Genomic DNA, 45900 nt, shown 5'->3' on the forward strand with positions numbered 1-45900 from the left:
CGGATCAGCAGTTGGTTGAAATCATGCGTGGTTTAATGCGTGATGCTTCCATCTTGATTTTAGACGAGCCGACCGCGTCTTTAACGCCGGTGGAAACAGAAAGTCTGTTTAAGAAAATACACTCTTTATTGGCAAAAGGCGTGGGAATTGTCTTTATTTCGCATAAATTGCCGGAAGTTTGGCGCATTTCCGATTTTATCAGTGTGATGCGTGACGGTTATATTGCATTAAGCGGTGCAACGGCTGAAATTAAGCGTGAAGCGGTGATTACGGCGATTACACCCAGATCAAAATCGGCGAATTTAAGTGAAGCGCAAAAACTTTGGTTAGAGCTGCCGGGACATAATCGGATTAAAACAACGGAACGTCCGATTTTGCAAGTTAACAATTTGACCGGCGAAGGATTTAAAAATATTACCTTTGATATTTATCCCGGGGAAATTTTAGGTTTGGCGGGTGTCGTCGGTGCAGGCAGAACGGAATTGGCGGAAACGCTATATGGTTTGCGTCGCGAGAAGAGGGGAGAGATTATTTTTAATAACCACAAAATTAATCAAACCAGTATCAAAGAGCGGTTGGAGCAGGGGATTATTTATTTGCCCGAAGACCGGCAGGCTTCGGGACTCTATTTAGATGCGCCGCTGTCTTGGAATACTTGCGGTTTGACGTATACCAAAATGGGATTTTGGCTAAATCAAGCGAAAGAAGAGGCGATTTTAGAGCGTTATCATCGGGCAATCGGAATCAAATTTAATCGCCCTTCGCAAGCGGTTAGAACATTATCCGGCGGAAATCAGCAGAAAATTCTTATCGCAAAATGTTTGGAAGCAGATCCGGCATTATTAATTATTGATGAGCCTACCCGAGGTGTTGATATCGGCGCCAGAGCGGATATTTATCAACTGATTAAAAATATCGCAAAACAAAATGTGGCGATTTTATTTATTTCTTCGGATTTGGAGGAAATTGAACATATGTCCGATCGCGTTTTCGTTATGCACGATGGAGAGATTGGTTCGGCATTAAGCGGTGAGAATATTAATTCGGACAATATCATGCAGATGGCATTCAGTGGTGAAACCGCACTTTAACTAATCAGGATATTTATTAATAGATGTATTAATCAATCAAAGGATTTTATTATGTGGAAGTTCATACAGAATAACCGTGAGTTGACAATTGTATTAGCCATCGTATTTCTGTTTTTACTATTAATAATGTGGAGTGACAGCGGTTTCAATTTTCAAACGGTTACGATGATATTTACCTCTGCTCAAATAGTCATGCTTTTATCAATAGGGGCGACTTTCGTTATTTTAACCAGAAATATTGATGTGTCTGTCGGTTCTATTATGGGACTGTGCGCAGTCATTATGGGCAGTTTGCTCAATTTAGGCTATCCGTTGAGTGCCGCTTTTATTATTACGGTATTCTGCGGCTTTTCAGCCGGACTATTCAATGGGGTTTTGGTGACAATCCTGCGAATTCCCGCCATTGTGGCAACATTGGGCACGTTAGGTTTATATAAAGGCATTATGCTGTTACTGACCGGTGGTAAATGGATTGAGGGATTGCCGCAAACATTAAAATCATTATCCGAACCGGTATTTTTAAATATTTCACCAATCGGTTGGTTGTTGGTCATCTTAATTATCAGCGCTTATCTTTTCTTGGGTAAAGTGCGGTTAGGCAGGAATTTCTATGCCGTTGGCGATAATTTGCAAGGTGCGTTACAGCTTGGAGTAAGTGTCAATGTGATCAGAATCTCGGCATTTGCAATTAACGGGATGACGGCAGCGTTAGCTGGAATCGTATTTGCCTCGCAGATAGGATTTGTGCCGAATTCGACGGGTAACGGATTAGAGATGAAAGCCATTGCCGCATGTGTATTGGGTGGCATCAGTTTGTTGGGCGGGTCGGGGAATATTATCGGTGCAATATTAGGCGCTTATTTTTTAATTGAAATAGACACTATTTTGGTTTTATTAAAAGTTCCGGCGTATTGGAATAATTTTGTTGCGGGTGTTGTTTTGTTGGCGGTTTTGGTATTTGACGGGCGTATTCGGATAATGATTGAAAAAAATATTAAATTACAACGTTATGCACGTTTTCTAAAAGACGATTTGCCACATAATAAGCCATAGGACGGATTATATGTTGAAATTAAAAAGCTATATCAAGAACTATGCTTGGGAAAGCGCACTTTTTTGCCTGTTAATTATAGAAATATTAGGGTTTGGCATGTTGAATCCTAGAATGCTAGATATTAATGTTTTGTTATACAGTACCAGCGATTTTATTTATATTGGTATGTTGGCATTACCGTTAACCATGATTATTGTCAGTGGCGGTATTGATATATCGTTTGGCTCGACAGTCGGCTTATGTGCTATTTTTCTCGGCGTGTTATTTAAAGCGGATATTTCCCTGTTTCTTGCTATTCCGTTAACGCTTTTATTAGGCGGAGTCTGTGGTTTATTTAATGCCGGATTGATTATTTATACCAAAGTCAATCCATTGGTTATTACGTTGGGCACCATGTATCTCTACGGCGGCGGTGCATTATTGCTATCCGGATTTGCCGGCGCAACCGGTTATGAAGGTATCGGCGGTTTTCCGGATAGTTTGCTGGAATTCGCCAATCAGACGTTATTCGGTATTCCGACGCCGATTCTCTATTTTCTCATCATGTCAGTTATTTTTTGGCTGCTAATGCATAAAACAACTGTTGGCAGAAGCACTTTTCTTATCGGGCAAAGTGAAAGAACGGCACGTTATAGCGCTACGCCCGTAAATAAAACACTGTTTACGATTTATTCGGCTATAGGATTGGTCGCCGCATTTGTTGCTATTTTATTGGTTTCCTATTTTGGCTCTGCCCGTTCGGATTTGGGCAGTTCGTTATTAATGCCGGTATTAACCGCAGTGGTATTGGGAGGGGCAAATATTTATGGCGGTTCGGGGTCTATTCTTGGAACGGCGATTGCCGCTTTATTAATAGGTTATCTGCAACAAGGGCTACAGATGATTGGCATTCCCAATGAAATTTCCAGTGCATTATCAGGGGCGCTCTTGATCATTGTATTAATCGGCAAATCTATCAGTTTGCATTATAGCTCAATACATTATTGGATTCGTCGTAAAAGTGGAAAGCAAGTGGTTAGTCATCATCAATAAGGAGCATACTGATATGCAGTATGTTTGATAAAACTCAATGAGGAGCACAATTATGAAACATTTACTGATTAAATCAACCGCACTTGCCGTTGCACTGGGATTATCTGCAATAAGTACCGCAAGTGCTGCGGATCGTATCGCTTTTATTCCTAAATTGGTCGGCGTAGGATATTTCACCAGCGGTGGACAAGGTGCAGTTGAAATGGGCAAAACACTTGGGGTTGACGTGACTTATGACGGGCCGACGGAACCCAGCGTTTCCAACCAAGTACAGTTGATTAATAACTTTGTCAATCAAGGTTATAACGCGATTGTCGTTGCCGCAGTTTCGCCGGACGGACTCTGTTCCACATTGCAACGGGCGATGAAACGCGGCGTGAAGGTGCTGACATGGGATTCGGATACCAATCCGGAATGCCGTAGTTACTATATTAACCAGGGTACGCCAAACCAGTTAGGCGCGATGTTGGTTGAAATGGCATCAAGCCAGATTACCAAACCGAAAGCAAAAGTTGCCTTTTTCTATTCAAGCCCGACCGTCACCGATCAAAATCAATGGGTTAAAGTGGCGAAAGAAAAAATTGCAGCGGAACATCCGGAATGGGAGATTGTTACCACCCAATTTGGCTATAACGACGCGATTAAGTCCTTACAAACTGCAGAAGGCATTTTGAAAGCCTACCCGGATTTAGACGCGATTATCGCCCCTGACGCCAATGCGTTACCGGCGGCAGCACAGGCAGCCGAAAATCTTAAACGCGAAGGGGTGACGATTGTCGGTTTTAGTACACCGAATGTTATGCGGCCTTATGTGAAGCGCGGCACGGTCAAACAGTTCGGGTTATGGGACGTGGTACAGCAAGGCAAAATCTCGGTAGCGGTCGCCAATGATGTTCTAAAAGGAAAATCGTTGAAAGTCGGTGATAAATTAGAGGTCGCAGGCGTGGGAACGGTTGAGGTTTCACCGAATAGTGTACAGGGGTATGACTATGAAGCGGCAGATAACGGTATCGTTGTGTTACCGGAACGGGTGGTATTTACCGCAGAAAATATTGATAACTACAATTTCTAACGGTTTGGCAATGAGATAGGAGATAAACAATGGCAGATTTAGACGATATCAGAGACGGCAAAGATTTTGGTTTGGATACCCCGCAGCGCAATAAAGCGTTTTACATGAAAGGGCTTGGCGCTTTGGATTGGGGAATGCAATCACGTTTGGCAAATATATTTAATCCCAAAACGGGAAAAACCATCATGTTGGCGTTTGATCACGGCTATTTTCAAGGCCCGACAACAGGTTTGGAACGTATTGACTTAAATATTGCGCCGCTGTTTGAATATACCGATGTGTTAATGTGTACTCGCGGTATTTTAAGAAGTATCGTACCGCCGGATAGCGGGAAACCGGTGGTGCTGCGGGCATCGGGCGCCAATTCGATTTTGAGCGAATTATCCAATGAAGCGGTTGCCGTCGGTGTGGAAGATGCGGTGCGTCTGAATGTATCGGCGATGGCGGCTCAGGTTTATATTGGTTCGGAACATGAACATCAATCGATTAAGAATATTATTCAACTGGTGGATAGCGGCACTCGTTACGGTATACCGACTATGGCGGTTACCGGTGTCGGCAAAGATATGGTAAGGGATCAACGTTATTTCTCATTGGCAACCCGAATCGCAGCGGAAATGGGCGCACATATTATTAAAACGTATTATGTTGATAAGGGGTTTGAGCGGGTAACCGCCGGTTGTCCGGTTCCGATCGTCATTGCCGGTGGTAAAAAACTCCCTGAACAAGAAGCTTTGGAAATGTGCTATCAAGCGATTGATCAGGGAGCGGCAGGGGTTGATATGGGGCGTAATATTTTCCAGTCGGACGCACCGATTGCCATGCTAAAAGCGGTACATGCCATTGTACACGGAGGCGAAAACACGGAAAAAGCCTATCAGCTTTACCTCAATGAAAAAAATAAATAATGATCAATCAATATTAATGGCAAGCGGAACGGCGCTTGCCATTATATCGTGATTCAGAACTTGCGATATTTAGGAGCTTACTATGTTTGCTATGTTGGTGGAAATCAATATCAAAGAAGGGAAAGAGCAAGCCTTTTTAGAGGTTTTTGCCGCGAATCATTACGGGACAAGAAAAGAGCCCGGTAATCTGCGCTTTGACGTGCTGCAAGATCCGCTGGTTAAGACGCGATTCTATGCTTACGAAGTGTATAAAAGTGAAGCCGCTTTAGAAGCGCATCGTAAGACGGCACACTATCATCAATGTGTCAAAGATCTCGAACCGTTAATGACCGGCTCGAGAAGTAAAAAAGTCTTTAATTGGATTTTACCTCAAGACATTAGCGGTGAAGAAAATTAGATGAAAAAAATGAAATGGCAAGTTATTCAAGCGATTAAATCTCAGTATATCAGTGTAGGGATTCTCTCTTCAAACTGGTTGGAGTTACAGCAGAATTTATCGATTTTGCAGAACAATCAACTTAAATTGTTACATTTTGATATTGCCGACGGACAATTTTCACCCATGTTCACGGTTGGTGCCGGTGCAATAAAACAGTTCCCCGATACGTTTTATAAAGATGTGCATCTGATGGTTGAAAATCAGTGTGAGCTGGCAAAAATGTGCGTAGAAAACGGTGCGAATATCGTCACCTTACAGCTTGAAGCGGGCGGGGATTTGGCGGCGACATTTGAGTGGTTAAATACGCAAAGTGCGGTCGGAGAGCGGCCGCCTGTTTTGGGCGGGATCAGTTTATGCCCCGACACCGATCTGTCACACCTAGAGCCTTACTTGGATCAAGTCGATGTAATCCAAGTGCTGACCTTAGATCCCCGAAACGGCGAAAAAGCCGATGAGTTTTCACTGTTGACGCGAATTAAATCCATAATCAATATTTTGGGAACAAAAAGACAGGATAAAATTATCAGTGTTGACGGTGCGATGACCCTGGATTTGGCAACGAAAGTGCAGGCATTGGGCGTAGATTGGGTCGTTTCCGGCAGTGCGTTATTTGCCGACGGGAATTTGGATAATACCTTGAAAAAATGGCATTCACAGTTATTGCAGTAGAGGGACAAAAAGTGCGGTCAGATCACAACTCTAAACCGCACTTTCACTTTCCCGTCAAAGATTATTTCAACCCAGCCGCGTTTCTCAGTTCTTCGGCGCGGTCGATTTTTTCCCATGGGAATTCATCGCGGCCGAAGTGGCCGTAGGTGGCGGTTTTGCGGTAGATGGGTTGGATCAGATCCAGCATTTTGATCAAACCGTATGGGCGCAGGTCGAAGAATTCGCGCACCAGTTTGACCAATAATGCTTCGCTGACTTTCGCCGTGCCGAAGGTTTCGATCATGATCGAGGTCGGTTCGGCTACGCCAATCGCGTAGGAGAGTTGGATTTCGCAACGATCGGCAAGACCGGCGGCAACGATGTTTTTTGCCACATAACGGGCGGCATAAGCGGCGGAACGATCCACTTTGGACGGATCTTTGCCGGAGAATGCACCGCCGCCGTGACGGGCTGCACCGCCGTAGGTATCGACGATGATTTTACGTCCGGTCAGGCCGCAGTCGCCCATCGGTCCGCCGATCACGAAACGTCCGGTCGGGTTGATAAAATATTTGGTGTCGGCGGATAGCCATTCGCTCGGTAAAATCGGCTTGATGATCTCTTCCATCACGCCTTCGTAGATCTGCTTTTGATCCACCTCTTCGCTGTGCTGCGTGGACAGCACCACCGCATCTATACCGACGATTTTATGGTTGTCGTATTGGAAAGTGATTTGGCTTTTTGCGTCGGGGCGCAGCCAGTTCAGCGTGCCGTTTTTGCGCACTTTTTCTTGCTGTTCCATTAAACGGTGGGCGTAAGTAATCGGTGCAGGCATAAAGACTTCGGTTTCATTGGTGGCGTAACCGAACATAATGCCTTGGTCGCCAGCGCCTTGCGCCAGCGGATCTGCACGGTCAACCCCTTGATTAATATCGGAAGATTGTTTACCAATCCCGTTCAATACCGCACAAGAATGCCCGTCGAAGCCCATGGTGGACGAGGTATAACCGATGTCGCAAATCACTTGGCGCGCGATGTGTTCGATATCAACCCATGCGGAAGTGGTGATTTCGCCGCCGACCAACGCCATGCCGGTTTTGACATAGGTTTCGCAAGCGACGCGCGCCTTCGGATCTTGCTCGATAATTGCGTCCAGCACTGCATCGGAAATCTGATCGGCGATTTTGTCCGGGTGGCCTGCGGAAACGGATTCGGAAGTAAATAGATAGTTAGCCATATTTTCTCTTTTGTTTGCTATTGCGTAATCTGGGGTTACGCAACTTTGGACGCGTAACCATCTGGACGGCTATAATACCGATTTTGCGCGTAAATACCAAACGGTTTTTCATTCACAACCGCACTTTTACCCAAAAGTATTATTTAGGTTGCCGTGAGTGCCAAATCACCGGCTTTAATCCAACCTTTGCGTCGAAATAGCGCTGCAATCATCAGGGTTAAGACGGCAGGCAGGATAAAATGTAGCCCTAAAATCGCCAGCCAAACTTGAGCTGAATTGCCCATTGCGTCGATGGTGCCGATTTGCCCGACCAGACCGCTGGTGCCCATGCCGGCGCCGCTGGGGATATTCGACATTTGATAGGCGAGCGTAGCGACAGGGCCTAAAATCGCGCTGCTGATAATCGGCGGCAGCCAGATTTTTGGATTGCGGATAATATTCGGCATTTGTAGCATGCTGGTGCCTAAACCTTGGCTGAGTAAGCCGCCCCAACGGTTTTCTTTAAAACTCATGGTGGCAAAACCGATCATTTGGCAGCAACAGCCGACCGTTGCCGCACCAGCTGCCAAACCGCTTAGGGATAACGAAATGGCGATCGCCGCGCTGGAAATCGGCAACGTCAGCACGATTCCCATTACGACTGCGACTACCATGCCCATTAACAGCGGTTGTAACTCAACCGACCACATAATCAAGCCGCCGATTTGATTCATTAAAGTCGCGATCGGTGCGCCAAGTAGTTGCGCCGTGGCGACCCCGGTGCACAGCGTCACCGCAGGGGTAACGATAATATCCACCACAGTCACTTTACTGACTAATTTACCGAATTCCGCCCCAACCGCTGCGGCGAAAAAGCAACCGACCGGTCCGCCTAAGGCAGCTCCGGCAAGACCAGTGATGGTACTGCTGAGCAACACTAACGGCGGCGCTTGTAATGCGTATGCTACACCAACCCCAATTGCTGCTCCCATCGCTTTTTGTGCTTGCGTGCCGACCTCAACCAACCAGGCAATATCCGCCCAAGTGCCGAGATTTTTTAGGATCAAGCCGATAATCAGGCTGGAAAACAAACCGAGCGCCATAAAATTCAGGGCATCAATGGCGTAACGTTTTAAGCTGAATTGGATATTTTGTTGCTGTAAAAAATTGCGAATGGTCATAGTTGTGTTCCGATGTTAGTTTTTATGTAGCATATCGTTTTCATTTTTATCGTCAAGTGCTTTTTAATTTGAAAAATAGAATTTATAAGCGAGATCACACGCCACAGTGAATCGGCATTACTCAAGTGCGGTACGATCTGCTAAGATAAACGCAGAGAATATGGGAGGGCGTATGCAAAAAACCGTGATTTTTGATTTGGGCAATGTGTTGATCAAATGGGAGCCGGAGACGATTTTACAGCGTTTTACGGCTGATCCTGTCGAACGGGAACAATATCGGGCGGTATTTTTCAGCCAAACTTGGTTGGCGTTGGACGCCGGATTAATCGAGTATGATAATGCGCTGAAGCTGTTTTCATTGCTGTTAAATAAACCGTTGGGTGAAATGGAACGCTTTATGCAAACCGTGCGCGAGTCTTTTGAGCCGTTGCCGTTAGCGGTCGATTTATTGCATGATTTAGCCAAGCAAAACGTCGATTTGATCTGTATCAGCAATATGCCGCTGCACGCCTATGCCTACCTTAAAAAACGCTATGATTATTGGCATCTGTTTCGTGGCATTGTGATTTCGGCGGAAGTGCAATTATTGAAACCGCACTTGGGGATTTTTCACCAGACTGTCGAACAATATCGACTCGACCCGAACCGCACTTTTTTTATTGACGATTCGCAAGCCAATATTGAAGCGGCGCAAAAGTGCGGTATTAGCGGCGTTTGTTATCAAAACGACCAGACCGGCATTGAGCAAGTGTATCGATTTTTAGCTCAAAAATAAGATATAAAACAATAGACAAAGGAAAGGATATGCAACAAAAACAACAAAAAATCGTTTTAGCAACCGGTAATCAAGGCAAAGTGAAAGAGATGGCGGACGTGTTGGCGCAGTTTGGCTTTGAGGTAGTGGCGCAGAGCGAGTTCGGCATTGAAAGCCCGGAAGAAACGGGGCTGACTTTCGTAGAAAATGCGCTTTTAAAAGCGCGCCACGCGGCTAAAATCAGCGGTTTACCGGCGATTGCCGACGATTCCGGTTTGAGCGTGACCGCACTTGGCGGCGCGCCGGGGCTGTATTCTTCCCGTTACTCCGGCGAGGACGGTAACGACGCTAAAAATCGGGCGAAATTATTGCGGGAAATGGCAAAGCAAACGGATCGCAGCGCAAAATTTGTCAGCGTGATTGTGTTGTTGCGGCATGAGCATGATCCGACACCGATTATCGCCGAGGGGGAATGTCACGGCGAAATTTTATCAGAAGAACGTGGCGAAAACGGTTTCGGTTATGATGCGCTGTTTTTCTATCCGCCGAAAAATGCCAGTTTTGCCGAGATGGAACAGGCGGAGAAAAAGCAGGTTTCGCACCGTGCCAATGCGCTGCAGGTGTTACGCCGCAAATTAGAGGGCGTTAAGTAATCGATATGTTACAGCCACGACCGATTGTTCTGCCACCGTTAAGTCTTTACATTCACATTCCATGGTGCGTGCAAAAATGCCCCTATTGCGATTTCAATTCGCACGCGCAGAAAGGAGTGATTCCCGAAGCGGAATACATTCAACATCTGTTAGCCGATTTGGATCAGGATTTAGCCTATGTGCAAAACCGCACTTTGCATTCGATTTTTATCGGCGGCGGCACGCCGAGTCTGTTTTCAGCGCAGGGCATTGCTTATCTGTTGCAACAGGTGGAACAGCGCATTCCATTTTCACCCAAGATTGAAATCACACTGGAAGCCAACCCCGGCACAGCAGAAGCAGAGCGGTTTATCGGTTATCGCCAAGCCGGCGTGCCCCGCATTTCGATGGGCATTCAAAGTTTCGATCAGGAAAAATTGCAACGCTTGGGGCGGATTCACAACGTGGAAGAAGCGGTGCAGGCGATCCAGTTTGCCAAAAACAGTGGCTTAAACAGTTTCAATATTGATTTAATGCACGGTTTGCCCAATCAAACCGTTGAGCAGGCGTTGAATGATTTGCGCCAAGGGATTGCACTGAATCCACCGCACTTGTCGTGGTATCAGCTCACGATTGAACCGAACACGATGTTTTATTACCGTCCACCCAAACTGCCCGATGATGACGCATTGTGGGATATTTTCGAACAAGGGCATCAACTGCTGACGGCGGCAGGCTATCAGCAATATGAAACCTCCGCTTATGCCAAGCCGGGCTATCAGTGCCAGCATAATTTGAATTACTGGCGCTTCGGCGATTATCTGGCGATCGGTTGCGGTGCGCACGGTAAAGTCAGTTTTGCGAATGGCGAAATTTTACGTTATGCCAAAACCAAACACCCGAAAGGCTATATGCAGGGTAATTATCTGCATACGCAAAGTGCGGTTTCCGCCGCTGAGCGCCCGTTTGAATTTTTTATGAACCGCTTCCGTCTGCTTGAAGCGGTGGAGAAGAGTGATTTTACTCGCTTGACCGGTTTACCGTTGAGCACGGTTGCAACGCAAATTGCATGGGCAAAGCAACAAAAATATATTGTGGAAACCGACCGCACTTGGCAGGTGACGGAGCAGGGAAAATTGTTTTTGAATGAATTGTTGCAATGTTTTTTAGAGGAGTGATAAGCGCGATGATAGAGCCGATTATGTTAGAAAAAATTCGCCATGAATTAAAAAGAATCGAAGCGGAAGAAAATGTTGTGATTTTGTATGCGATAGAATCGGGCAGCCGTGCTTGGGGCTTTCCTTCGCAAGATAGCGATTATGATGTTCGCTTTATTTACAGTCGGACAAAAGAGGATTATCTGTCGATCGATGATCCGCACGATGTGTTGGAATATCCGATTAATGATCTGCTGGATATTAGCGGTTGGGATTTGAAAAAAGCGTTGAAGTTATGCCGCAAAGGGAATCCGGCGCTTGCGGAATGGCTGTACTCACCAATTGTTTATCAGGCTAATTCGTTATTTTTAAATGAGTTTCGCCAGCTTGCCGATAGCTATTTTTCTGCGAGCAGTATGATTCATCACTATTTACATATGGCAGACGGAAATTTCAGAGGCTATTTGAAATCCGATTTGGTGAAAATCAAAAAATATTTTTATGTGCTCCGCCCTATTTTAGCCTGCATGTGGATTGAAAAATATCGTTGCAATCCGCCGATTCTGTTTGTCGATCTGTTAAATGATCCGATCTTAGCGCCTGAATTAAGACGCTGCATCGAGGCTCTGCTGGCACGCAAACTGGCTGGCGAGGAGTTTGATCTGGAGCTGAAAATTGAACGGATTAATCAATTTATCGAAGAAAAAATTAATTATTATCAGCAGTATGTACACACATTGGCAAAGTTTGATGTGCCGGATAACCAAATGGCGAATGCGCTATTTAGAAAATGGCTTAAGCAATAAGTTATTGCGGAGGATTGAACAATCGCAATAACATAGTAAGATAAATCAATTCTTTCATCATCATAAGGATAACTCATGGATCAGCTCGAAATGAAAAAACAGGCGGCGCAAGCGGCGTTGAAATATGTGGAAGCGGACAGTATCGTCGGGGTCGGCAGCGGTTCGACCGTCAATTGTTTTATCGAAGCCTTAGGCTCGATGGCAGATCAAATCAAAGGTGCGGTTGCCGCTTCGAAAGAGTCCGAGCGGCGTTTGCAGGCGTTGGGGATTGAGGTGTTCAGTGCCAATGACGTTTCCGGACTGGATATTTATGTGGACGGTGCGGACGAAATCAATCCGCAAAAAATGATGATTAAAGGCGGCGGCGCGGCGTTGACGCGTGAAAAAATTGTGTCTTCATTAGCAAAAAAATTCATCTGCATTGTGGATTCCAGTAAACAAGTTGATGTGTTAGGCTCAACATTTCCACTGCCGGTTGAAGTGATTCCGATGGCGCGTTCTTATGTGGCGCGTAAATTGGTTGGTTTGGGCGGACAGCCTGAATATCGCGAAGGTGTGGTTACCGATAACGGTAATGTGATTTTAGATGTGCACCATTTTAACATTATGCAGCCGATAGAAATGGAAAAAACCTTGAATAATATCGCCGGTGTGGTCACCAACGGAATTTTTGCCTTACGCAGCGCTGATATTGTGATTGTCGGCAGTGCGCAAGGCGCCAAGATTTTAGATTAACTTAAAAATCAGAGGGAAGAAAATGACAGTAAAAGTCTCATTGGATAAGGCAAAAATCAAATTTTTGTTGTTGGAAGGCGTGCATCAAAGCGCATTAGACAGCCTGCACCATGCCGGTTACACCAATATTGAATACCACAAAAAAGCGCTGGATTCGGAAGACTTGATCGAAGCGATCAAAGACGCCCATTTTATCGGTATCCGTTCGCGCACCCACCTGAGCGCCGAAGTGTTGCAACACGCACAAAAACTAATCGCCATCGGCTGTTTCTGTATCGGCACCAACCAAGTGGATTTGGAAACAGCCAAACAGCGCGGTATTCCGGTATTTAATGCGCCGTTTTCCAACACGCGATCCGTTGCCGAACTGGTGTTGGGCGAAATTTTACTGTTAATGCGCAAAATTCCGCAAGCCAATGCGGAAGTGCATCGCGGCTTGTGGAATAAGTCGGCGACCGGTTCGCATGAAGTGCGCGGCAAAAAACTGGGCATTATCGGTTACGGTCATATCGGATCGCAATTGAGCATTTTGGCGGAAGCGATCGGGATGCACGTTTACTTTTATGATTTGGAAAATAAACTGCCGTTGGGCAATGCGCAGCAGATCCGCACGTTGGAAGAACTGCTTTCCACCTGCGATGTGATTTCGTTGCATGTGCCGGAAAACGATTCGACCAAGAACCTGATGAGCAGAGAGCGGATCGAGCAGCTCAAAGACGATTCGATTTTGATCAACGCCGCACGCGGCACGGTGGTTGATATCGATGCGCTGGCAGATGCGCTGGACAGCGGTCGTATTTTGGGCGCGGCAATCGACGTGTTCCCAACCGAACCGGCGTCAATCAACGATCCGTTCGAATCGCCGCTGCGCCGTTTCGACAATGTGATTTTAACTCCGCATATCGGCGGCTCAACCTCCGAGGCGCAAGAGAATATCGGCTCGGAAGTGGCGAATAAACTGGTGAAATATTCCGATAACGGCTCGACTTTATCCGCCGTCAACTTCCCGGAAGTTTCGTTGCCGGAGCATTTAGGTACCAAACGCTTAATGCACATTCACTACAACCGTCCGGGCATTCTGAACAAGATCAACCAAATCTTTACCGACGAAGGGGTAAATATTGCGGCGCAGTTTTTACAAACCAATCCGCAGATCGGTTATGTGGTGATCGACGTGGAAACCACCAATACCGATAGCGTGCTGCAACGTTTACGCAGTATCGAAGGCACGATTAAGGCGCGCGTGTTGTTCTAACCCAGCGTTTGAAAATCGGTTTAATCTCTGCAAAGTGCGGTTTTCTCAGATGAAAGCCGCTTTTTATTTCGGAACAGAAAATGTCACAACAAACAAACACCAACTACGCCGCACCGCTGTTGATTATCGGCTGTGTCATCTTCGGTCTGGGCAGCCTGATCGTTAAATTTGTGCCGGTGGGCGCTTATGCGATTGCTTTTTGGCGCTTGCTGGTTGCCGCCCTGATTTTTTGGGGCTTAATGCGTATGTTTAAGCAAAAACTGCCGCAAAGTCGCAAAGCAATCGGCATGGCGCTGCTGTCCGGCGCGTTTTTGGGCTTCGATTTGGCATTATGGCACGAAAGTATTTATGCGGTCGGACCGGGCATTTCCACGTTACTCAACAGCCTGCAAATCTTCTTTCTGTCTGCGATCGGGTTTATCTGGTTTGCAGAACGGCTAACCAAATTACAACTGTTCAGTCTGATGTTGGCGATTGGCGGTGTCGCGCTGATCGCCAGCCCGGAATTCGGGCACAACAGTAATGCCGGTTGGGGCTTTGTCAGCGGCATCGTATCCGGCGGCATGTTGGCATTGTCGATGGTGTTTGTGCGCAAAACCCAGCAAGTCGAGCAAACCGCACTTTTCCCGTTAATGTTGCTGATCAGTTTGGGCGGTATGTTGGCGCTGTTCCTGCCTTCACTACTGCTTAACAGCCACAATTTATACCCGACCACCTGGCGTGATGTCGGCTTGATTTTGCTTTACGGCGCATTAATGCAATGTTTTGCTTGGGGACTTATCGCCTACGCGATTCCGCTGTTATCGCTCTCCGTCACCGGCTTACTGCTGCTCAGTGAGCCGGTCGCCGCCCTGCTGATTGACTATTTTTGGCTGTTAAAACCGATTAACCGCCTACAATGGCTCGGTGCAGGCTTAACGCTTTTGGCGATCTATTTAGGTTCTTTGCGAACGAAAAAACGCCGTAAAAAAATCAAATAATGCCTTGAATTACTTTAATAATTTAAATGTAAAATACCAATTAGACGCGGGATTAGATTACAATTGGACGGAGTTGTAATTAACAATTGAACGACACTGTAATTAACAATTGGACGCCAACTAAGATTGCAATTGGACGGAATATTAGATTACAATCAGACGGAAGATTAGATTGCAATCAGACGGAAGCGAACGAAAAATGAGTGATTATTTTCCCCGATATTTAAAAAGCGAAATTGAGATCGCATTATCCGATACGCCGGTGGTGTGCTTGTTAGGCCCGCGACAGGTGGGGAAGACCACGTTGGTGAAAGAGTTTGGCCAACAGCGTGAGTACATTACGTTTGACGATACCGCACTTTTAAATATGGCGAAAGCCGATCCGGGCGGATTTGTGCAGTCGCTGCCGGAATATGTGACGTTGGACGAAGTGCAACGTATTCCGGAATTACTGTTGGAAATCAAAGCGGAAGTGGATCGTAACCGCAAAAACGGACGGTTTTTATTAACCGGTTCAGCGAATTTATTGCTGTTGCCAAGCGCACAAGACTCCCTTGCCGGACGCATGGAAGTGATCTATTTGCAACCTTTGTCGGAACAGGAGAAGCAGGGCGGTCAGGATTCCTTGCTCGAACGCTTGGTTAAGCGCCGAATCACGCCGCAAATCAAAGGCGGTGCGGCGGAAATTGATGAAGTAATTAGCGCAGTGGTGTCCGGCGGTTATCCGGTGGCGCTTACCAGAGAGGGGCGACGGGTCAAAGCCTGGTATCAGCAATATTTGAATGCGGTGATCCAGCGCGATGTGAAGGATATTGCGCACATTCGCGAGGGTGATGAGTTGGAAACCTTGCTGAAATTACTGGCGCTGCGCACCGGTAATCTGCTTAATGTCAATAATATTGCCAACGATCTCAATATCAGCCGGCAAACGGTGGATAAATATCTGACGATTTTAGAGCGGTTGTTTTTGGTTCGCCGCTTACCGGCGTGGCATAAAAACGGCGCTAACCGTTTGATTAAAGCGGCTAAACTGCATGTGATCGATTCAGGCATCGCCTGTTATTTAAGTGATCAAAGCAAAGAACAATGGAACGATCCCAATGGGCGGTTCGGGGCGCTTGTGGAAAGTTTTGTGGTGCAACAATTGATTTGTCAGGCAGGTTGGGTTGATCCGGAGCTGAAATTTTCCCATTATCGTGATAAAGATCAGGTTGAAGTCGATCTGGTGATTGAACAAGGCAATAAAGTCTGGGGCATGGAAGTGAAAAAAGCCACTTCGATTCAAGCGAAAGACGGCACCGGATTACGCCGCTTGGCGGAAGTCGCCGGACAGGCGTGGCAGGGCGGAATGATTCTCTATAGCGGCAACAGTTGTCTGGCGTTAAACGTGGCTGAAAACAGTTTTGCCGTACCGATAAACTGGTTATGGAAATAGCAATCGGACGGTAACTTAGATTACAATTGGACGGAGTTGTAATTAACAATTAGACGGAATAATAGTTTGCAATCGGACGTTGACTCAGCGTGCAATCCGCCGAAAAATTCGTTCGTGCAGATTGCTATCGCCAAGTGCGGTTTCCTGCTACACTACACCCGTTTTTTGCGCGTTTTTATTTGAATGATTAAGAGTTATGAAAAAACTGATTTATTGCTTTTTGGGATTGAGTTTGTTGCTGTTTATTGCGGTTGCCGCTGGCGGTTATTGGGGCTATCAGCAGATCCAAAACTTAGCGCAACAGCCCATTCATGCCGAAACCGATCAACTGCTGACGATTGAGCGCGGCACGACCGGCAAAAAACTGGGCGAGTTTTTACAACAACAGGGTTTGGTAAAGGACACCACGTTTTTCCCGTTTTTATTGCGCTTGCAGCCTAAGCTGAGTGCGGTCAAAGCCGGCACTTACTCCCTCAACGGCGTGACGAATTTGCGTGAATTATTGCTGCTGCTGAACAGCGGCAAGGAGGCGCAATTTTCCATTCGCTTCGGCGAGGGCGAAACCTTTAAACAGGTGTTAAGCAGCTTGCGTAGCGCAGCGCACTTGCGCCATACGTTGCAAGGCGAAAGTCAGAGCGATATTGCCAGCCAGTTGCAAACGGCACTGCCTGAGCTGAAGGAAACGGCAAAACTGGAGGGGTGGATCTATCCCGATACTTACCATTATACGGTGAACTCAAGCGATAACGAATTACTACAACGTGCGATTGCGCGTATGGTGCAGGCGTTAGACAAGGCGTGGCAGGGCAGAGCCGATAATCTGCCGTTGAAAAATGCGTATGAAATGTTGATTTTAGCCTCGATTGTGGAAAAGGAAACCGCACTTGACAGCGAACGGGCGCAGGTGGCGGGCGTGTTTGTCAACCGCTTGAAACGCGGTATGCGCTTGCAGACCGATCCGACCGTGATTTACGGCATGGGTGACAATTATAACGGCAATATCCGGCGTAAAGATTTGGACGAAAAAACGCCGTACAATACCTATCAAATCGACGGCTTGCCGCCGACGCCGATTGCGATGCCGAGCGAAGCCTCGCTGCAAGCGGTGGCGCATCCGGCGGCAACCACCGCACTTTACTTTGTGGCGGACGGCAGCGGCGGACATAAATTCAGCAACACCTTAGCCGAACACAATCAAGCGGTGCAGCAATATCTGAAATGGTTGCGCACGCAAAAAAATGGAAACTAATATGCAAAAGTGCGGTAAGTTTATTGTTTTGGAAGGACTGGAAGGTGCAGGAAAAACCACCGCGCGTGAGGCGGTGCTGAAGGCATTGCAGGCGAACGGTATTGATCAGGTTGAATTCACCCGAGAACCGGGCGGCACGCCGTTGGCGGAAAAATTGCGCCAACTGATCAAATTCGGCGACGGCAAGGAAGTGATCAGCGATAAAGCGGAACTGTTAATGCTGTATGCGGCACGGATTCAGCTGGTGGAAAATGTGATTCGTCCGGCGTTAACATGCGGTAAATGGGTGTTAGGCGATCGGCACGATATGTCGTCGCAGGCTTATCAGGGCGGCGGACGGCAAATCGACCGCACTTTGCTGGCGACCTTGCGCGACACGGTATTGGGCGATTTTAAACCGGATTTAACCCTGTATTTGGATATCGATCCCGAATTGGGCTTGAGCCGTGCCAGAAGCCGTGGCGAACTGGATCGGATCGAACAATTGCAACTGGATTTTTTCCAGCGCACCCGTCAACGTTATTTGGAATTGGTTGCCGCCGATCCGAATGCGATTTTGATTGATGCCGCACAATCGATCGAACAGGTCAGTGCTGCCGTGCAAAGTGCGGTCAGTGCTTGGTTGGCAAAACAGGAACGCTAAAAATGTATCCTTGGTTTGAGCCGCTGCTGCAACAGTTAGACCGCACTTTCGCCGACGGGCACGGGCATCACGCCTTGCTGTTCAAAAGCGATCAGGGCTTGGGCAGTGAGCAGTTGTTGCAAAGCATTGCCGCCGGATTGTTGTGCGAACAAAAAAGCGGTTTGCAAACCTGCGGTCAGTGTCAGCACTGCCAACTGTTTGCCAGCGGCAATCATCCGGATTTTCATCAACTGCTGTTGCAGGACGGTAAAAATATCGGGATCGATCAGGTGCGCGAGCTGATCGCCGCATTGCAGCAATACGCACGGCAGGACGGCAATAAAGTGGTGTATTTGCCGAATTTGGAATTGTTGAGCGAAGCGGCGGCGAATGCGCTGTTAAAAACCTTGGAAGAGCCGAGCGAGAAAACCTATTTCTTGCTGTTGGCGGATTTGGCGGCACCGTTAATGCCGACCATTTACAGCCGCTGCCAAGTGTGGACGTTGACTGCACCGTCGCCAACATTGGCGAAAAGTTGGTTGCGCCGACAAATCGAGGCGACGGACGAGGATTTGGACACCGCACTTCGGGTCAATTACAACCGCCCGTTAGCGGCGTTGAATGCGCTGCAAAAAGCGTGGCTGCCGCTGCGCAAACAGTTTTTACGCCAGTTTTGGCTGTTTTATCAACAGCGCCAACTCGAACCGTTTTTGCAGCAGTTTGCCTTTAAAGATGAGATGTTGTTGCAACGCCAGTTAAATTGGCTGTCGTCGTTTTTCAGTGACAGCCTGAAATGTAAATTGCATATCAAACAAGGCTGGATTAATCAGGATATTGCCAACGGCATTGAGCAGTTTAGCCAACGTTTGCCGCAGACCGCACTTTTGCACGGCAACCAGTTAATTTTGCAGTTGCGGCAGGATTTCAGCCAAATCAATGCCGTCAACCAAGAGTTGATGGTGTTGGATTGTTTAAGCAAATTAATTATGCAAGTTTTTGAACAGAATATTGAGGTATAAGTGTTTATTGTCGATTCACACTGTCATTTGGACAGTTTAGATTATGAAAATCTGCATCAAAATATGGACGAGGTGGTGGAAAAAGCCAAACAGCGCGATGTGCAACATCTGCTGTCGATCAGCACCACCTTGAGCGGTTTCGAACGGTTGCAGACCGCACTTTCGCAGCGACAAGACGTGTCGTTGTCTTGCGGCGTGCACCCGTTGAATGTGGAAGACGAAGCCTTTGACGGCGAAAAAATGCGGCGCTTGGCGCAAAATCCGCAAGTGATTGCGATTGGCGAGTGCGGTTTGGACTATTACTACAGTGCCGATAATAAAGCCAAACAACAGCGGATTTTTGCTGAGCAAATCGAGATTGCCAAGCAATTGAACAAACCGCTGATTATCCATACCCGTGCGGCGCGTGAAGATACGATTGATTTGTTAAAACAAGGCGGTGCGCAAAAGTGCGGTGGGGTAATGCATTGCTTCACCGAAAATCAATGGACGGCGGATCAGGCACTGGAATTGGGATTCTATATTTCCGTTTCCGGCATCATTACCTTTCGCAATGCGCAGGAGATTCGCGATGTGATTCAAAGCGTACCGCTGGATCGGCTGCTGGTGGAAACCGATTCGCCGTATCTGGCGCCGGTGCCGTATCGCGGCAAACAGAACCAACCGGCGTATGTGCGCGAAGTGTGTGAGTATTTGGCGGTGTTAAAAGGGGTAAGTGCGGTCGAAATGGCGCAGATTACTACACAAAATTTTGAGCGTTTGTTTAAGGTCAACCTGTTGACCGCCCGACAAGCCTAAACGAATAACAAAGGGGAAAGTTATGGCTAAATTTACGTTTCGCAGTTCGGTTAAACTGTTTTTTATCTTAGTGGCGTTGTTGATTCACGGCGTGTTGTTTGCCACGGTCAATTTTTATTTTCCGCACTATGAAGTCACCCAGATTACCGGTGTGGAAGTGAAGCGGGTGGACAAAGACGGCCCGATCACCAAAGCCAATCCGGCGGACGGCCCGACCCGTGATGTGTATTATATTTACACCCAAGCGCCGAAAACCGAAAAAGTGATGGTGTACCGCAACGAAGATACCCGTTGGGGTTTTCCGTTCTATTTCAAATTTAACTCGGCGGATTTGCAGGCCAAAGCGCAAGGCTTTGCGGTGGATAAAAAAACGGTGCAGGTGAAATATTACGGCTGGCGTTTAGTGATGTTCGACGAGTTCCGCAATATGACGTCAATGAAAGAAGTGGATCAAAATGCCAGCGCCGGTTTGCCGATCGCCAGCTATGTATTATATTTCCTGCTGCTGATCACGCTTTTCCTCTCCATTCAGTTTATCCGCGGTTGGTTTGACAGCGAACAAGCCTGATCATTCAACCCGAATTCGGTAAAAATTCCTTTATATGAAGTGCGGTTATTAAACCGCACTTTTTTTATATCTTTAAAGAATATTTAAATTTACAATCGCTCAAAAAAAAAACAAATGGAGTCTATTTTTTAACTTTTTGGGTTGAAAAATAGACTTTAATGTAGTGTGACTACTTTAATTATGGTTTAATGAACACAATTTTACTAATTGGTTTATTATTTGATCAATTGTCAGTTTGTATTATTTATTCGCAACAAAGATTTGTTGTGGGTAAGTAATTATTCTTTATAAGGAGGCTTTTTTATGAATAAGGTTTACAAAGTTATCTGGAGTACGGCAAAACAAGCGCTGGTCGTTGTATCAGAATTGGCTTCAAATGAAGCAAAGGCGGCCGGTGAAAGCAAAAGCGTTTCAGTAGGCGGCCGACCAAGAGCCTTCTCGTTGAGTAAAGTCTTTTTAATGTTATCTATGGCAATTAGCGGCGTTTCTGCCTATGCGGCTGGGACGGAATTAAATGGTAGCGCAGTAGATAGCAGCATTGCGATTGGTTCAAGTGCGACCTCGAAAGCTGGTGCGAAAACAACCGGCTCAATTGCCATTGGTTCTAATGCCAGTGCTGGTCGGGCGGATATGCAGGATTTAAGAGCCGCCGGCGCCGCACGAGATGTGTGGATCGGCAAACAAAATAATATTGCATTGGGAAGCGGGGCAACAGCGGACGGCGGACGCGTGATTTCCATCGGTGAAAATGCAGGCAGCGGTACGGTTGATAATTATAATATCCAAAATGTAAATGTCGGTACTAATGCGGGTACGAATGTGCGTGGCCGCCATAACGTGCTGTTGGGTTTTGAGGCGGGTATGCTAACCAGCGGCAATACCACCGGCAGTGCTTCCAGTAATGTAATTATTGGTCATCAGGCAGGTAAAGGTACGACGGCTAGCACCAATGTGCTGCTTGGACAAGAAGCCGGCAATAATTTGACAACAGGGACGCAAAACATTGCTATTGGTTTGCGTGCTGGCTCAAATTCTACCGCGGTAGGTTTTGCGCCTTATATTAATGCCCAAGGTCATAGCGTTTCGATTGGTAATGGTGCTGGCTCCAGTGTAACAGGTGATGTCAACGTTTCCGTGGGGCAGTTGGCTGGTCGCAATTCAACCGGCAGCGCCAATACATCTACTGGCTTGCAAGCGGGTATGCAACGCCAAGGTAACCAAAATGTATCCTCTGGTTTTTATGCCGGAGCTGGTACTCACGGCGATAATAATATCGCTCTGGGTCATGCCGCCGGCTCAGACATGGGGAAAACGGGCGATACGGTAAACCGCTCCACCTCTATTGGACAACGAGCTAAATCCTTCGGCGATGATTCAATCGCATTCGGTACAGGATCGGTTGCGGGCGTAGACGGTTCGGCAAGCACGGTTGCCGGTGATATTGCAATTGGTTTAGCGGCTTCCGCTACCGGCGGTTCCAGCATTGCGCAGGGTAGTAGTGCAAACACATCGAAAGAAGCAAAAAATGCAATCGCGATTGGCTCTGGCGCGACGGTAGAAACCAACCAATGGTATGCGGCAAATTCAGGAACAGCTAATTTAGCAAAAGAATATTCAAGCACCGGCGCCGTTGCTATTGGTAATAATGCCAAAAGTATCAGCGAAGGTTCGATTTCATTAGGTCAAAATGCAAAAGCGTTACAACAAAAATCCTTGGCTATCGGTGATACCGCGACATCAAACGGCTGGAATACCATTGCCATCGGGAATAATGCCACCGTAGTTAATACCTTTGATCTTGAAACCAATAATGATGAAGTAAATAAAAGTAAGGGTGCTATTGCAGTAGGCTTAGATTCAAAAGCACAGTATGAAGGTGCGATTGCCATGGGTAGCGAAGCCCAAGCCATTTCACAACAAGCCATTGCGATTGGTACAAAAGCCAAAAGTACAGAAACGTTGTCAACAGCGGTTGGCGCGCAATCGAGTGCAGCACAAATTGGATCAAGTGCTTTTGGTGCAGGTGCAAAAGCAGACAATTTTAATACTACTGCATTAGGCAACCAAGCGCGTGCTTTTGGTGAGTTGTCTTTATCAGTAGGTGCAACCGCGAGAAGTACGCAAGCTTATTCAACCGCACTTGGCACGTTGTCAGAGGCGTTAGGGAAATATTCTTTAGCATCAGGCGCGATGTCATTGGCTTCCGGTGATAAATCAGTGGCGAGTGGTTATGGTATGGTCGCAAGCGGTAAAGGCGCAGTGGCTATCGGCTCGAATACCGAAACAGTAACCGCTTGGAAACACGAAACCAATAGTCGTGCCGCAGTGGAATCTGTGCACCCATTGGAAAATGCGACGGGTGATTATTCAGTGGCGATTGGTACGGATGTTGTTTCAAGCGGTGAAAATGCGGTTGCTATCGGTAATGCCGCACAAGCCACGGCAGCCAATACTATTTCTATCGGTACCGGCAATGTGGTCAGCGGCGAAGGTTCGGGCGCAATTGGTGATCCGAGCACAGTTAGCGGCACAGAATCTTATGTATTGGGTAATAACAATATCGTTGCCAACAACAACACTTTTGTGGTCGGCAACGACGTGACGTCCAGTCAAGACAACAGCGTTATTCTCGGTAATGATGCTACGGATCGTGCGGCGACGTCGGTAAATGAAGCAAGCGTTAACGGCATCACTTATAGCGGTTTTGCCGGCGTCGGTAGTGCCGAAAACGGCGTAGTGAGCGTGGGCGCACAAGGTAAAGAGCGGCAAATCATCAACGTTGCCGCCGGTGAAATCAGCGCGACGTCTACCGATGCGATTAACGGCAGCCAGCTGTATCAAGTATCCCACGAACTGGCAGAAAACTTGACGCATTATTACAGTGTCAACGATAACGGTACGGTAGGAAATAACTACGATAATGATGGGGCAACCGGCGTCAATGCGTTAGCCGCTGGCGTCGGTGCCAGCGCTACCGGTAGAAGCGGTATCGCTATCGGTAATAATGTGACGGCAGGTAATGCTAATTTTGTAACGGCTATTGGGGCAAACACTACCGTGAATGGTCGCCAATCAACTGCGATTGGGGCAAGCACGACAGTTAATGGCGAAGGCAACAATGCCTTGGGCAGCAACATTACCATGAATAGCACCCAATCGGTTGCGGTAGGTAACGGTGCGGTTGCCGGTACGGATCGTACGCAAACAGAAATTACGGTAGTAGGCCGCAGGGCTTCGGCTACCGGCAATCAATCTACGGCTGTGGGGGCGACCGCACAAGCAACCGGCAGTACTTCTTTAGCCGCCGGTTATGGTGCTCAAGTAGACGGTGATAATTCCATTGCAGTGGGCGCAGCCACCAGCGTTGACGCCAGTAATGCCAACAGCACCGCTGTTGGGGGCGGCAATGTTGTCAGCGGCCAATATTCCACCATTCTGGGTAGCGGTAACAACAATACCTTCGGTCAAGACAACACCACCACCCGTAGCACCAATACCTTGGTTGTTGGTGGCGGCAATACCGTTGAAAAATACTTCGCCGCTTCGGTGATCGGTTCGGATAACACGGTGAAAGCCGATGAGGTTAATATTTTGACCTCTGCCGGAGTAGGCGTTTACGGTACGCAAAATATCGTCAACAATTCATTCGGCGTGAGTGTGACCGGCGGTCAAAATAGTGTTACCGATTCGCGCAATACCTTTATCGTGGGCGGTTCAAATACGGTCAACAAAGGTGCGAACGGTGATTTGTCCAACGATATCGGTATTTTTGGTGCGAATAATGACGTCACTAATACCGAAACTTTAAGTATTATCGGTGATCACAATACCGTGATCAACGTCAGCAAGGAGGCTACCGGTGGCACTACTGAAGATAGCCTTAGCGGTATTCATGGTTCCTACAATACCGTCAGCGATGTCGGCAACGTGCGCGTAGTGGGTAACCAAAATGAGGTGACTGCCAGCAATCTGCAAGTATTGGGTAACAGCGTTACCGCCGATGTGGCAAACAGTGTTTATCTGGGCGATAACGCTGCGGCTGCCGCAGGCTCGGCCATCGGTACATTCAATAAAGATGCGGCCGGTGCAAACGGCACCACCACCACTGCCGGCGATAGCGGCACGGTTGCCAGCGCGACTGTAAACGGCATGACTTATAGCGGCTTTGCCGGTGAAACCGCCAATGGTGTGGTCACAGTAGGTTCGGCAGGCAGCGAGCGCCGTATCCAAAATGTTGCCGCCGGTGAGATCAGCGCGACGTCTACCGATGCGATTAACGGTAGTCAGTTGTATGCTGTGGCTTCTGAAGTGGCAGGAAGTGCGACTCACTATTACAGCGTCAACGACAACGGCACGCAAGGCGGCAACTATAACAACGACGGTGCTAGCGGTTTACGTGCGTTGGCTGCCGGTGTGAATACAACAGCCGCCGGCCAAGAGGCGACGGCAGTGGGTAATAAAGCCGATGCCAGCGGTTTGGGGGCTGTGGCAATTGGTAGTGCGGTTACCGCGTCAGGTCAGGCAACCGTTGCCATGGGATCTTATGCCAGTGCCAGTGCCATCGCGGCTACGGCGTTGGGTGAAGAAACTAACGCAAGTGCAAATGGTGCGACTGCGGTTGGGCGCAAGGCGAAAGCCAGCGGCGGTGACAGTGCGGCGTTTGGTAGCGGCGCGAATGCTTCCGGAGAGTCGGCAGCGGCATTAGGTGCAAGTTCAACGGCGAGTGCGAAATATAGTATTGCCGGTGGTGTGCAATCTGTTGCAAGCGGTATTCAGTCTATTGCACTGGGACGTGAATCCCAAGCGGCACAAACACATGCTACAGCTATCGGTTCTGCAGCAAATGCTTCAGCTAAACAAGCAACAGCCATCGGCACCAGCGCCACCGCTTCCGGTGAGCGTTCGGTCGCATTGGGCTCTGCGACTCTGAATAATAGCGATGTTGTTACCGCTTCAACCACCGCTTCGGCGGCAGATACCATTGCGTTGGGTACGGTAGCGCAGGCGACAGCGGGGAATGCCATTGCTATCGGCCGTGGTGCACAAGCGATTGCCGGCAATATTATTGCGATTGGCGCAGCTGCCGGCAATAACATGACTACGCCAAACCCCCATTCGATTCTGATCGGTACCAATGCCGGTGCAAGTAGCACCGCCACAGGTGGAACGGCGGATGCCAATATTTATGTGGGGCAAAATGCCGGTCAGTTCTCCAACGGTATGCGCAACACCGTTGTCGGTTCGCAAAATGCCGGTACCAATTTGAACGGTAGCATGAACACCGGCTTTGGTATGGCGTCACTGCGTAGCGTAACCGGTGAGGAAAATGCCGCTTTCGGTGCTTATTCAGGCCAATTGAGCACCGGCAATTTTAACACCGCCATGGGGGCGCAAGCCGGTCGTCGTGTCAATGGTGATAATAATACCGGTATTGGTTATAACGCCGGTACGGTCGTCACCGGCAGCAACAACGTAGCTCTGGGTGTGAATGCAGGGCAGACGATTACAACCAGCAATACTATCAGTATCGGTAATACCGCCAGAGCCAGTGCCAATAGCGCTACCGCGATCGGTAATACCGCTGTTGCTACCGCAATTGGGGCTAATGCGATGGGTATGCGTGCCAATGCTGCCGGCGCTTCCAGCGTGGCAGTCGGTACGATGGCAAATGCCGCCGGTGCCAATGCAATTGGTGTAGGTACGACCGCCAATGCCGCAGGTGCAGATGCCGTGGCTGTCGGGCGTCAAGCGAATGCTTCTGAATCTTCTGCGGTGGCGATGGGGACACGCGCGACTGCCAGCGGTGAATCTTCCGTTGCCATTGGTGACGGCGCACAAGCCACTGCGGCCAATACCATTTCTATCGGTACCGGCAATCTGGTCAGTGGTGAAGGCTCAAGTGCGGTCGGCGATCCGTCGATTGTCAGCGGTACGAACAGCTTCTCGGCGGGTAACAACAATGCCGTCGGCAGCACTACCGACAATTCGTTTATCTTGGGTGGGCGCAATAATCTGGGTGGCGAAGCCGTTACCCGTGATGCCAACGGCGTGATTACCACTGCAGGCGGCATTCAAAACGAAGTGGACGCGTCCAACTCGGCGATTGTCGGTTACAACAACAGTGTACAAGACAGCAATGTGTTTGTGGTCGGCAACAACGTTACCGTCGATCAAGGCATGAGCGGTGCGGTGGTGTTGGGCAATGATTCAACCGCCGATGCCTATGTGCAAACTATCGAAGCCACCGTTAACGATGTGACCTACGGGGCGTTTGCCGGTTCTGATGCCTTAACTGATGGTTCGATCGTGTCGGTGGGGGCAGCCGGTGCCGAACGCCAAATCAAAAATGTGGCAGCGGGTCAAATCAGTGCAACCTCTACCGATGCGATTAACGGCAGCCAGTTGTATGCGGTAGCAGATGTGGCTTCCAAAGGCTGGAATCTGACTGCTAACGGTGAAAACGGCAGCAATGTAGCGCCGGGCGAAACGGTTGATTTGAACAACACCGACGGCAATATCATCATCAGCAAAACAGACGATGCTGATAATGTGGCTTTCAATTTAGCTAATAAAGTCGTAATCGGTGATACCGCCAACGGCAATCCGGTAACCATTGACGGCACAACCGGTACGATCGGTGGTTTGACCAACACAACCTTTGATCCGACTAATATTACCAGTGGTCAAGCAGCGACAGAAGATCAACTGTCTGTCGTGGCCAAATCGTCGAAAACCGAAGTGGAAGCCGGTAGCAATATTGCCAGTGTTGATTCGGCAACCGGCGCTGATGGTCAAACCGTTTACACCGTGAATGCCGACGGTGCTTCCGCTTCGGCAGGTTCAAGTGCGGTGACGGTGAACGCGGCGGACAAAAATGCCGATAACGTAACCGATTATGTGGTTGACTTGTCTGATGCGTCGAAAGCAAGCCTGAGCAAAGCTGACAGCGCACTGCAAACCGTGGTGACGCAAATTGACGGCACTGATGTGAAAACCATTAATCAAACCAGTAACACGGCGAACTTCATTACCGGTGACAATATTGAGTTGACGGCGGAAAATCAAGGAATCAAGATTGCAACGGCGAAAGATGTGACCTTTACCAGCGTGACTACTGATCTATTGACGGCAGGTCCGGTGACCATCAACAACGATGGCATCAATGCCGGCGGCAGCAAAATCACCAATGTTGCAGCCGGTACGGACGGTAGCGATGCGGTTAACTTGGATCAGCTGAACAATGCCATTATCAATGTCGGTGGCGGCACGACGGAAGTAGTGGCCGGAACCAATGCTACGGTTGACAGTGAAACCGTAGGCACAGTGACCACTTATACTGTTAATGCCGACGGCGCTTCGGCTTCGGCTGGTTCAAGTGCGGTGACGGTAACCGCAGGCACGAAAGATGCGAATAATGTAACCGACTATGCTATTGATTTGTCGCAAGCGGCAAAAGACAGCTTAGCCAAAGCTGACAGTGCACTGCAAACTGTGGTGACGCAAATCGACGGCACTGACGTGAAAACCATTAATCAAGCCAGTAACACGGCGAACTTCATTACCGGTGACAATATTGAGTTGACGGCGGAAGATGAAGGAATCAAGATTGCGACGGCGAAAGATGTTACGTTCGACAGCGTGACTGCAGGTAACATAACGGCGAATACCTTAAGCGTCGGTCCAGTGACCATCAACAATAACGGTATTAACGCCGGCGGGCAGCGCATTACCAATGTGGCGGACGGTGTGGATAATACGGACGCGGTTAATGTCGGACAACTGAATCAATATCTTGCCGGTAGCAAGGTTAATGTTGAGCAGGGAAATAACGTCACAATCAGCAAAACGACGAATCCTGAAAACGGCACTACTTATGTTGTCAATGCGGAAAAAACCACAGTTAGCGGTTCTGACCTGATTGCGGTTGAAGCAGGGCAAACCGATGCCAACGGCGTGACCAATTACAGCATTGATTTGTCGGAAACTGCCAAAAATGATCTGAAGGCCGCTAAGACGGAAGTAGTTGCCGGTGATAACATTGAAGTCAGCAGCGAAACCGGCGCGAACGGTCAAACCGTTTACACCGTTGCGACTGCAAAAGACTTGAATGTGGACAGTGTGACTGCCGGTGATACCGTGGTGAATAATAACGGTGTGACAGTCGGCGACAATGTTGCCTTGAACAAAGACGGTTTGACCGTCGGTGATGTGAGCATCACGGAAAACGGTCTGAATAACGGCGGCAACAAAATTACCGGCGTAGCAGCAGGTGATATTTCTGCTACCAGCACTGACGCTGTGAACGGCAGCCAGCTATATCAAGTGGCGCAGCAAGCCGGTCAACACAGCTCCGTAGTTGCCGGTGACAATGTTGTGGTGACAACGGGAACCAACGATAAAGGCGGCGTGGAATATACCGTAGCAACGGCGAAAGAAGTCAGCTTTGACAAAACAACCGTAGGTTCTGTCGTAACCGATTCCGCTACCAACAAAATCAGCGGTCTGGCAAACGGTGATATCGCCGTAGACAGCACCGATGCGGTGAACGGCAGCCAGTTGTATACCACCAACCAAAATGTGGCAACGAATACGACAAACATTGCCGCCAATACCGCCAACATTGAGAAAAATACCGCTGCAATCAGCAAAGGTTTGAATTTCAATGCCGATAGCGGAAGTTTGGTAAACCGTCAATTGGGTGATACCGTGTCCATTACCGGCGATAGCAATATCACCACCAAAACAACGGAAAACGGGGTTCAAGTGACCCTAAACCGTGATTTGAATGTAGATAGCGTGACCACCGGCAACACCAAAGTCGATACCAACGGGGTAACGATCAGCGGTGGCGGTAACGGCACGGTTTCCTTGACGGCGAACGGTTTGAATAACGGTGGAAATCGTTTAACTAACATTGCGGCCGGTGTTGACGGTACTGATGCGGTGAACGTCAATCAGTTGAATGCGGTGAGCGGCAATCTGAACAACCGTATCAACAAAGTTGACAGTCGCGCCAGTGCAGGTACGGCTTCTGCCATGGCGGCAGCCGGTTTGCCGCAGGCCTACTTGCCGGGTCATTCCATGGTGGCAGTTGCCGGCGGTACGCACCGTGGTCAAAATGCAATCGCATTAGGGGTGTCACGCATTAGTGACAACGGTAAAGTGATTGTGAAACTGACCGGTGCGACCAACAGCGAAAACGATACCAGCGCCAGCATTGGTGTCGGTTATCAGTGGTAATAAAATCGAAAACCGCACTTGATATTTAAAGTGCGGTTTATCTTCCGCCAATTTAAAAATAGGACGAGCAAAATGAAAAAATTTAAATTATCGGCATTATTATTGTCATTGGTAGTTGCCGCAACCTTAACCGGTTGCCGATTAAGTGATGTGAAAGCCGATGGTACGACTGACGAACTGGTCTGGCCGAAAATCGAAGATGCCGGGGTGAACTTCAGTGGCTCGCAATACGGTATTTGGCCGAATTGGGACAACGTGCGCATGATCGAAAAAGGCATGAACAAAGATCAGCTTTACTATTTGATCGGCCGCCCACACTATGCGGAAGGCCTGTTTGCCGTGCGCGAGTGGGATTATGTGTTTAACTACCGTCAAAACGGCGAACACAAAATTTGCCAATACAAAGTGTTGTTCGACAAAGAGATGAATGCGCAATCGTTCTTCTGGAAGCCGATCGGTTGTAATAATCAGTACGAGCTGTCCGGTGATTTCTTGTTTGATTTCAATTCGGCTACGCTGAGCAATAAAGGCAAATCGGCGATTGACGGTGTGATTGCCGGTCTGAAATCTCAGGCAGTGAGTCAAATCGTAGTCGACGGTTATACCGATCGATTGGGCTCGGATCGCTATAATATGGATTTGTCACGGCGTCGGGCAAATACGGTCAAATCGTATTTGGTACAGCACGGGTTTGCCGAGGATAACGTGATTGCAGTCGGGCACGGCAAAGCCGATCAAGTGGTAGCTTGTGAAACGGAGCAGGGACAAGCCCTGCGTGACTGTTTGAGACCGAACCGCCGCGTGGTGATTTCGGCCAAATAATCGGAAGTCTGATCCGAAAAAGTGAACGATCAAATTCAGCTGAACCGCACTTTGTTGCCTAACATAACAAAGTGCGGTTTTTATTGGTAACGTATTACTCCATTATTCGACTCTATTTTTATTAAAACGGATAAATTATTAATCAAAAGAATCAAACCTCAGAATAAGATAGGCCGTGGTTTGTCATCATGCAAGTGATTTTTCTTTGCATTCAAAATTCCTGATTTAAAAAAAAGCAGAAAACTGACCATTGGTTTTCTGCTTTTTTTCTCTGTTAAGAACGAAACAATAAAATTCAGTTGCTTTCCTCGTTTATAAAACAATCGGTTATTGGGTTATTGTAAAGTAGAAAATTAAACATTGTAAATTTTTACTGGCAAGTGATAATAAGGTAATTATTTACACCTTGTTTTTACTCGCAATTTTAAAAACTCAAGGTGTGGTTGAGATTTTTTACGTTTATTTTATTTCTAATGGAGCGTTTCCGGGAGGCTATATGAATAAGGTTTATCGAGTAATTTGGAACAAATCAACCCAGAGTTGGGTAGCAGTATCAGAATTGGCAAGCGGCTATTCCCGTAGCGCACGCTCACATTCCAATCCAAGCGGAAAAGTAATAAGCCGAACCGCACTTTTGCTGTCCGGCTTGTTTTTTGCCGGATTTGCGTTGACACCGGTCGCACAAGCAGCGAATGCAATTTGTATGAACGGTGCAACGGCGGTCGGTACAGCAAGCGGCACAAACACCATTGCTTGTGGTGAGGGTGCGACAGCAGGCGGAACCAACACGATTGCGATTGGCACCAATGCCAGTGCAAGTACGGGTAATTCCTCGATTGTGATTGGTGCCAATTCAACGATCACCAACTCAACACAAGCGATTGCCATCGGTACGTCAAATATAATTAATAATGCCGCACAATACACCTCGGTTGTCGGCAACAGTAATACCGTCGGTGCAGGCAGTACTTATGGTTCGGTGTCAGGCTATAAAAATACGCTGGGCAACAGCAACCAAAAAGTCAGTATTCAAGGCAATGAAAATACCTTGGCAGCATCGAACAGCGAAGTGCATATTGACGGTTCACGCAATTTAATCGGCATAACTAAAGCAACAGATGAGCTAAATGCCACACCGGCAAATACGGTTGCCAGAACCACTGTCAGCGGAACAGTAAACCAAGTGTTAAAAACCGAAGATAGCCAAATTGTCGGTTCTGCCAATAAAATCGGGATTTTAAACACGGCTCAAGCCGGTGCGGACGCAGCAAGAAAAATACAACATACCACCGTCAGCGGCAACAGCAATACGATTTACCGCAATGTAAACGGCGTTGCGGTCAGCGGAAACAGCAATATTATCGGCGACGGCAGTGCCAATGCCGTGACGACAACCACCGTGAGCGGTATGTCGAATACCGTAAAAGGCAAGGTCAGCGGCAGCAATATTGATGGGGTGAGTAACACGCTGGGTGACGGCACCAATGCTGTGACTAAAACCGTGGTCAACGGTGTTGACAATACCGCACTTGGCGGCACGTTGAGCAGTGTGACCGTGACCGGTTCGGGCAATAAAACAGGCGTGAAAGGCACAGGCGCAATCTCACAGGTTTCAATCACTGGTCGGGCAAATACCGTAAACGGCAGTGTCACAACCAGTAACGTTGACGGGGTGAATAATATTTTAGGCGACGGCACCAATGCCGTGACCACCACCGTCGTCAACGGAACTGCTAACAACCTTGCCGGCAAGCTGGTAGGCGTTACTGTAACCGGTAACAGTAATAAGACGTTGGCAGATACGGTAGCAAGCAATAATATCAGCGGCGTGACTGTCACCGGAAACTCAAACACGATTAAAGCCAATACGGCAAGCAGCAGCGTGACCGGACATTCGAATACGCTGGGCGATGGCAGCAACAAAGTAACGCAAACAACGGTCAACGGTTATCAAAATACCGTGGTCGGCGCGGTGCAAAATGCTATCGTTGCCGGTTATGGCAATACGTTAGGCGAAACGACCAAAGTTGCCGATACCACAACCACAACGGGAAGTGCGGTTTACGGTATTTCCAATACGGTGCGTGACAGCAATGTGTATGCGTTTGGCGAAGGCAATAAATCGGAATTAAATGACGGCGTTGCCAATCGTCGGACTGCCTTGATTGGTTATGGCAATAGCATTCGTAATACAGCGGTGATTAACTCGGCAGCAGTGGGTTCAGGCAATACACTAAATGCCGCGAATACCTTTGTATTGGGAAGCAACATTAACGCCAATGTCGCCAATTCGGTTTATTTAGGCAACCAATCCAATGCAACGGCGGCAAAAGGGGCAACGACAGCGGGCATTGTCGATTATTCCGAGCAAACTCTGTTTAATCAAACCATTAAATTCAGCGGCGCCTCGGCAGCGAACGGTGTTGTGGCTGTCGGCAACCGTCGTATTCAAGGGGTCTCCACCGGATTGGTGGCTCAAGGTAGCACTGATGCCGTGAACGGCAGCCAGCTATATCGTGCTTTTGAAGCGATTAATGCAAACAAACCGCGCTATCTCAGCATTAACAGTGGCGTAGCTAACAATCCGAATGATAACTCTAGCAATAACGGTGCAGTTGGCGCAGTAGGGCAAGCGGTTGGGGTGAATGCCAAATCTGCCGGTTCCTATTCGATTGCAAGCGGCTATAACAGCAAGGCATATGGCGAAAATGCTATTGCCGAAGGTAACGGTGCAGTTGCTTATGGTAAATACAATGTGGCGATTGGCGGTGGTGCAAGAGCCGGCGCATTGGCAGCGGCACAGACGCTGAAAGATATTGATACCAAACAGACCGAGTTGAATACTGCGCGAACCAATATCGTGACGAAACAACAGCAGTTGGCAACCGCAACGGCAGATAAAGATGCGAAAGCAACAAAATGGCGTAATGAAACAGATGTAACCTTAAAAGCGCAGTATAAAACAGAACTTGATGAAGCAACGGCGACCATAACCACATTAAACACAGAACTGACGGAATTAACTCGCACTGAAACGACACTGAAAACAGCGTTAAACACGTTGACTGCAGCGGTGACAGAACAAAATGCGACTGCTGTCGGTAATACCGCCACAGCAACCGCACTTCGCGCCACCGCAATAGGTGGCGCGGCGAAAGCCAGCGCTGAAAATGCAGCTTCGCTTGGCTATAATGCCAATGCCAGAGGGGAGGGCGCGACGGCACTAGGCGCAAACTCAAGTGCGGTTAAAGGTGCGGTCGCTGTTGGCAGAGCGACGGCAGGGACGGAGAGCAGTGTCGCTATCGGTGAAGGTGCCAGAGCGTATCATCAGGCAAACGGAATTGCGATTGGTAAAGGCGCAGTGGCTTCTAATGATCGTGCCGGCAAAACCGTGCCTATTTTCGGTACGCCGATCAATACGCCGAATCCGACTCCGGGGATTTCCATCGGTGCAGGGGCTTATTCAACGGAAAATGCCATTGATATCGGACACCGTAACAATCCGCTTTACAATGGCGCCAATAACCAAAATTATCGAGGTTCTACGACCGTTGGTACCAACTCCTATGGCGGTGCGACCTACAGTACCATTATCGGTACGGCTTCGGTGATCAATAATAACGGACGGCAAGTCAGTTTAGGATTTATGGACTTTACCGCCGGCGGTTTTGCCTCAACCATTTCCGGTTCGTGGAACCATATTACCGGCACATCAATGTTCGCAGACAATACCACGCCGAAATATTTTGACGGTATGTCCAGCATTATTAACGGGGTTGCCAATAAGATTGAAGGCAGTAACGGTGTGATCCAAGTTGGGGTGGGCAATAGTGTCAGAAACAGTTATTTGGATTTGTATGACCCAAATCGAGGCGTGAGCTGGTTGGGCGGTTTTCTCGGCTTGGAAAGTATTAATGACCCGCAAAAATTCCTGACAGACATTGCAAATCTTGGCGAACTGGGTTCGGTCGGCACAATTGGTGCGGCAAACCATGCCGATTATGCCTTATTCTCAACCCTGACCGGTGTCGGCAACCGTTTGACCGGCAGCCAACCGGACAGCAACTTCAGTTATTTGAATAATGGGCAAAATGTGACTGACGGCTACGGTGGATTCAGCGCCTTTAACGGCTTGTCGGGCTATCGTAACACCGGAACCAATATTGATAACACCATTATTACCGGTAGTTATAACACCGTAGAAAATGCGAATGAAAATGTCGTGATCGGTAATTTCAACGAGCTGAAAGGTTCGGAGGGTAACGTGGCGCAACGCAACGTGGTGATTGCTTACCACGACGGCGATGACGGTGCGGAGAATTTTACCAACGGCACGGCAGACACCAAATACCAGCGAGCACCGAAAGAAAAATATTTGGGCGAAGATCTGAATAATAATTTCATTGTTGGTAGCAATGTCAGAGTGGGCGATAGAACCGATGATGGCGTGGTGATCGGTACGGAAGCGGAGTTGGGTGAAGACGCAGATGGTGCGATTGCGATCGGTAAAGGCGCCAAAGCCTTGGCAAAACGTGCTATTTCAATCGGTACCGACAATGAGGTCAATGCAGAGAATTCGGGGGCGATTGGGGATCCAAGCATTATCAACGCCACCAATTCTTATTCGATTGGTAACAATAATGAATTGCAGAAAATTGACGGTGCGGAAAAAGGCATTTTTGCCTTGGGTAATAGCATCACTCAAACTGTTGATAATTCGGTATTTTTAGGTAATGAAGCAGCTTATATCGCGGCAGGAGCAACGACCAAAGGCATTGATAACACTTACATTAAAGAGACGATCGGCGGTGTGGAAAAAGCGTTTGCCGGTGGTGATAATGTAGTCGGTGTGGTGAGCGTCGGTAATACGGAAGGCACTCGTCGTATCCAAAATGTGGCGCCGGGCTTGATTTCCGCTACTTCAACCGACGCCATCAACGGTAGTCAGTTGTATGCGGTGGCAACAGAGATTGCTGACAGTGCCGGAACGCATTATTACAGTGTCAACGACAATGGTGTACAAAAAGGCAACTACAAAAATGATGGCGCGACTGGATTGAATGCCTTGGCGGCAGGAACGGATACCACGGCTTCAGGCCAAAGTGCGGTAGCGGTTGGTAACTCAGCCAGCGCTTCAGCTTCTGAAGCCACTGCCATCGGCACCAGCGCCACCGCTTCAGGCGAGCGTTCGCTCGCGTTGGGATCTGCAACGTTGAATGATAGCAATGTTATTACCGCTTCAACCACGGCTTCAGCGGCAGATACCATTGCGCTGGGTACGGTAGCGCAGGCGACAGCAGCGAATGCCATTGCTATCGGCCGTGGTGCACAAGCGAGCGTCAATAATATTATTGCGATTGGCGCAGCTGCCGGCAATAACATGACTACGCCAAATCCCCATTCGATTCTGATCGGTACCGGCGCCGGAGCGAACAGCACCGCCACAGGTGGAACGGCGGATGCCAATATTTATGTAGGGCAGAATGCGGGTCAATATGCAAACGGTATGCGCAACACCGTTATCGGTTCGCAAAATGCCGGTACCGATTTGATCGGCAGCATGAACACCGGCTTTGGTATGGCGTCATTGCGCAGCGTCACCGGTGAGGAAAATGCCGCTTTCGGTGCTTATTCAGGCCAATTGAGCACCGGTAACTTTAACACCGCTATGGGGGCACAAGCCGGTCGTGATGTCAATGGCAGCAGCAATACCGGTATCGGCTACAATGCCGGCACGACCGTCACCGGCAACAACAACGTGGCTCTCGGTGCGAATGCCGGACAGGCAATTTCGAGTAGCAATACCATCAGCATCGGTAACACCGCCAAAGCTAGTGCTCAGAGCGCTACTGCGATCGGTAACACCGCTGTTGCTGCCGCTACAGGTGCTAATGCGATGGGTATGCGTGCCAACGCTGCCGGCGTTTCCAGTGTAGCAGTCGGTACGATGGTCAATGCCACTGGCGCTAATGCAATTGGTGTAGGTACGACCGCTAATGCCGCAGGCGCAGATGCCGTGGCTGTCGGTCGACAAGCGAGTGCTTCTGAATCTTCTGCGGTGGCGATGGGAACACGCGCGACTGCCAGCGGCGAATCTTCCGTTGCCATTGGTGACGGCGCAAAAGCCACTGCGGCTAATACCATTTCCATCGGTACCGGCAATCTGGTCAGCGGCGAAGGCTCAAGTGCGGTCGGCGATCCGTCGATTGTCGCCGGTACGAACAGCTTCTCGGCGGGTAACAACAATGCTGTCGGCAGCACTACCGACAATTCGTTTATCTTAGGGGGGCGTAATGACCTCGGCGGTGCGGCGGTGACGCGTGATGCCAACGGCGTGATTACCACTGCAGACGGTATTGAAGAGGAAGTGGACGCATCGAATTCGGCGATTGTCGGTTATGACAACAGCGTGCAAAACAAAAATGTGTTTGTGTTGGGGAATCGTGTGAAAACCACGGTTGAAAACTCGATTTTCTTGGGTGATTCTTCTGCTTACGTTGCGGCAAGTACGGCAACCAAAGGCATTGACAATACATATACTTCAGACACTATCAACAATTTAACCTTGAATTTTGCCGGTGGCGACAAGGTTGGTGGCGTGGTCAGCATTGGCAGCAGCGAGCAAACCCGCCGCTTGCAAAACCTTGCACCGGGCTTGATTTCAGCCAATAGCACCGATGCGATTAACGGCAGCCAGCTGTTTAGCGTTTTAAATGCGCCGATGTGGAATATTTTTACCAGTGGCAATGGCGAGCACGGTGGTTATAACAACACAACGCCGTTTGCGATTAAGTTTGGCGATACGCTGGAATTAGTCGGCGGAACCGGAATTAATGTCGATCAGGACGGTGGAAAAATCACCTTCTCGTTAAATAAAGACTATATTAAAGACGATCCGGATTTTAAAGGCCCGAAAGGTGACACCGGCGAGACAGGTCCGAAAGGGGATACCGGCGAGACAGGTCCGAAAGGCGATACCGGCGATACCGGTCCGAAAGGTGATACCGGTGAGACCGGTCCGAAAGGTGATACCGGCGATACCGGTCCGAAAGGTGACACCGGTGAGGCAGGTCCGAAAGGCGATACCGGTGAGACAGGTCCGAAAGGTGATACCGGCGATACCGGTCCGAAAGGTGATACCGGCGAGACAGGTCCGAAAGGCGATACCGGTGAGACAGGTCCGAAAGGTGATACCGGCGATACCGGTCCGAAAGGTGACACCGGCGAGACAGGTCCGAAAGGTGATACCGGTGAGACCGGTCCGAAAGGCGACACCGGCGAGACAGGTCCGAAAGGTGACACCGGCGATACCGGTCCGAAAGGCGATACCGGCGATACAGGTCCAAAAGGTGATACCGGCGATACTGGTCCGAAAGGTGATACCGGTGATCAAGGTCCGGTTGGTCCTCAAGGGCCGAAAGGTGAGGACGGTAAAGACGGCGTCGACGGCAGCGGTGTGGAATGGAAATTGGCAACAGACGGCGATGCGGAAAAAGATCCTGCGCAACAGCCTAGTGTGGTTTCCGGCGAAACAGTGACGGTGAAACACGGTACCAACAGCAAAGTGTCTGCGGTAGCCAAAGATCAGGACGGCAATTACAGCTATGAAATTGATGTGGTCGGTTTGCCGATGGAATATCTCGACAGTAACGGCAATTCCCTGACCAATGTCGGCGGTAATTTCTATAGTTCGCAAACCAATGCCGACGGCACGATAACCCTCACACCGGCTACACCTGCCAAAGTGCGGATCGTCAGTGATCAGCCGATGCAGTTGACCAATGTGGCGAAAGGCAAGGTAGCGGCCGGTTCAACCGATGCGATTAACGGCAACCAGTTGCACGGCACGGCGAAATCGGTTGCTGATGCGCTGGGCGGCGGATCGACTGTCGATGAAAACGGCAAAGTCACGGCGCCAAGCTATGTGATCACCCAAACCGACGGTAAAACCACTACGGCAAATAATGTCGGCACGGCGCTGAAGGCGTTAAACAACGAAGTGATTAAACCAATTACGTTCGGCGCGGACAGCGGTACGGCGTATGCAGCGACCTTGGGAAGTGCGGTTAATATTCAAGGCGACGGTAAAAATATCTCCACCGAGTCTGACGGCAAAGGCAACATCAGGGTGAAAATGAGCGATACACCGACCTTTACCAGCGTGACTGCCAACAGCTATAAAGTGGGGGATAAAACCTATATTGACGGCAGCGGTATCAACGCCAACAACCAAACCATCAACAATGTGGCTGACGGTGAAATCTCGGCAACCTCGAAACAAGCGGTTAACGGTAGTCAGTTACATGCGGTGAATCGAAATGTGAATAGCCTGAGTAACCGAGTTGACGGCTTGGCGAAAGACATTGACGGTGTGGGTGCAACGGCTGCGGCGATGGCGAGCTTGCCGCAAGCCTACCTGCCGGGTCACTCGATGGTGGCGGTTGCCGGCGGCGCGCATAAATCGCAAAATGCGGTGGCGTTAGGGGTATCACGCATTTCGGATAACGGTAAAGTGATTCTGAAACTGAACGCCTCTCACAACAGTCGCGGCGATTTGACCGGTGGCGTTGGTGTGGGTTATCAGTGGTAACAAATCTGACCGCACTTTGCATAAAACAGGCAAAGTGCGGTTTCTAACGAAGAATAAAATGGAGAACATGGAATGAAAAATGGTGCAAAATATCTGTTACCACTGGCTGCCGCAATGGCGTTAGCCGGTTGCCGCCTGAGTGATGTTAAAGCCGACGGTACGACTGACGAACCGGTGTGGCCGAAAATCGAAGACGCCGGCGTGAATTTCAGCGGCTCGCAATACGGCATTTGGCCGAATTGGGACAACGTGCGCATGATCGAAAAAGGCATGAACAAAGATCAGCTCTATTATCTGATCGGCAGACCGCACTTTAGCGAAGGCCTGTTTGCGGTGCGTGAATGGGATTATGTGTTTAACTACCGTGAAAACGGCGAACACAAAATCTGCCAATACAAAGTGTTGTTCGACAAAGAGATGAACGCACAATCGTTCTTCTGGAAACCGACCGGTTGTAATAATCAGTATGAACTGTCCGGTGATTTTCTGTTTGATTTTGATGCCGGCAATTTAAATGCCAAAGGCAAAACGACCCTTGACGGCGTGATCAAAAATTTAAAAGAACAGAATGTGCAAGCCGTTGAAATTTCAGGTTACACCGACCGTTTGGGATCGGACAGCTATAATCTGGCGCTCTCGCAGCGTCGTGCCGATACGGTGAAGGCTTACTTTGTGCAGCAGGGCTTCGCCCCAAGTGCGGTCACGGCAATCGGGCGTGGTAAAGCCGATCAGGTAGTCGCTTGTGAAACAGAACAGGGGCAAGCCCTGCGCGACTGCTTAAAACCGAACCGCCGCGTGGTGATTTCGGCTAAATAATTGACTTATTTTTCAGGCTAACCGCACTTTGCTATAAAAATACGGCAAGTGCGGTTTTTTATTATTACCAGATTATGAACACAGTGAAAAATAGTCGTCGTTAATATGTATTATATATACTTATTATTGCCATAGACAAAATTTATATAGCAATAATTTAATTATCTTTATTTATTTACCTTGATATTTTACATCTATTGTGTGTCATTGATTCTCGCTCCAGTTGAGGTTTTTCTAGGCTAAATGGAATGCCTGAAATAATTGATTTTAAGCGAATTTTCTATTTTTATAAGACTATTTCTTTACATTGAATATATACCGATTTATTTCTAAAGCATGGTAAAAATCACGTTGGGTTACTTTCTTTTCATTGTTGTTAAACGTTATTTTCAAAAAACACAAATGTAAATATACTTGAAATTTATTTGCATTATGGTTTAATTTGCGCCCAAAATTACTGTTATGTATGTATGTATGTATGTATGTATGTATGTATTAAATGGTTTTTATGTAAATCCGACTTAATCAAAGAGGGGTAGTAATGAATAAAGTTTATAAAGTCATTTGGAATAAAGTAACGCAAGCTTTTGTGGTGGTTTCGGAGTTGGCAACGGCGCGTGGTAAAGCGGCTTCCGAATCAAATGGAGATGTGATTGAATGTGCGGTCAACCGAGAATTATTTTCTCATTTCATATTCAGCTTAAAGGTTTCAGTTGTTGCTGTTACCGTGGCACTGTTCGGCTCGAATGCGTTTGCCTATCAAGTAAACGGCAGTGGTGCGCCAACGACGGATCCTAATAATGTGACGAATGTGGTTATCGGTGGCGGTAGCGGTGCAAATCAGGCAACTAAAGTGGTCAATGGTGGCGACAGATCAACGATTATTGGCGCAGGTGCAAAAGGGATTGCCGCAGATGATTGGCGTGCGGAAGGCGCAACGGCAATCGGTGCAGGGGCGCAAGCAACCGGCGGGGCAACCGCATTGGGCTGGAACGCGAAAGTTTCTAATACCACCGGTGGCGTAGCTGTCGGTTCCGATACGCGCGTGAGCGGCGCAAATGCCATTGCGATGGGGTGGGCGGCGCAATCTTCCGCCTCAGATGCCATTGCAATCGGTACGCAAGCCGTAGCTGCTTTATCGCAGTCAACGAATACGAATCAAGGCGGCAACATTTCAATCGGGGCGCACGCCTATTCTTCGAATTTTGGCCCTTCTTCTCAGATAATTGCTGATCGTACCGATGGCGGTGAACTGAGCTTCCGTAACACGAATGGGCAAATGGTTACCAACATGCTTCCTTCTGCGGTGAGTATCGGTGAATACAGTAAAGCCTATGCCGGCGGTACAGCGGTGGGTTATAACAACATCGCCGGTATTGAAGGGCAAGAAGGCGCAATGGCATTCGCTTTTGGTAATAACAATGATGCAACCGGTTTTTATTCAACTGCACTTGGCGCAGCAAATAAAGCAACCGGTCCATCGGCAATTACGTTGGGGGTGGCGAATAGCGCAGACGGTAATACTGCGGTAGCGATTGGTCGCCAAGTTACCGCCTCCGGACAGTATTCGACGGCGTTGGGTAATATTGCAACAGCGAGTGGTGACAATGCATTTGCAGTCGGTCATTCCTCACAAGCAACAGGTAATCGTGCAATTGCAATCGGTTCTTCTACAGCAACAGATTCGAATTTAGCGCTGGCGACAGCAACACAAGCAACCAGCACCGATGCCATTGCAGTGGGTACGAATACCAAAGCCAGTGGTGATTATTCATTGGCGTTGGGTAGAGCAGCGCAGGCGACGAATGATTCGTCTACCGCATTGGGGAATAATGCTAAAGCGCAGCACAGAAACACTCTGGCTTTGGGGAATACATCAACTGCCAGTGGCGCTAATTCGGTAGCTGCGGGTTATGCTTCGAGTGCAACTGCCACCAATTCTGTCGCCGTCGGTAGTAGTGCCAAAGCAGCAGGTGCTGCGTCGATTGCACTGGGAAATTCTGCCAGTGCCAGCGGCACGAATGCCATTGCCATGGGGAGCAGCAGCACAACCAGCGGCGTGGCTGCCATCGCTATCGGTGATGCGTCTAATGCTGCTGTCCGTGGCGTTTCAATTGGTGAGAAAGCAAGCAGCAATGCTTCTTCTGTTGCTATCGGTGAGAATGCGAAAGCGTCGGTTTCGGTCGGCGATGTGGCAATCGGTAAAAACTCGGCAACTACTGCTGCAACTCAGGTAAGCACTGCCACTGTAAACGGGGTAACCTATAGCGGTTTTGCCGGTAGCGCGCCGACAAATGCCTTCAGTGTCGGCAGTGCAGGCGCGGAACGCCAAATTCAAAATGTGGCGGCAGGCCGTATCACAGCAACGTCAACTGACGCCATTAACGGTAGCCAGTTGTATGCGGTCGCGGAAGTGGCGGGCAAAGGCTGGAATATTCAAGCTAACGGCGGCACGGCATCAAAAGTCGCGCCGGGCGATACGGTGAACTTTATCGATGGCAGCGGTACAACTGCGGCGGTGACTAGTGCGAATGGCACTTCAACCGTCAGTTATTCAGTGAATAAATCGGGTTTAACCGTAGCGGATAACGGTGTTGTCAGTGCGCAAACCGCCGGCGATAATTTTGCGACGGCAGATGATGTAGCTAAAGCGATTAACTCGGCAAACAAAACCACCGTTGTGGCGGCAGGCAATAATGTCACGGTAAATGATCCGGTAGTCAACGGTACGGTTACGACTTATACCGTCAATGCTGATGGCACAAGCGTCTCGGCAGGAAGTGCGGTTCAAGTGACCAAAGGCGAGAAAGATAGCACTACGAATATGACGGATTATGCAGTTGATTTAACTGACGCCACTAAAGAAGACATCAAAAAAGGTGTTGACGCGGCAACCGATATTGCGCAAAAAGGCTTGACCTTTACCGGCGACAACGATAGCAAAACCGACGTTAAAAAGCTGGGTGAAACAGTGGCGGTGACAGGTGATGAGAATATTGTCTCAACTGCCAGTGCGACAGGTATTGCCTTGGCGTTAAGCAAAAACCTGACGGTTGACAGCGTGACAACCGGCAACACCACTATGAATAATGACGGAATTACCATTGCTAACGGTGAAAATCCGGTGAGCTTGACTAATACCGGCTTAAACAACGGCGGCAACACCATCACCAATGTGGCTGACGGCGTGAACGGCACAGACGCAGTGAACAAGTCGCAGTTAGATACCGTTGAAAATAAAGCAGACAATAACACAACCGATATTGCTAATCTGCAAAATCAAACGTGGAAACTGCAAGCGAATAGCGATGAACCAAGTGCGGTTAAAGCTAACGATACGGTGCGGTTTATTGATGGTGAGAATATCGACATCAGCCGTGACGGTAACAACATTACCATTGCCACGGCAAAAGAGGTGAACTTTGATAAAGCCACTGTCGGCACCGGTGCCAACCAAGTGGTGTTGGACGACAATGGTGTGAATGTTGGCGGCAAGACTTACATCAGCAAAGATGGTATTGATGCGAATAACCAAGTTATCAGCAATGTTGCCAGCGGTGGTGATGTGAACAGCAATGCCGCTAATATCGGTGATGTGAAAAATGCAGCCGCAGCGGCAAAAAGCGAAGTGACAGCTGGCACGAATGTGGCGTCCGTTACATCAACCGTTGGGGAAAATAAACAAACGGTTTATACCGTAAATGCCGACGGCGCCAGTGTTTCTGCGGCAGAAGGAAGTGCGGTCAGTGTGGCGAAAACCGAGAAAAACAGCACCACCAATGTCACTGATTATGTACTGGACTTAACCCAAACCACGAAAGACGATATTCAAAAAGGCGTTGATGCAAAAAGTGCGGTTGACAGCAACGGCTTAATCTTTACGGCTGATAATAACAGTAAGACGAATGAAAAATTATTAGGCAGTGAAGTTGCAATCAATGGCGATGACAATATCACAACTACGGCAACCGCAGACGGGGTAAATATTACCTTAAACAAAGCCTTGAGCGTTGATAGCGTTACCGCCGGTAATACGGTGGTCAATAATTCCGGCGTGACGATCAATGGCGGTGCGAATAATCCGGTGAGTTTAACCAATAACGGATTAAACAACGGCGGCAATACCATTACCAACGTTGCCAGCGGTGGTACGACGCCGACGAACGCAGCGAATATTGGTGATGTGCAAACTGCAGCTGCAGCGGCGAAAAGCGAAGTGAAAGCCGGCACTAACGTTGCTTCAGTGGATGAAAGTAAAGGCGATAATAATCAAACCGTTTACACCGTCAATGCAAATGGCGCCAAAACTTCAGCCGGTTCAACTGCGGTCACAGTAGCGGCAGGTACGCCGGATACGAATAATGTCACCGACTATAAAGTCGATCTATCGGACAGTAGCAAAGAAAGCCTAGCTAAAGCCGACACCGCACTTCAGTCGTGGACAGCGCAAGTCAACGGTGCGGAAGCGAAAGTGGTGGATAAAGATAACGCTAATGTTAATTTTGTAAATGGCAGCAATATTGAAATTACTGCCGAAGCAGACGGTGAGATTAAAGTCTCGACTGCAAAAGCTGTGACTTTTGATAGCGTTACGATTAATAACGGCGGAAGCGTGACCGAAGGTAGCAAAAGTGCGGTCAACGGCGGTGATGTTTATAACGCGATTCAAAATAGCGAATCCCAATTTACAGGGGATAACGGCGAAATCGTGAAGCGTAAACCGGCGGATATTTTGACACTGAAAGGCGGTGCAACAGAGAGTACGGAAAACAATATCCAAACTATCGCCAATACCGATGGCAGCATTGCGATTCAGTTGGCGAAAAGTGTGAGTGGTTTAAGCAGTATCAGTACGGAAAAACTGACCGTGGGAGATAAAGTTGAAATCACGGAAGAGGGTATTAACGCCGGCAATACGGTGATCAGCAATGTAGCCAGCGGTGGTACGACAACGACGAACGCAGCGAATATCGGCGATGTGCAAACCGCAGCGGCGGCAGCGAAAAGCGAAGTGAAAAACGGTACAAACGTAACCTCTGTAGTTGAAACCAAGGGTGAAGGCGGTCGCAGCATTTATACTGTTAATGCCGATGGTGCGAGTGTGTCGGCAGCGGCAGAAAGTGCGGTTCAAGTGACCAAAGGTGAGAAAAATACCGAAACGAATGTAACGGATTATGCGGTTGATTTGACTGACGCCACTAAAGCAGACATCAAAAAAGGTGTTGAAGCGGCAACCGATATTGCGGAAAAAGGCCTGACCTTTACCGGCGACAACGATAGCAAAACCGACGTTAAAAAACTGGGTGAAACAGTGGCAGTGACGGGCGATAACAATATCACTACTACTGCCGGTACAGACGGTATCACATTGGCATTAAATCCAAATTTAAATGTGACCAGTGTCACTGCCGGCAATACTACCTTGAATGATGCAGGGGTAACAATTAAATCGCCGACAGCGGAAAATCCAGCGAATACGGTGAGTTTAACCAACACCGGCTTAAACAACGGCGGCAATAAAATCACCAATGTTGCAGCAGGTGAAGATGCAACCGATGCGGTGAATAAATCGCAGCTGGACGCTTTGAAAGATACGATTACGGCAGGTGAGAAAAGTACGGTTGTCGAACAAGGCAACAACACTACGGTCACTTCGGCGGTTGACGGCAATGTCACGACCTATACTGTGAATGCTGAAAAAACCACGGTATCACAAGGCAACGGCATTACGGTGACGGCAGGTGAGACAGATGAAAGCGGTGTAACCGATTATGAAGTTGC

At 48.5% G+C, this 45900-nt stretch carries 27 protein-coding genes (1 of these 27 cut by a window edge); 25 read left to right on the forward strand and 2 right to left on the reverse strand.

Features of this window, described 5'->3' with window-relative positions; translation table 11 throughout:
- From lsrA to B8880_RS00595, 7 genes are all read left to right on the forward strand, one after another.
- On the forward strand, positions 1-1091 hold the 3' portion of the coding sequence (gene lsrA / locus B8880_RS00565) for an autoinducer 2 ABC transporter ATP-binding protein LsrA (protein WP_084255270.1). The gene continues 430 nt to the left of window position 1, outside the view; 1091 of the gene's 1521 nt are visible here — the last part of the coding sequence; its start codon lies beyond the left edge, outside the window; the stop codon is at positions 1089-1091.
- Between the two features lie 51 nt (positions 1092-1142).
- A complete protein-coding gene (gene lsrC, locus B8880_RS00570; protein WP_084255272.1) occupies positions 1143-2144 on the forward strand; it encodes an autoinducer 2 ABC transporter permease LsrC in 1002 nt (333 codons plus the stop codon).
- Positions 2145-2154: 10 nt separating this feature from the next.
- Positions 2155-3177: an autoinducer 2 ABC transporter permease LsrD gene (gene lsrD / locus B8880_RS00575; protein WP_084255274.1), complete on the forward strand. Its 1023-nt coding sequence runs from the start codon at positions 2155-2157 to the stop codon at positions 3175-3177.
- 52 nt (positions 3178-3229) lie between these two features.
- Entirely contained in the window at positions 3230-4249 is a 1020-nt protein-coding gene (lsrB, locus tag B8880_RS00580) for an autoinducer 2 ABC transporter substrate-binding protein LsrB (protein WP_084255276.1), read from the forward strand.
- Between the two features lie 29 nt (positions 4250-4278).
- The gene (gene lsrF / locus B8880_RS00585) at positions 4279-5157 is read left to right on the forward strand and encodes a 3-hydroxy-5-phosphonooxypentane-2,4-dione thiolase (RefSeq protein WP_084255278.1); all 879 of its coding nucleotides are present in this window, start codon (positions 4279-4281) and stop codon (positions 5155-5157) included.
- An 82-nt stretch (positions 5158-5239) separates the two neighbouring features.
- Positions 5240-5554: a (4S)-4-hydroxy-5-phosphonooxypentane-2,3-dione isomerase gene (gene lsrG, locus B8880_RS00590; RefSeq protein ID WP_084255280.1), complete on the forward strand. Its 315-nt coding sequence runs from the start codon at positions 5240-5242 to the stop codon at positions 5552-5554.
- Positions 5555-6265, forward strand: coding sequence for a beta/alpha barrel domain-containing protein (locus B8880_RS00595; RefSeq protein ID WP_084255282.1), 711 nt, complete (start codon positions 5555-5557; stop codon positions 6263-6265).
- A 61-nt stretch (positions 6266-6326) separates the two neighbouring features.
- On the opposite strand, the gene metK is transcribed toward B8880_RS00595, so the two are convergent.
- Both metK and B8880_RS00605 read right to left on the reverse strand, forming a co-directional pair.
- Positions 6327-7481, reverse strand: a complete 1155-nt coding sequence (gene metK / locus B8880_RS00600; RefSeq protein ID WP_084255284.1) for a methionine adenosyltransferase — start codon at positions 7479-7481, stop codon at positions 6327-6329.
- Between the two features lie 143 nt (positions 7482-7624).
- Positions 7625-8641: a PTS sugar transporter subunit IIC gene (locus B8880_RS00605; protein WP_084255286.1), complete on the reverse strand. Its 1017-nt coding sequence runs from the start codon at positions 8639-8641 to the stop codon at positions 7625-7627.
- A gap of 172 nt (positions 8642-8813) precedes the next feature.
- Between B8880_RS00605 and B8880_RS00610 the strand changes: the two genes are divergently transcribed.
- The 18 genes from B8880_RS00610 to B8880_RS00695 all read left to right on the forward strand — a co-directional run.
- Positions 8814-9416, forward strand: coding sequence for an HAD family hydrolase (locus B8880_RS00610; RefSeq protein WP_159460704.1), 603 nt, complete (start codon positions 8814-8816; stop codon positions 9414-9416).
- A gap of 29 nt (positions 9417-9445) precedes the next feature.
- A complete protein-coding gene (gene rdgB, locus B8880_RS00615; RefSeq protein ID WP_084255290.1) occupies positions 9446-10048 on the forward strand; it encodes an RdgB/HAM1 family non-canonical purine NTP pyrophosphatase in 603 nt (200 codons plus the stop codon).
- Positions 10049-10053: 5 nt separating this feature from the next.
- Entirely contained in the window at positions 10054-11205 is a 1152-nt protein-coding gene (gene hemW, locus B8880_RS00620) for a radical SAM family heme chaperone HemW (RefSeq protein WP_084255292.1), read from the forward strand.
- Positions 11206-11213: 8 nt separating this feature from the next.
- Entirely contained in the window at positions 11214-11990 is a 777-nt protein-coding gene (locus B8880_RS00625; protein ID WP_208610867.1) for a nucleotidyltransferase domain-containing protein, read from the forward strand.
- A gap of 75 nt (positions 11991-12065) precedes the next feature.
- Positions 12066-12725 (forward strand): ribose-5-phosphate isomerase RpiA, encoded by a 660-nt coding sequence (gene rpiA / locus B8880_RS00630; RefSeq protein WP_084255294.1) that lies wholly within the window; start codon positions 12066-12068, stop codon positions 12723-12725.
- 22 nt (positions 12726-12747) lie between these two features.
- Positions 12748-13980: a phosphoglycerate dehydrogenase gene (serA, locus tag B8880_RS00635; RefSeq protein ID WP_084255296.1), complete on the forward strand. Its 1233-nt coding sequence runs from the start codon at positions 12748-12750 to the stop codon at positions 13978-13980.
- 80 nt (positions 13981-14060) lie between these two features.
- A complete protein-coding gene (locus tag B8880_RS00640; protein WP_084255298.1) occupies positions 14061-14960 on the forward strand; it encodes a DMT family transporter in 900 nt (299 codons plus the stop codon).
- Positions 14961-15159: 199 nt separating this feature from the next.
- Positions 15160-16395, forward strand: a complete 1236-nt coding sequence (locus tag B8880_RS00645; protein WP_084255300.1) for an ATP-binding protein — start codon at positions 15160-15162, stop codon at positions 16393-16395.
- 196 nt (positions 16396-16591) lie between these two features.
- On the forward strand, positions 16592-17644 hold the full coding sequence (gene mltG / locus B8880_RS00650) for an endolytic transglycosylase MltG (protein ID WP_084255302.1): 1053 nt from the start codon (positions 16592-16594) through the stop codon (positions 17642-17644).
- On the forward strand, positions 17634-18287 hold the full coding sequence (gene tmk, locus B8880_RS00655; RefSeq protein WP_084255303.1) for a dTMP kinase: 654 nt from the start codon (positions 17634-17636) through the stop codon (positions 18285-18287). Before mltG ends, tmk begins: the two co-directional genes overlap by 11 nt.
- A gap of 2 nt (positions 18288-18289) precedes the next feature.
- On the forward strand, positions 18290-19285 hold the full coding sequence (gene holB, locus B8880_RS00660) for a DNA polymerase III subunit delta' (RefSeq protein ID WP_084255305.1): 996 nt from the start codon (positions 18290-18292) through the stop codon (positions 19283-19285).
- The gene (locus B8880_RS00665) at positions 19286-20083 is read left to right on the forward strand and encodes a YchF/TatD family DNA exonuclease (protein ID WP_084255307.1); all 798 of its coding nucleotides are present in this window, start codon (positions 19286-19288) and stop codon (positions 20081-20083) included.
- A 22-nt stretch (positions 20084-20105) separates the two neighbouring features.
- Positions 20106-20651 (forward strand): DUF1523 family protein, encoded by a 546-nt coding sequence (locus tag B8880_RS00670; RefSeq protein WP_084255309.1) that lies wholly within the window; start codon positions 20106-20108, stop codon positions 20649-20651.
- 303 nt (positions 20652-20954) lie between these two features.
- On the forward strand, positions 20955-29891 hold the full coding sequence (locus tag B8880_RS00675; protein ID WP_084255311.1) for a YadA-like family protein: 8937 nt from the start codon (positions 20955-20957) through the stop codon (positions 29889-29891).
- 72 nt (positions 29892-29963) lie between these two features.
- Positions 29964-30713, forward strand: coding sequence for an OmpA family protein (locus B8880_RS00680; RefSeq protein WP_084255313.1), 750 nt, complete (start codon positions 29964-29966; stop codon positions 30711-30713).
- Positions 30714-31209: 496 nt separating this feature from the next.
- Positions 31210-39303 (forward strand): YadA-like family protein, encoded by an 8094-nt coding sequence (locus tag B8880_RS14350; RefSeq protein ID WP_084255315.1) that lies wholly within the window; start codon positions 31210-31212, stop codon positions 39301-39303.
- A 72-nt stretch (positions 39304-39375) separates the two neighbouring features.
- Positions 39376-40119, forward strand: a complete 744-nt coding sequence (locus B8880_RS00690; RefSeq protein ID WP_084255317.1) for an OmpA family protein — start codon at positions 39376-39378, stop codon at positions 40117-40119.
- A 541-nt stretch (positions 40120-40660) separates the two neighbouring features.
- A partial coding sequence (locus B8880_RS00695; protein ID WP_084255319.1) for an ESPR-type extended signal peptide-containing protein occupies positions 40661-45900 on the forward strand: 5240 nt, incomplete at its 3' end.

Source organism: Pasteurella testudinis DSM 23072 (genome assembly GCF_900176075.1).
GTDB classification, from domain to species: Bacteria; Pseudomonadota; Gammaproteobacteria; order Enterobacterales; family Pasteurellaceae; genus Chelonobacter; species Chelonobacter testudinis.

What these genes read in the sequence shown, in the direction of transcription:
- rpiA (WP_084255294.1), top strand. Translation starts at nt 12,066, where the DNA reads ATGGATCAGCTCGAAATGAAAAAACAGGCGGCGCAAGCGGCGTTGAAA.
- hemW (WP_084255292.1), top strand. Translation starts at nt 10,054, where the DNA reads ATGTTACAGCCACGACCGATTGTTCTGCCACCGTTAAGTCTTTACATT.
- mltG (WP_084255302.1), top strand. Translation starts at nt 16,592, where the DNA reads ATGAAAAAACTGATTTATTGCTTTTTGGGATTGAGTTTGTTGCTGTTT.
- B8880_RS00640 (WP_084255298.1), top strand. Translation starts at nt 14,061, where the DNA reads ATGTCACAACAAACAAACACCAACTACGCCGCACCGCTGTTGATTATC.
- B8880_RS00670 (WP_084255309.1), top strand. Translation starts at nt 20,106, where the DNA reads ATGGCTAAATTTACGTTTCGCAGTTCGGTTAAACTGTTTTTTATCTTA.
- lsrC (WP_084255272.1), top strand. Translation starts at nt 1,143, where the DNA reads ATGTGGAAGTTCATACAGAATAACCGTGAGTTGACAATTGTATTAGCC.
- lsrB (WP_084255276.1), top strand. Translation starts at nt 3,230, where the DNA reads ATGAAACATTTACTGATTAAATCAACCGCACTTGCCGTTGCACTGGGA.
- lsrG (WP_084255280.1), top strand. Translation starts at nt 5,240, where the DNA reads ATGTTTGCTATGTTGGTGGAAATCAATATCAAAGAAGGGAAAGAGCAA.
- B8880_RS00605 (WP_084255286.1), bottom strand. Translation starts at nt 8,641, where the DNA reads ATGACCATTCGCAATTTTTTACAGCAACAAAATATCCAATTCAGCTTA.
- B8880_RS00690 (WP_084255317.1), top strand. Translation starts at nt 39,376, where the DNA reads ATGAAAAATGGTGCAAAATATCTGTTACCACTGGCTGCCGCAATGGCG.
- B8880_RS00625 (WP_208610867.1), top strand. Translation starts at nt 11,214, where the DNA reads ATGATAGAGCCGATTATGTTAGAAAAAATTCGCCATGAATTAAAAAGA.
- B8880_RS00610 (WP_159460704.1), top strand. Translation starts at nt 8,814, where the DNA reads ATGCAAAAAACCGTGATTTTTGATTTGGGCAATGTGTTGATCAAATGG.
- tmk (WP_084255303.1), top strand. Translation starts at nt 17,634, where the DNA reads ATGGAAACTAATATGCAAAAGTGCGGTAAGTTTATTGTTTTGGAAGGA.
- B8880_RS00595 (WP_084255282.1), top strand. Translation starts at nt 5,555, where the DNA reads ATGAAAAAAATGAAATGGCAAGTTATTCAAGCGATTAAATCTCAGTAT.
- metK (WP_084255284.1), bottom strand. Translation starts at nt 7,481, where the DNA reads ATGGCTAACTATCTATTTACTTCCGAATCCGTTTCCGCAGGCCACCCG.
- holB (WP_084255305.1), top strand. Translation starts at nt 18,290, where the DNA reads ATGTATCCTTGGTTTGAGCCGCTGCTGCAACAGTTAGACCGCACTTTC.
- B8880_RS00680 (WP_084255313.1), top strand. Translation starts at nt 29,964, where the DNA reads ATGAAAAAATTTAAATTATCGGCATTATTATTGTCATTGGTAGTTGCC.
- lsrF (WP_084255278.1), top strand. Translation starts at nt 4,279, where the DNA reads ATGGCAGATTTAGACGATATCAGAGACGGCAAAGATTTTGGTTTGGAT.
- rdgB (WP_084255290.1), top strand. Translation starts at nt 9,446, where the DNA reads ATGCAACAAAAACAACAAAAAATCGTTTTAGCAACCGGTAATCAAGGC.
- B8880_RS00645 (WP_084255300.1), top strand. Translation starts at nt 15,160, where the DNA reads ATGAGTGATTATTTTCCCCGATATTTAAAAAGCGAAATTGAGATCGCA.
- lsrD (WP_084255274.1), top strand. Translation starts at nt 2,155, where the DNA reads ATGTTGAAATTAAAAAGCTATATCAAGAACTATGCTTGGGAAAGCGCA.
- serA (WP_084255296.1), top strand. Translation starts at nt 12,748, where the DNA reads ATGACAGTAAAAGTCTCATTGGATAAGGCAAAAATCAAATTTTTGTTG.
- B8880_RS00675 (WP_084255311.1), top strand. Translation starts at nt 20,955, where the DNA reads ATGAATAAGGTTTACAAAGTTATCTGGAGTACGGCAAAACAAGCGCTG.
- B8880_RS14350 (WP_084255315.1), top strand. Translation starts at nt 31,210, where the DNA reads ATGAATAAGGTTTATCGAGTAATTTGGAACAAATCAACCCAGAGTTGG.